Consider the following 56,830-nt stretch of genomic DNA (forward strand, 5'->3'; position numbering starts at 1 on the left):
GCCGGTCTTGAGGTTGACAGCGTGACGCTGGCCGCCGGCGTTTTCAGCGGCGTGGTGGTGGGTGAGGTGCTGAGCACCGAGCAACATCCCGATGCCGACAAGTTGCGTGTGTGTCAGGTCAGCAATGGCAGCGAAACCTTTCAGGTTGTCTGTGGTGCGCCAAACGTGCGTCCGGGCCTGAAAATTCCATTTGCCATGATCGGCGCCGAGCTTCCGGGCGATTTCAAGATCAAGAAAGCCAAGCTGCGCGGCGTCGAGTCCAACGGTATGTTGTGTTCGGCTGCCGAGTTGCAGGCCGGCGAGGGCAATGATGGCCTGATGGAGCTGGCCGCCGATGCGCCAGTCGGTGAAGACATTCGTGTCTACCTGAACCTGGATGACGCCAGCATTGAGGTCGACCTGACCCCTAACCGTGGCGACTGCCTGTCGGTGGCCGGTCTGGCGCGTGAAGTCGGTGCGCTGTACGCCACTGACGTCACCCGTCCGCAGATCGCTGCTGTCAGCGCTGTGCACGATGAAGTGCGCCCGGTCGAAGTATTGGCTCCGGCTGCATGCCCGCGTTACCTGGGCCGCGTCATCCGCAACGTCGATCTGTCGCGTCCGACTCCGCTGTGGATGGTCGAGCGTCTGCGTCGTTCTGACGTGCGCAGCATCGATGCGGCTGTCGACATCACCAACTACGTGATGCTGGAGCTGGGTCAGCCTCTGCACGCGTTCGATCTGGCCGAAATCAACGGCGGGATTCGCGTGCGCATGGCCGAGGAGGGCGAGAAGCTCGTTCTGCTCGACGGTCAGGAAGTCAGCCTGCGTGCCGACACCTTGGTCATTGCCGACCACCAGCGCGCGCTGGCAATCGCCGGTGTCATGGGTGGCGAGCACAGCGGCGTAACTGCCGGTACTCGTGACATCTTCCTGGAAAGTGCTTTCTTCGACACCATCTCGGTGGCTGGCAAGGCGCGTTCCTATGGTCTGCACACCGATGCCTCGCACCGTTACGAGCGTGGTGTTGACTGGCAGCTGGCCCGCGAAGCCATGGAGCGGGCGACTGGCCTGCTGCTGGAAATCACCGGTGGTGAGGCTGGTCCGATAACAGAAGTGGTCAGCAAACAGTATTTGCCATCGATTGCTCCGGTTACGTTGCGCGCCAGCCGAGTCGAGCAGATGCTCGGTCTGGTGATCGAAAACGCCGAAATCGAGCGTCTGCTGACAGGTCTCGGCCTGGCTGTGACTGCCGAAGCCGACGGAAAATGGCGTGTCGAAGTGCCAAGTCATCGTTTCGACATCAGCCTTGAAGTCGACCTGATCGAAGAGCTGGCGCGTCTGTACGGCTACAATCGCCTGCCGGTCCGCTATCCGCAAGCCCGTCTGGCTCCCCAGGCCAAGGCCGAAGCCAAGGGCGATCTGCCTGAGCTGCGCCGCCTGCTGGTTGCCCGCGGTTATCAGGAAGCGATCACCTACAGCTTCATTGACCCGAAATGGTTCGAGCTGTTCACGCCGGGCGCCAAGCCCTTGCTGCTGGCCAACCCGATCTCCAATGACATGGCAGCCATGCGTGCCTCGCTGTGGCCTGGTCTGGTCAAGGCGCTGCAGCACAACCTCAACCGTCAGCAGGATCGTGTGCGGATGTTCGAAAGCGGCCTGCGCTTCGTCGGTCAGCTCGACGGCTTGAAGCAAGAGCCGATGCTGGCCGGCGTTGTCTGCGGCAGCCGCCTGCCTGAAGGCTGGGCGCAAGGTCGCGATGCAGTCGATTTCTTCGACGTCAAGGCTGACGTTGAAGCCGTGCTGGGCTTTGCCGGTGCGTTGGGCGAGTTCACCTTCACGCCGGGGCAGCATCCTGCCTTGCACCCAGGTCAGACGGCTCGCATCGAGCGTGATGGCCGTGAAGTCGGTTTCCTGGGCGCCATTCACCCGGAATTGTCGAAAACCCTGGGGCTTGATCGTCCCGTGTTTGTTTTCGAGCTGGTTCTGGCGGAAGTGTCCACCGGCCGTCTGCCGAAATTCCACGAGCTGTCGCGCTTCCCTGAAGTGCGCCGCGACCTGGCACTGCTGGCTGATCGGGATGTTTCGGCCAGTGCGGTTCTGGACGTTATTCGTGAAAATGCAGGCGAGTGGCTCACAGACCTCAGGTTATTTGATGTTTACCAGGGTAAAGGCATTGATCCGCATAGAAAAAGCCTTGCAGTCGGCTTGACCTGGCAGCATCCATCACGCACTCTTAATGACGATGAGGTAAACGCAACGACACTTGCTATCCTCACCTCGCTTGAGGAGAGGTTAAACGCCACGTTAAGGAAGTAGCGTATGGGGGCTCTGACGAAAGCTGAGATGGCCGAACGTCTGTACGAAGAGCTGGGCCTGAATAAACGGGAAGCCAAGGAACTGGTCGAACTGTTTTTTGAAGAAATCAGGCACGCTCTGGAAGATAACGAGCAGGTGAAGTTGTCAGGTTTCGGCAACTTCGACCTTCGAGACAAGCGCCAGCGGCCTGGGAGAAATCCCAAGACCGGTGAAGAGATTCCGATTACGGCGCGCCGTGTGGTCACCTTTCGTCCAGGGCAGAAGCTGAAGGCCCGAGTTGAGGCATATGCTGGAACCAAGTCATAACGACGAGCTGCCGCCGATCCCCGGCAAACGCTACTTCACCATCGGTGAGGTCAGCGAGCTCTGCGCGGTAAAACCGCACGTTCTGCGTTATTGGGAGCAGGAGTTTCCTCAACTCAACCCCGTCAAGCGGCGCGGAAACCGTCGGTATTATCAGCGCCAGGACGTGCTGATGATCCGCCAGATCCGCGGCCTGCTCTACGATCAGGGCTTCACCATCGGTGGCGCCCGACTTCGTCTCACCAGCGGTGAACCGAAGGATGATACTCAGCAGTACAAGCAGATGATTCGGGAGATGATTGCCGAGCTGGAAGACGTACTCGTCATGCTCAAGGCGTAATTGAGCAGTCAGGATACTTCCAAAATTCAAATGCTTAGGGTATATTCCTCAACGTTTTCGCACGTTGCAAAACAGATACACGCCTAGTCGGGGCGTAGCGCAGTCCGGTAGCGCACTAGCATGGGGTGCTAGGGGTCGAGTGTTCGAATCACTCCGTCCCGACCATATAATTTAATGACTTAGCCACCTTTGGGTGGCTTTTTCATTTCTACCCCAGTGAAATTTCGAGTGCCCTTGGGTTTTTGACCTACACTTGCCTCCTCTTCAGAATCACCAGCGCTGGCGCGCGTGAGTCGGTTACTGATACCTTGTTTGCCGCTGTAATAAGCTGATCCAGCTCCGCTGTCGAGTAGTGGGTGTTGATACTCCGTTCTTGTGCCCGAGCAAAGCTTTCCGGTCTTCATCGGTAACGCCAGCGGCACGCAGCCGTCTTCCAAATGAATGCTTGAGGTCGTGGATGCGGATCCTCAAGAAATCTTCTCGCGCTGCTTGCTTGCACATAAAATTCTGTCGCTTTTTATAAGAGGCGCGGCCCCGTGCCAGCGTCCACATCCAGCCGCTCGGAATAGCCAAGAGCTGTTACCTAAAAACTGTGGCGACCTTCTTCCACGACAACGCTTTGCCCTTAGGCCCGCGACGCGAGCTCTGGCTATGGTTCCCACGGTCTCCAAAAAACAATTTGACATATGTTATTTGTGATCACATATTAGCCCCATAAGAACGCTAATATGAGTTACTCCCCATGACAGACCTTCCGATCCTCCTGCCCGTCATGCGGCAGGTCTCTCGCGATACCCTCCAGGACCAAGTCTACCGGCAGATCCGTGAAGCACTGATGAGCGGGCGCTTTCAGCCGGGTCAGAAGCTGACGATTCGTGGCCTTGCCGAAGCGCTGGGTTCCAGTCCGATGCCGGTGCGCGAGGCGTTGAATCGCCTCAGTGCCGAGAACGCCTTCGAAGTCACCGAAACCGCTCGTCTTCGCGTACCCATGATGACCCCGGAGCGGCTGCGCGAGATTCGCGATGCGCGGGTTGCGCTGGAGGGGCTGTTGGCCGAGAAGGCGGTCATTCTGATCAACGACGCCGATCTTGCTGACATCAGCCAGCTCTGCGGGCAGATGCAGACGGCTGCTGACAGCGTTGATGTCGCGCTCTATCTGTGGACCAACTTTGCCTTTCACCGGCGCATTTACGCGGTGGCCAAGGCCGAACTCATCGTGGCAGCAGTGGAGAATTTCTGGCTGCACATCGGTCCGTGTTTCGCGCTGGTTGCGCCTGACAAGGCGCATCTTCAGCGTTCGATGGAAGCACACAACCGTATCGTCGAGGCGCTGGCGGCGCGTGATGGGGCGGCCGCTCGTGCAGCGGTCACCGACGACATCATGCAGGCGGCTGATTCTCTGACGCGCCTGATCGCAAAGAGCGACCGCTCCAGGTCGCGGGTCTCGGGAGTGAAAAAAGCATGAGTGTTCTCAATCGGCTGGTTCCCTACACAGGGCTGCGCGTCCTGATTTCCGGTGGTGCGGCCGGGATCGGTGAGGTGTTGGCGGCGGCTTATATGGAAGCCGGGGCAAAGGTACATGTGTGTGATGTCAGCGAGGCGGCCATTGCGGCATTCCTTGATCGCCATCCAGGCAGCGTTGCCACGCGCGCAGACGTTGCTGATCCGGTGCAGATCGAAGCGGTGTTCAGGGTGCAGCGTGAACAGTTCGGCGGTCTTGATGTGCTGATCAATAACGCCGGAATCGCTGGCCCTACGGCAGGTATCGATGCTATCAGCGAAGAAGAGTGGCAGCGCACCATTGATATCAATCTCACTGGGCAGTACCGCTTCGCTCATCACGCGGTGCCGTTGCTCAAGGCCTCACCCAACGCACACCTGATCCATATCGCTTCGGTCGCTGGTCGCCTGGGCTATGCCTGGCGCACCCCGTATGCCGCGACCAAGTGGGCGATTGTCGGGCTGATGAAGTCGCTGGCGTCCGAGTTGGGGGAAAGTGATATCCGCGTCAATGCCTTGCTGCCGGGTATCGTCGAAGGTCCGCGCATGGACGGGGTGATTCGGGCCCGTGCACAGCAGATGAACGTGCCGGAGGAGGAGATGCGCGAGGAGTACCTGAAAAAGATTTCGCTCAAGCGCATGGTCACCGCCGAGGATGTTGCTGCGATGGCGCTCTTTCTGTGTTCGCCCGCCGCCCGCAACGTCACGGGTCAGGCCATCAGTGTGGATGGCAACGTCGAGTACCTCTGAGGATTCGGCCCGATAGCAACGATGACCGGACATCTTCCGAGTCATGTTCCACATCAGACTTCTCGCCAACAACAAGAATGGAGAATGCTCATGCCCAAGAAACGTCCGGTCATCATCACCTGCGCAGTGACGGGTGCGATCCACACCCCGTCGATGTCGCCTCATTTGCCGATCACGCCGCAGGAAATAGCCGATGCAGCCATCGGTGCCGCCGAGGCCGGAGCCTCGATCGTTCATTTGCACGCCCGCGATCCACATGACGGAAGGCCCAGTCAGGATGTCGATCTGTTTCGGCAGTTCCTGCCGCAGATCAAGGCCAAGAGCGACGTGGTGATCAATATCACCACCGGCGGCGCGCCGACCATGGGCGTGGAAGAGCGCCTGCAGCCGGTGGCGCAGCTCAAACCGGAACTGGCCTCGTTGAACATGGGGTCAATGAACTTCGGGCTGTACGAAATGCTGGATCGCTACAGCGAATTCAAGCACGACTGGGAGCGTCCTTATCTGGCCGACAGCGACGACCGGATTTTCCGCAACACCTTCCGCGATATCGCGCACATCCTCAATACCTGCGCCGAAAACCGCACACGCTTTGAAATTGAATGCTACGACATCGGTCATCTGTATACCGCAGCGCACTTCCTGCAGCGCGGGTTGCTCAAGGCACCGATTTTCATACAGTCGGTATTCGGTTTGCGTGGCGGTATCGGCGGGCATCCTGAAGACCTGGCGCATATGCGCCGTACGGCTGATCGCCTGTTTGGCGATGCCTATCAGTGGTCGATCCTGGGGGCCGGTCGCAATCAGATTCCGCTGGGCACCATGGGCCTGTCGATGGGCAGCCATGTGCGGGTCGGTCTGGAGGATTCGTTGTGGGATGGACCGGGCAAACTGGCGGCGTCCAATGCCGATCAGGTCAAGCGTATCCGCACGGTGATCGAAGCGCTGGGCGGGCAGGTGGCAACGCCGGACCAAGCCCGTGAAATGCTAGATCTGAAGGGACAGGACAAGGTTAATTTCTAGTCGTCGCAAAATGTGTCATCTCAATAACAACAAGACAGAGGTGAAAAATGCGTATCGAAATCGTTGTCGACGTTAAGACCACGCTGGGCGAAGGCCCGGTCTGGGATGTCGAGCAACAGCGCCTGTACTGGATCGACAGCTTCGACGGCCGCGTTCTGCGCTGCACCAACGACGGGCGCGAACTGCGCGCCTGGGATGTCGGTCAGAAAATCGGCTCCATGGCCTTGCGCAAGCACGGCGATGCGGCGCTCGTGGCGTTGCAGACGGGTATCTACAACCTTGACTTGCCGAGCGGTGATCTCGAGCTGATCGTCGACCCCGAACCGGGGCTGCCGAACAATCGACTCAATGATGGCAAGGTCGATCGGCAGGGCCGGTTCATCGTGGGCTCGATGGACACGCAGGAGGATCAGGCCAGCGCCAAGCTGTATCGCCTCGATCCGGACCTGAGCCTGCACACTCTGGATGAAGACATCATCGTGTCGAACGGTCCTTGCTGGAGTCCGGGCGGGGAAACCTTTTATTTCGCCGACACCTGGTCAGGGGAGATCTGGACCTACGATTACGACAACGCCAGCGGCGCAGTCGCCGACAGACGTACGTTTGCAAAGGTCGACACCTCAGGCGGAGGGGCGGCGGATGGCTGCACCGTGGATGCCGAAGGCTGTCTGTGGCAAGCGCTGGTGTATGCCGGAAAACTGGTGCGCTACACCCCCGACGGGCAGGTGGATCGCATCATCGACATGCCGGTGAAAAAAGTGACCAGTCTGACTTTCGGCGGCCCGAATCTGGACACATTGTTTGTCACCTCCATGGCCAAGCCGCCATTGCCGCGCTTTCCGGAAGATGGCCAGCAACGCGGTGCCCTGTTCGCCATCACCGGACTGGGTGTGAAAGGCATCGCCGAGCGGCGCTTTGCCAGTTAACCCGTCGACAGACTGAACCTGAACGTTAAGGACGACTGGACCCTTTCTCGCAGGGGCGTGTGCGGCACGCCTGGAGATTTCCCATGCCAAATAACAAGAACGCATCGCTGGGCAAGATTCATCGTTTTTCGTGGGTGTCGTTGCTGGTCTGCTGGATGATCTGGATTCTGAATGCCTACGATCGCGAGATCGTCTTGCGTCTGGGCCCAACGATTTCCAAGCATTTCGACCTGTCTGCGGACCAGTGGGGGACGGTAGCTACGGTGGTCATGCTGGCGCTGGCCGTTCTCGATATACCCGGCTCCATCTGGAGTGATCGTTACGGCGGGGGCTGGAAACGGGCGCGCTTTCAGGTGCCGTTGGTACTGGGTTACACCGCGCTGTCGTTTTTGTCGGGCTTCAAGGCATTGAGTGGCAACCTCGCCAGTTTCATTGCCTTGCGGGTCGGGGTGAACCTGGGCGCTGGCTGGGGCGAACCGGTCGGCGTCAGCAACACTGCCGAGTGGTGGCCTGTTGAACGCCGTGGTTTTGCCTTGGGCGCGCACCATACCGGTTACCCCATCGGCGCGATGCTCAGCGGCATTGTCGCCAGTTTCGTGATCAGCACCTACGGTGAGGAAAACTGGCGTTATGTGTTCTTCTTCGCCTTCGTGGTTGCGTTGCCACTGATGATCTTCTGGGCACGCTACTCCACGGCCGAGCGCATTACTCAACTGTACGTGGACATCGCTGCCAAAGGCATGACCCCGCCGGACAGCACGCCGTCGACCAATGTAAAAGGCCAGGTCTGGAAGTCGGTAAAAGCGACGCTGAGTAACCGCAATATCGCCCTGACTGCCGGTAACACCCTGCTCACGCAGGTGGTGTACATGGGCGTCAATATTGTTCTGCCGGCCTATCTGTACAACATCCTCAACCTGTCGCTGGCCGAGTCGGCGGGGATGAGCGTGGTGTTCACGTTGACCGGCATTCTCGGGCAACTGATCTGGCCTTCGCTGTCGGACATCATCGGCCGGCGCATCACCTTGATCATCTGTGGCATATGGATGGCGCTCAGTGTCGGGGCCTTTTACTTCGCCAACACCATCCTGATCGTCATCGCCGTGCAGTTGCTTTTCGGCCTGGTCGCCAATGCCGTCTGGCCCATCTACTACGCAGTCGCTTCCGACTCTGCACAACCTTCGGCAACCTCTACAGCCAACGGGATCATCACCACGGCGATGTTCATCGGCGGCGGTATTGCCCCGGTGCTGATGGGGACGCTGATTTCCATGGGCGGCGGCTGGACCAGCCTCAGCGGTTATACCGTGTGCTTTTTCGTGATGGCCGGTTGCGCGTTGGGCGGGGCGTTTTTGCAACTGTTTTCACACCATCCGGAATTGCTGACAGCGCAGCGGAGCGTGTAAGGGTGAAAAGGAAGGTCACTTGGTTTTGATCTTCCAGAACGGGAAGTCACTCTGTAATGACGCGCTGTATCTGGACAGATGCGTCGGCTTACGGGGACCAGAAAGAGAACGTCAGTTCTCAACATCTGTCCCCGTATCAGCCAAAAAGTGCCACTTTCAAGAGCGTCAGCATGCGTTTGCCGGACCATACGGCCAATGGGAGTGGAAGAATAAAGTATTACTTTTTACTGGCATTACTTGTTGTGCAGCGACATCTCAGCTGTCGCGATCAGAACATGCCTTGACTATCAGAGGCAAAAAATTGACGTCATAAAAACTGGATCGTCAAGTTTTTTGAGTCGTACAGCGAATGAAATGCCAAGTCTAATAAAAATTTTTTAACCTTTAATATCAACAGGTTGGGTGGGATTAGAGCCTTTATTCAGGTTCGATGAAATGACGGTCTCTAAAGTTACTGAGCTGGCGGGCGACATGAGTAATATCTCAATGACATCAATCATAAAAGTTGGTTCAGCCTATTTTTACGAGCGATAACGCCCACCATGCAAGCCACGGAACGGCTATGTTCAGGATCGACATCATGTTCAGCAAACTCAGCATCTCGCAAAAGCTTTACTTCAGCTTTGCCGCGATCATCGTATTTATCGCCGTCCTTGTCGCGAGTGCTTACAGAGGCTTCGAGCAGGTCGAGGAAGCCACCAACAGCAATGTCCATACGTACCAGGTGCTGAGCGAAGCTCAACTTGCCCTTGAACAGCTGATCAATATCGAAACTGGCATGCGCGGCTTTGTCATTGCCTCGAAGGATGCGTTTCTGGAGCCATTGGTGGCGGGGGAAAAGCGCTTCACCGAAGAGCTCGATTCGCTCAAGCGCCTGACAGCCGACAATGCGGAGCAGCAGCGCCGCCTGGCTGCACTGGGTGAAACCCAGAAGCGCTGGCTTGACGAGGATATCAATCCGATCATCGCCCTGCGCCGCGATCTGACAGCACGCAATGCGGCTGATGATGAACTGGATGCACGCATCACCTCGGGGGCTGACAAAGCCAAAATGGACAGCATGCGCGCTCTGCTGGCTGAGATCAGCGGCACCGAGCAGAAGTTGCTGCTTCAACGCAGCCAGGAAATGGCGGATGCCAAGCGGCTCGCGATCATGATCCTGATGTGCGGTGGCCTGGCAGCTGCCGTTCTGGCGATGATACTGGCCGCGGCACTGGGACGCAGCACCACGGCGCGCCTGCAACTGGCCATTGATGCCGCAACAGCAATTGCCAATGGCAAGCTGGATACCGTGATCGACACCAGCAGTCACGATGAACTGCCGAAAGCTTTTGATCGTATGCAGAATCGTCTGCGCGAGATGATTCAACAGATCAGCCAGGCCGCCAATCAACTGGTCGTTGCCGTACAACAGATTTCCGGTGCGTCCGAGCAACTGTCCGGTGCGATCCAGGAGCAGTCGACGTCCGCCTCGGCGATGGCGGCCACGATCGAAGAGCTGACCGTCAGCATCCATCACGTTTCCGAAAACGCCGACGAGGCGCATGAACTCGCCAGCCGTTCGGGGCAGCAGTCGAAAGATGGTGCGCAGGTCATCGAAAACACCTTGTCCAGCATGAATGGCATCGCCCGGACCGTGCAGCTGTCTTCTACTCAGGTCGCAGGCCTGGGTCAGCACTCCGAGCACATTTCATCGATCGTCAGCGTGATTCAGGGCATTGCCGACCAGACCAACCTGTTGGCACTCAACGCGGCCATCGAAGCTGCTCGTGCCGGTGAACAGGGCCGTGGTTTCGCAGTGGTTGCCGATGAAGTGCGCCTGCTGGCGCAGAACACCGGCAAATCCACCAAGGAAATCGCCGGAATGATCGAGAAAATTCAGGCGGGCGTACGGGAGACCGTCGAAAGCATGCGCAGCGGCGTTCAGGAAGTGAACGAAGGCGTCGAAATGGCGGGCACCGCCGGTCAGGCGATCATCGAGATTCGCGACAGTTCGGGCAAGGTTCTGCAGGTGGTCGACCAGATATCCTTCGCACTGCGTGAGCAAACCGCAGCGAGCCAGGATGTCGCACGTAACGTCGAGCGCTCCGCGCAAATGGCTGAACAGAACAACATGTCGGTTCAGGAACTGCTCAAGACCAGCGGCGGCCTGAAGACCCTCGCCACCAGCCTGCAGACGGAAGTGGGCAAGTTTCGGCTTTAATGTCTGAGGACTGCTCGTAAACACGCTTAGGCTGCTGAAAACCCCGGGATTAGTCGATGGCTAATCCCGGTTTTTTTATGATTGCTCATAGTCGGTGTCCGCCGGGCCGTTATGCGGTGCTGCTTGCTCAGTAATACCCAAGCGTGCGCAAGGCATCGACCGCCCGCATGACGGGACCAAGCCGTGCTTGAATGTTCAGGTATTCTTCGGAAAAGCCCCAGGAACCATCCGGCTTTTTAACCAGGTATTGTGCTTCCCAGTCTCGACCCCGATGAAAAACGTCCGGAATGGCGCGTGCCAAGCTGGTCAGGTCTGCTTGATTAAAACCGGTTTCCAGCAGGATCCTAGTGCGACGCAGTGCATCTTCATAATGGGGCGTTTGTGCAAGTCCCATAAGTATTGAGAAGGGGACCAGGTTAGCAAGGCCGCGTTCGAGCTGCCGCAATTGCTGGATGCGTTCTGCTGTCGTGTAGAAATGTTGATTCATTTCTCTGCATGATGCTCGCGCTGGAAAGGCTGAAGAGTAGTGAGCCCTTTATCCGTTAGCCAGGTTTCGTAATGGGCTTGGTAAGCTACCCATCTGACAGCGAATAGGCTAGAGAACTATCTTATGAGTGATACACACCTGAGCCATGTTCCCTTTCTGGTTCTGCGGATGCTGGTCTTGTGAGTGCCGATAATCTGGACGGGTTATGGGAGCTGGTTCGCCCACCGTCATTCTTCCAAACGCTCTGTGCCTGTGAGGCTGACTGGGACCGAGTGCTTGATGCCAGGGATGATGAATTTTTTGATCAGTTATGGACCCTGCATCATGTCGCCTTGCAGGCAACACCTTTAGCTCGTGATATGACTGAGTCGATCAACCTGCTCAGAGAGCATGTATTCAAAGAGGTCTTATCAATCTCGCGAAATGCCGATCTTGCCGGCTATGTCTCCGATGACTTTGGCTTGATCGCTCATCACCTGGCGATCCAGGCCCCCCCATCATGGGTGACCGGATTACTTGACCTATACGTTCGTGGCAATTTCCCCCATCAGCCCTGAGACGCCCTGAGCCCTCAATTATTCATCGCTGATCAATACGTACATCGGATAGCCCTATGAAAAATCAGGCAAATATAGAGACATTCACTGCTGGGGCGGTCATCTTTGATCCGGCTGTGTTGTGCCGGTTTGCCGCAGCGTACTGCCCGGAAGTTGGCGATCTGTTTGCGTTTTTCATCGAAGAGAGTGAAGTGGGGCGGCTGGCCGTACAAGCTGGTGTGGTCTTGCCGATGTATGAAATTCCTGAAGCGCACTATCTGTTTCGCTTGAGTGAAAAGAGCGACGATTTGCCAATCGAGCTTCCCAGAGCGGTTATTCAGCACAACGGTATTCCATTGAGAATCGAATCGGGTGTGTTGGTGGTTGCAGATCTGTATGCGCTGATGGACTGGGATCCTGCATTCTTCCTGAATTTCAAAGATCAGCGTGCTCTTGGGCTCGGCAACGCCGACTACCTTGAAGTCTCATCAGGACTTTATTCAATGGGCGTCACAGGCTTGGTGGAAGCGAATGGCGATTGCACCTGCTTGGTTTATGAACTGTCTCTCGACTCCGTCGAAACTTTGCCTGTCTTGCATGAGTCAGCATGTTTTGGTGAGTGGGATTTCGCCATAAAACATAGTTAGTGGCTGCAACCGGCAACCGCGCGATGATCCGGCCTGACCGTCCCCACGCTGTCCGCTTGAATTTCACAAGGAAGACACGCCGATGAACGAAAGTGAACAGTATGTTACTGACAGCATCAAAATCTGGGTCTGGTCCGGGTTTTACAGTGCGCAAGAGATGGATGAGATGATCGAAGACATCATTGACGACGATTGCGACGTCGCGGTGCTGAAAGCCTTTATTGCGCAGGAGCTGAAGCAAAAGCTCGAAGCCGAACGCCTCTGGCCGAAGATCACCGATTGTGATCGACTGGACGTTGTTTTTTACCATCTGCATGAAGCGGGGATCTGTGCGCTGTCCAACGCGGGTTACACGATGTCGGATGGATACTCGGAGGTTGCCCAGGCTGATCATGACGCGCCAGACGGTCATTATCATGGCTACTGTTTCTATCACGGGCAAGATGTCGAGCGTGTGGTTGAAGGCGGCGAGCTGATGATCGCTTTCGGTTCGCTAGATGATGATCCCTTGAAAGGCGTCGGCGTTGGTCAAAAGGTGTGCGGAGCGTTGAGAACTGCCGGCTTTCAGGTGATCTGGAATGAAACGGACGAGCAGCGCATCGAAATTCATGCAATGAAATGGCAGCGCAGGCTGTCTCAGGGCTGATGCCTTGTCACATCAATGCTGAGCCAGAATACTGTCCAGCAGACCCGGGAACCGGCTCTCAAGCACCTGTTTGCGTAGCGAGTTCATGTGCATGGTGCCCACGTTGCGCGTCTGTACAAGCCCGGCATCGCGCAGCACGCGGAAATGATGGGACATGCTCGATTTAGGGCGTCCGCCGTCCAGTTCGCCGCAGGTGGCTTCTGCGACGCCGGCCAGGCAGCGCACGATTCCCATGCGAACGGGATCACTCAAGGCATAGAGTAAGCGTTCGAGTGTTAGGTCTTCAGGATCGGGGTGTTGGAAGGTTCGCATGGAGGGGATGATATCAAGGCTTCCGTTTATTGCCATAGTTCGATTACCATCGAACAACTGAAATCAAAAGTCATCTGGCCTACGGGAGCTTTCCAATGTCTGCATTGTTCGAACCCTTCAAACTGAAAGACGTTACGCTGCGCAACCGAATTGCCATTCCTCCGATGTGCCAGTACTCGGCAACCGAAGGTGTCATCAACGACTGGCACCACGTGCACCTGGCCAGCATGGCACGTGGAGGTGCTGGTCTGTTGGTGGTCGAAGCTACCGCCGTTGCGCCGGAAGGACGTATCACTCCCGGTTGCACCGGTATCTGGAACGATGAACAGGCACAGGCATTCGTACCTGTCGTCAAAGCCATCAAGGCCGCAGGTTGCGTGCCGGGTATTCAGATTGCCCACGCGGGTCGCAAGGCCAGTGCCAATCGTCCATGGGAAGGTGATGACCATATCGCTGCTTCCGATTCGCGTGGCTGGGACACTATCGCTCCGTCCGCCATTGCGTTCGGTGCCAACCTGCCGAAAGTCCCGCGCGCCATGACCCTGGACGACATCGCGCGTGTTCGCCAGAACTTCGTCGATGCTGCGCGTCGCGCCCGCGATGCCGGCTTTGAATGGATCGAGCTGCATTTTGCCCACGGCTACCTGGGGCAGAGCTTCTTCTCCGAGCACTCCAACCAACGCACCGATGCGTACGGCGGCAGCTTCGATAACCGCAGCCGTTTCCTGCTGGAAACCCTGGCCGCAGTACGTGAAGTCTGGCCTGAGAACCTGCCGCTCACCGCACGTTTTGGCGTGATCGAATACGACGGTCGCGACGAGCAGACGCTTGCCGAGTCAATCGAACTGGCGCGCCGCTTCAAGGCTGGCGGGCTGGATCTGTTGAGCGTCAGCGTCGGTTTCAGCACGCCGGACGCCAACATTCCGTGGGGGCCTGCGTTCATGGGACCGATCGCCGAGCGTGTGCGTCGTGAAGCGGATATTGCAGTGACCAGCGCCTGGGGCTTCGGCGAGCCGAAGCTGGCTGAAGAGGCGGTCAAGTCAGGCCAGCTCGATCTGGTCTCGATTGGCCGTGCGCATCTGGCCGATCCTCATTGGGCCTATTTCGCGGCGAAAGAACTGGGCGTTGAAAAGTCGGCCTGGACCTTGCCGGCGCCTTACGCTCACTGGCTTGAACGTTATCGCTGAGTACGCCTGATCTGAAAGGATGCGTTCGTTGGTGAAACCTACAGCGTAGGCATCTTCTCTTCAGGTGAAGTGGTGGAAGGCATTTGCCAACCACCACCCAGCGCTTTGAAGACGGCGACCGCCGCCTGTGCGGATTCGACCTGTGCCTGCGCCTTGGCGTCAGCGACCTGCAGCATTTTCTCGTCAGCGCGCAGAACCTCGATCAAACTGGCAGCACCTTTGCTGTAGCTTGCGAATGAGGATTGCCGGGCTGAAGCAAGTGCAGTTTCTCCTTTACCCAGCATTGCAGCTTGAGTTTCGCGGCTGGTCAACGAAGAAAAAGCGTTTTCAACGTCCTCAGTGGCGCGCAAAACTGACTGTCGATAAGCCGCCAGAGCTTCTGCCTCTTGTCCTTTGGCTTGTCTGATCCGGGCGTTCACCCGGCCGAAATCAAAAAGCCTCCAGCGAAGCCCCAAAATACCTGCTGACTGACTGGCACCATCGGTAAACAGGTTGCTGCTCGACACGGCTGTGGCGCTGCCCAGCAGTGCGCTGAGTGAGAGTTTGGGGTAATACTCGCTGATCGCCACGCCGATACGTGCGTTCGAAGCGGCGAGGCGCCGCTCGGCCACGATCAGATCAGGTCTGCGACGGAGAAGATCGGCTGGCGTTCCTGTCGACGTGAGCTCGGGTGCGTGTGGGATTCGACCTGTTTCAGCCAGAGAGCTCCGGTGAGTGCCAGGCGGCACGCCCAACATCACATCTAGCGCGTTCATCGCCGCGTCGAGACCTGTTTGCAGAATAGGCACTGTTGCCTGCACCTGTAAAAGCTCCGCTTCGATCTGACGAGCTTCATATTCCGGGGACAGACCACGCTCATGAAGGAGCTGGACTTTTTCCAGCAGGTCCTGCCGGGTTTTAACCTGTCGGTTCGCGATTGCCAGTCTGGCTTGCAGACCACGGACGGTGATGTAGGTATCAGCGGTCCGGGCTGCCACAGCCAGCCTGGCAGCCGCAACACCTGCCTGCGAAGCTTGATATTCAGCCAGTGCAGCCTGTCGGCTGCGTCTCAAACCGCCAAAAACGTCCAGCTCCCAGCTTGCCGTCAGATTGGCTTCATAGGAATTGCCATAGCGATCATAGCCAGGTGTCGAGTTCAGGACCTGACCGAGTGGAGTCTCTACCGATTGCTGCGCGCGAGCCGTCTGTGCATCGATGTTACCCGATGGGAGCAGGGCGGCGGTTGCCGCATCTGCTCCGGCGCGTGCCTGAGCAAGCCGCGCACGGGCTTGAGCGAGATCGAGGTTCTGCGCCAGTGCGCGTGACACGAAGCTGCTCAGTAACGGATCATCAAAACCGTCCCACCACGCGGCACTGACAGGCGGATGCGCGGTAATATTCGCAGCGCCACGTGGTTGAGTCAGATAACGGTCAGGCAGGGGCGCATCCGGGCGCTGGTAATCCGGGCCCACGGCGCAGCCCGACAGCAGGCCGGTGCTCATGACCAGTACATAAGTACAAATCGGGCGCATGGAAATTCCTTGAGATGATCAGGTTGTGACTATATTACGATTTGGTCACTTGTTGTCAACGAGTGTTCACATAGCTAAGCTGGAAACATGACTAATCAAATCAAAACATCGCCAATGCGCGGTCCCTCCGACCACAGCGTTCGCGATCAGGTTGTCGAAGCGGCAACACAGCATTTCGGCCACTACGGCTATGAGAAAACCACGGTCTCCGATCTGGCCAAAGCCATTGGTTTTTCCAAGGCCTACATCTACAAGTTCTTCGACTCCAAGCAAGCCATTGGCGAAGTGATTTGCTCGAACCGGCTGGCCATGATCATGGCGCTGGTGAACTCGGCAATCAGCGAGGCGCCAACGGCCTCCGAAAGGCTGCGCCGCCTGTTCCGCTCGCTTGTGGAAGCCGGTAGCGATCTGTTTTTTCACGACCGGAAGCTGTATGACATAGCCGCTGTCGCAGGCCGCGATCAGTGGCCTTCTGCTGCCGCGCACGACGAGCGTATTCGCCAGCTCATCCAGCAAATCGTTCTTGAAGGCAGGGAGTCGGGAGAGTTCGAGCGCAAGACACCTCTGGACGAGGCCGTTCAAGCCATTCACCTGGTCATGCGCCCGTACATCAACCCGGTGCAATTGCAATACAACCTCGACATTGTGTCGACGGCTCCGGTCCAGCTATCGGCGTTGATACTGCGAAGTCTGGCACCATGAAGTTGTGACCATTGACTAATTTGGTCACTTTACGGAGAATCGTTTCCCTGCTCACTTGATTTCAAGTAAGGGATCCCATGCTCCTGTCCAGACCCAAAACCACTGCCTTGCTGTTATTGCCTCTCTTTCTGACTGCGTGCAGCGAGTCGTCCGGGGTGCGCGATCCACGTACCCAGCCGCCGCTGGTAAGGGCGGCCACTGTTGCAAATGCTGATCAAGCCTTCCGTTCTTTCACAGGTGTCGTGGTCGCTCGGGTTCAGAGCGACCTGGGGTTTCGGGTTTCCGGGAAGGTGCTCGAGCGCCTGGTTGATACCGGCCAGACCGTCAAGCGCGGTGAGCCACTGATGCGCCTGGACCCCGTTGACCTTGGGCTTCAGGCTCAGGCCCAACAGCAGGCGGTTGCCGCCGCTGTGGCGCGAGCCAGGCAGACTGCAGATGACGAAGCGCGCAACCGTGACCTGGTCGTCGCTGGTGCGATATCCGCTTCCGCCTACGACCGGATCAAATCCCTGGCCGACACCGCCAAGGCAGAACTGAATGCGGCTCAAGCGCAGGCCAGCGTGGCACGTAACGCAACCGGGTACGCCGTTTTACTGGCGGACGCCGACGGCGTGGTGGTCGACACCCTGGTCGAGCCTGGGCAGGTCGTCAGCGCAGGCCAGCCCGTGGTCAGGCTGGCAAAGGCCGGGCCACGCGAAGCCATTGTCCATCTGCCTGAAACCTTGCGGCCGGCGATGGGTGATCGGGCTGAGGCCAGACTGTATGGAAACAGTGCGAGCGTCATACCGGCAAGGCTGCGGCTGCTCTCTGACGCAGCAGATCCGCTGACGCGTACCTTTGAAGCCAGGTATGTGCTTGAGGGTTCAACCGTCAGTGCGCCTCTGGGTTCAACGGTGTCCCTCGATATCGCTGTTGGCAAGCCTGCCCGGCAGTCGCTGGCGATACCCATTGCCGCTCTGCATGATCCGGGTCGAGGCCCTGGTGTCTGGGTCATCGCAGGTACGCCTGCAAAAGTCACCTGGCGCGCTGTGCAACTGCTGGGTGTGAGTGACGATTCGGCAAACGTGAGTGGTGGTCTAGAGGCCGGTGAGCAGGTCGTGGCATTGGGCACGCATTTACTTCATGACGGTGAAGAAGTGCGTGTGCAGCAGGGTAGTATCACCGCTGAGGCGCGACCATGAATCCGGGACGTTTCAACCTTTCTGCACTGGCGGTTCGCGAACGCTCCATTACGCTGTTTCTGATTGTTTTGATCGGCGTGGCCGGTACGCTTTCATTTTTCAAACTGGGGCGTGCGGAAGATCCGCCTTTCACCGTCAAGCAAATGACCGTTATTTCTGCGTGGCCTGGCGCAACCGCTCAGGAGATGCAGGATCAGATCGCCGAGCCGCTTGAAAAACGCATGCAGGAATTGAAGTGGTACGACCGTAGCGAGACCTACACCCGGCCGGGTCTGGCATTCACTATGGTTTCATTCCAGGACAAGACCCCACCTTCTCAGGTGCAGGAAGAGTTTTATCAAGCGCGCAAGAAACTCAGTGATGCCGCGAAGTCGTTACCTGCGGGGGTTATTGGTCCGCTGGTTAATGATGAATTTTCGGATGTGACCTTTGCGCTGTTTGCGTTGAAAGCAAAAGGTGAGCCGCAGCGGCTGCTGGTACGCGATGCCGAGTCACTGCGCCAGCGTCTGCTGCATGTGCCGGGCGTGAAGAAGATCAATATCATCGGCGAGCAAGCCGAACGAATTTTCGTGTCGTTCTCCCACGAGCGGCTGGCAACATTGGGTATCGCTCCCCAGGACATTTTTTCGGCGCTCAACGACCAGAACGTCCTGACCCCCGCCGGTTCGATTGAAACCAGCGGGCCGCAGGTGTTTATACGTCTGGACGGTGCCTTCGACACCCTTGAGAAAATCCGCAACACGCCGATTGTGGCGCGGGGTAAAACGCTGAAGCTGCAGGACGTGGCGACAGTGGAACGCGGCTACGAAGACCCCGCGACCTTTCTGGTCCGCAATCAGGGCGAGCCGACCCTGTTGCTGGGCATCGTGATGCGCGACGGCTGGAATGGTCTGGACCTGGGTAAGGCGCTGGACGCGGAAACAGCCAGAATCAATCAAGGCATGCCATTGGGAATGACGCTTTCGAAGGTCACTGACCAGTCGGTGAACATCAGTTCGGCGGTTGACGAGTTCATGATCAAGTTCTTCGTCGCCCTGCTTGTGGTGATGCTGGTGTGCTTTCTCAGCATGGGCTGGCGAGTCGGTGTGGTGGTCGCTGCAGCCGTACCGCTCACGCTGGCCATTGTCTTCGTGGTGATGGAAGCGACGGGCAAGAACTTTGACCGGATTACCCTGGGATCATTGATCCTGGCACTGGGCCTGTTGGTGGACGACGCAATCATTGCCATCGAAATGATGGTGGTGAAGATGGAGGAGGGCTACGACCGGATCAAGGCGTCAGCCTATGCCTGGAGCCACACCGCAGCGCCCATGCTTGCCGGTACCCTGGTGACCGCTATCGGCTTCATGCCGAACGGCTTTGCGCAGTCGACTGCCGGTGAGTACACCAGCAACATGTTCTGGATTGTCGGCATCGCCTTGATTGCCTCCTGGATAGTTGCAGTGGTCTTCACACCTTATCTGGGGGTGAAGATGCTGCCGGAAATCAAGCCGGTTGAAGGCGGACACGCCGCCATCTACGACACTGCGCATTACAATCGTTTCAGACGGGTTCTGGCCCATGTCATTGCCAGGAAGTGGTGGGTGGCGGGTGCGGTGATCGCTGCATTTGTCGTGGCAGTTCTCGGGATGGGGGCGGTCAAGAAACAATTCTTCCCGACCTCCGATCGTCCGGAAGTACTGATCGAAGTGCAGATGCCCTATGGCACATCCATCGAGCAGACCAGCGCAACCACCGCCAAGGTAGAGGCGTGGCTGCAACAGCAGGATGCCGCGAAGATCGTCACGTCCTACATCGGACAGGGCTCGCCACGGTTTTATCTGGCAATGGCGCCGGAGCTGCCGGATCCGTCGTTTGCAAAAATCGTTGTACTGACTGAAAGCCAGGACGCACGAGAAGCGCTCAAGCTGCAGATTCGTGAGGCCGTTGCTAACGGGCTTGCACCTGAGGCCCGGGTCCGGGTCACACAGCTCGTGTTCGGTCCTTATTCGCCGTTTCCTGTGGCGTATCGCGTGCGCGGGCCAGACCCTGACACATTGCGCGAGATCGCCAGTCGGGTCGAAACCATCATGGCGGCGAGTCCGATGATGCGCACTGTCAACAGCGATTGGGGAACGCGAGTGCCTACGCTGCACTTCTCTCTGAATCAGGATCGCTTGCAGGCCGTCGGGCTGACCTCAAGCGCAGCAGCCCGGCAATTACAGTTCCTGCTCTCGGGCATCCCTGTCACGTCTGTACGCGAAGATATCCGCTCGGTGGAAGTGATGGGCAGGGCGGCGGGTGACATCCGCCTGGACCCCGCGAAGATCGAGGGCTTCACGCTGGTGGGGGCTGCCGGTCAGCGCATTCCTCTTTCGCAGGCCGGAGTGGTTGAAGTGCGTATGGAAGACCCGATTCTGCGCCGTAGAGATCGTGTGCCGACCATCACCGTGCGCGGTGATATCGCGGAAGATCTGCAACCGCCGGATGTCTCCGCCGTGATCATGAAAGCACTGCAGCCGATCATCGACAGCCTCCCGGAGGGCTATCGGATCGAGCAGGCCGGATCAGTAGAGGAATCGGCAAAGGCTACTGCGGCATTGGCCCCGCTGTTTCCGATCATGATTGCCGTCACCTTGCTGATCATCATCCTTCAAGTGCGTTCGATGTCGGCGATGATGATGGTGTTTTTCACCGCTCCACTTGGGTTGATCGGTGTTGTGCCGACACTGCTTTTGTTCAATCAGCCGTTCGGTATCAACGCTCTCGTCGGGCTGATCGCGCTGTCCGGCATTCTGATGCGCAATACCTTGATCCTGATCGGGCAAATCGACCACAACGAAAAGCAAGGGCTAGACCCGTTTCAGGCGGTGGTCGAAGCAACCGTACAGCGGGCACGCCCGGTGCTGCTCACGGCACTGGCGGCGATCCTGGCGTTCATCCCTCTGACCCATTCGGTGTTCTGGGGGACGCTTGCCTACACGCTGATCGGAGGCACCCTCGGCGGGACTGTGATGACGCTGGTGTTCCTGCCAGCCATGTATTCGATCTGGTTCAAAATCCGTCCGGATAGAGGATCGCTACCCCCAAACTCCAGCAGTCACGCCTCAACGGGCACAGAGATGAAGAGGATCTGATCATGAATCAATATGTCCAAAAGCGGATCGTCGTAACCGGTTGCGGCATAGTCAGTCCCTTGGGGTGCGGAGTCGAGAAGGTATGGCACAGATTGTTGGGTGGCCGCTCGGGCATTGGCTTGCTGCCGGGCAGTGTCAGTGATGGCACCGGTGTTTCAGTCGCAGGCCAGGTGCCGACCCTCGGAGAAGACCCGGTTGCCGGGTATGCCCCGGATAGCGTGATCCCGATGAAAGAGCGCAAGAAGATGGACCGCTTCATCGAGTTCGCGCTCGTCGCTGCTCATGAAGCGCTCGCGCAGGCTGGTTGGCATCCTGACTCCGAGGTGGAACAGCAGCGAACAGCGACCGTCATTGCGTCGGGGGTAGGCGGTTTTGGCGCTATTGCCGACGCTGTGCGTGTCACGGATACACGTGGACCTCGCAGACTGTCGCCATTCACTGCGCCATCTTTTCTGGCGAACATGGCGGCTGGCCAGATTTCCATCCGTTATGGCTTTAAAGGTCCGTTGGGCGCCCCCGTGACTGCCTGCGCAGCCGGCGTGCAAGCCATTGGCGACGCAGCGCGGTTGATCAGAAGCGGTGAGGCCGACATTGCAATCTGCGGTGGTGCCGAGGCCGCCATCGATCGCGTCACGCTGGGGTGCTTTGCTGCGGCTCGTGCGCTTTCCACGAGCTTTACGGGTCGGCCGCAAGAGGCCTCACGCCCGTTTGACCGGGACCGTGACGGTTTCGTCATGGCTGAAGGGGCGGGCCTGCTGGTCATCGAATCACTGGAGCATGCCCTGGCGCGGGGCGCGACGCCGCTTGCGGAACTGACAGGCTACGGCACCAGTGCGGACGCCTATCACCTGACGGCCGGGCCGGACGACGGTCGCGGTGCCCGCAGGGCGATGGAGCAAGCACTGCATCAAGGTGGCGCAGGGGTTGATGAGGTGCAGCATATCAATGCCCACGCCACCTCGACGCCTGTCGGTGACAAGGGTGAGCTGGCTGCCATTCGTTCATTGTTCGGCGCTCGATCAGGCGTCGCCATCAGCTCTACAAAATCGGCCACCGGACATTTGTTGGGTGCGGCCGGCGGAATCGAGGCAGTTTTCACAGTGCTGGCACTGAGAGACCAAATCGTGCCACCCACATTGAACCTCACTCACCCGGACGAGGCTGCCGAAGGGCTTGACCTCGTGGCCATGGTCGCCCGAGAGACCCCAATCGCCCACGCCCTTTCAAACGGGTTCGGATTCGGCGGGGTCAATGCCAGCGTTCTTTTTCGGCGCTGGGAAGGCATGCCGTAAGTCGTTTCAGCCTGGAAAGTGCTCTGCAGTGGCCTGACTGCTCACTTGCGCCGCACCCGTGGCGCAAGTCCTGTCAATTGCTGACGAACGCATGCCCAGGCCAGGTGCAGCGCATTACGCAACGCCACTGCATCGGCGCTCATCATGCGTACGGACACGCCGCAATCGTTCGGCAATGCGCTGACGCCTTGGTAGCTATCGGCAACGTCGTGTAACGCTTCGCGCAACGTCCGTTTCAAATCCTCTATCGGCAAACCCTGGCCCACCAGCATGAACGTCGCCAAGGCTTGCCGTTGACCGCTCACACCAGGCAGTCGGCGTTGCAGGTCTGCACCGGTCATTGCCAGTCGGTCACCGGCCAGCAGTTTTCCGGCCGGGCTGTAGACCTGCAGATCGGCGCGGTAAAAGTCGGGCAACCCTTCGCTGCCTGGAGGTGTGTGCAGGCAGAATGCGTCGCACAGCAACACTCTTGCGCCGGGGTGCAGCGTTACGTTTACCTGGCTATGCAGCCGCGTCTGTGGAAACAGAATGGTGGCCATCGGCAGGTACTCCAGCAGTGCATCGGCTTCGGCGACCAGCGTCACGGTCTGCTGCGCCGACTGCTCAAGCATGCTGTGCGCGACCGTCGCAGCGCCGGTACTGACGTGCACTTGTGTGCCTGGCCCTGCGTGCAGATGCAGGTGCAGTTGTTCCCCGGCGAACAGGCCTCCCGAGCAAGACTGCAGGTAGACCGCCGCCATGCCGGGCGGGTCTTGTGGCAGAGTCAGGTTACGGCCCAGATGGAAGGGGTAGCCGACTTCCTGACGAGACACATAACTGGCCCCGGAAGGCGCCTTGCTGAAAGCAATATGCGCCGTGCTTTTTGCCTGTGCGGGCAGTGACGATTGATGGGCGTTCATGTGCGGTCGAACAACACGGCACGGCTTATCGCTTCAACCACCGCGTCGACGCCTTCGCCGGTATTGCAGTTGGTAAACAGCACCGGCTGGCCGTTGCGCGCCTGCGCCGACTCGCGCCGCATACGCGGCAGGTCGACCCCCACATAGGGTGCCAGGTCGTATTTATTGACCACCAGCAGGTCGCAGCTCAGCACGCCGGGTCCGCGTTTGCGCGGGATATCGTCACCGCCTGCGACATCGATGACGAAAATCCAGTAGTCCACCAGATCCAGCGAAAAGGTCGAGGCCAGGTTGTCGCCGCCGGATTCGATCAGCACCAGATCGAGATTGCCGAAGCGCGCCTCCAGCTCATCGGCCATTTGCAGGTTGAGGGTCGGGTCTTCACGAATGGCCGTGTGCGGGCAGGCACCGGTTTCCACCGCACGAACCCGCTGAGGATCGATCAGGCCGCTGCGCTGCACACGCTCGGCATCCTCGCGGGTCGCAAGGTCATTGGTGATGATCGCCAGCTCGGTGCCGCGCGCAATGAAGCGCGGGATCAGTTGTTCCAGAAGACGTGTCTTGCCCGAGCCGACCGGCCCGCCGATACCGACGCGCGCTGCGCCGGGATGAGGTTGGGCGTCGGTGTGCGGGGCGGATGCATTCAGAGGCAGGCTCATGTCGGGGTTCCTGTGCGGGAGGGTTTCAACGCAGCATGTAGCGTTGCGCAAGTGGCACTTCGCTGACCGGCTCGCAGTGCAGGCGCTCGCCGTCGGCATACACATCGAAGGTCTGCGGGTCGACGCGGATGTCCGGGCAGGCATCGTTGTGCAGCATGTCGGACTTGCGCAGGGTGCGAGTGCCGAACGCGGGCAGCAGTTGCTTCTTGAGCCCCAGGCGTGTGGCGGTGTCAGCCTCGACGGCAAGACGGTTGACGAAGTTGACTGACAGCGCCTGTTTGGCCTCGCCAAATGCGCCCCATTGCGGACGCATCACCAAGGGCTCGCAGGTATACAGCGAGGCGGCGGAATCACCCATCACGGCGTGCACGATGAAGCCGCCCTTGACCACCAGCTCCGGCTTGATACCGAAGAAGGCCGGCCGCCAGAGCACCAGGTCGGCCAGCTTGCCGGGCTCCAGAGAGCCGATGTAGCTGTCGATGCCGAATACCCGCGCGGCGTTGATGGTGTATTTGGCGATGTAACGCTTGATCCGTTCGTTGTCGCCCAGTGCCGTGGTTTCTTCCGGCAGGCGACCGCGCTGGTCTTTCATTTTCGACGCCAGTTGCCAGGTCCGGCAGATCACCTCGTTGATACGGCCCATGCCCTGGCTGTCGGAGCCCAGGATCGAAATGGCGCCGGTGTCGTGCAGGATGTCCTCGGCAGCGATGGTCTGCGGGCGCACCCGCGATTCGGCGAACGCCACGTCTTCCGGCACGTCCGGATTAAGGTGGTGGCAGACCATGATCATGTCCAGATGCTCGTCGAACGTGTTCACGGTGTAGGGGTTGGTCGGGTTGGTCGAGGAGGGGATGCAGTTGCTTTTGCCAGCGACGCTGATGATGTCCGGCGCATGCCCGCCGCCTGCGCCTTCGGTGTGGTACATGTGAATGGTGCGGTCGCCAATGGCCGCCAGCGTGTCTTCAAGAAACCCGGATTCGTTGAGCGTGTCGGTGTGCAACTGAACCTGAAAATCGTATTCGTCGGCGACTTTCAGGCAGGTGTCGATCACCGCCGGCATGGCGCCCCAGTCCTCGTGGATCTTCAGCCCCAGGCAACCGCCACGCAGTTGCCCGAGCAGCGATTCAGGCTTGCTGGAATTGCCGCGCCCCAGAAAACCGAAGTTGATCGGCCAGGCTTCGGCGGCCTGCAACATTTTGCCGACGTTCCATTCCCCGCCACAGTCGATGCCTACTGTGATCGGCCCCAGCGAGCCGCCGATCAGTGTGGTCAGGCCTGCCGCCAGCGCGTGATCGCAGAGTTGCGCCGAGTCGAAATGTACATGCACGTCAATACCGCCGGGGGTGACGATCAAGCCCTCGGCATCGCGTACGGTGGTGGCGACGCCGCAAATCAGTTGCGGGTGTACGCCGTCCATGATCTGCGGGTTGCCGGCCTTGCCAATGGCGACGATCTTGCCGTCCTTGATGCCGATGTCGCCTTTGACGATGCCGATCACCGGGTCAATGATCAGCGCGTTGCAGATCAGCATGTCCAGGGCCCCGTCAGCGCTGTCGTGCCCGGGCATCAGGCCCATGCCGTCACGCAGCGTCTTGCCACCACCGTGCAGACACTCATCGCCAGGCACCGAGTGGTCGAACTCGACTTCGGCCAGCAGCGAGGTGTCACCCAGGCGCACGGCATCGCCGGTCGTGGGGCCGTACATGGCGGCGTATTCCTTGCGGGTCATCGTTGCCATGCCTCAGGCTCCTTTGAAGAGTTGGGCGCGGGCACGCTCCAGCGCTGCGAGCTTGCAGGCCGGATCGTGCAGGTTGCCATTGGTCAGGCCACTGAAGCCGTGGATGTCGCCAGTTCCGCCAAACTGCACCAGTTGCACTTCGCGCAGCTCGCCGGGTTCGAAGCGCACCGCCGTGCCTGCGGGAATATCCAGGTGCATGCCGAAGGCACGTTCACGCGGGAAATCCAGCGCCTTGTTGACTTCGAAAAAGTGATAGTGACTGCCGATCTGCACCGGTCGGTCGCCGGTATTGATCGCGCGCAGGGTGGCGGTCGGCCGCTCGCCATTCAGGTGGATATCGCCGTCAGGTGAAAGAATCTCCCCCGGTGTCGGCATGACCGCCAGCGGCAGTCGGCCCGGCCGGATCGGTTGATGCACGGTGACCAGTTTGGTGCCATCCGGAAACGTGCCCTCGACCTGCAGCACCGGCAGCAGGTCGGCGACCCCTGGCATCACGTCATCGGTGTTGAGGATCGTCGAGCCGAACCCGATCAGCTCGGCAACACTTCGGCCTTCGCGTGCGCCTTCAAGAATCTCGTCGGCAATCAGGGCCGAGGCTTCCGGGAAATTCAGGCGCAGGCCCTTGCTGCGGCGTTTGCGTGACAGCTCGGCGGCGGTGTACAGCGTGAGTCGTTCAAGTTCGGTAGGGGTCAGCAACATGAGGGGGCTCCAGAGCTGTCAGTAGAGGGCCGGTTCAATTGGCAAACAGGCGCAGGTCCTGGGTTTCGTGGCGCATCACGGCGATTTCGGCCATGGGTGTGAAGCCGCACGCGTCGTCTGGCTCAGGCGGTTCCTGCGCCAGCAGTTCGGTGATCAGCGGTTGAATATCGGTCAGCACCCGTTGCGCATCGATGTGGCCCATGACCCCGAGGCGTACGGCGGCGCTGACCAGCCCGGTGCACAAGGCGTGTGCGGCAGCCAGTTGGCAGTGATCGCGGTGCATGCCCAGGTGATTCCAGAGCAGGCCCTGCACCACGGGCAGATGGCCCGGTGTGTGGCCTGCCAGAATCTGCTGTTGATAGGACGCCGCGCCCGATGTGCCCAGCGCGACATGCACGCCCAGCAATGCCTGGCCGACACGTCGTGAGCCCTGGCGCAGTTCCTCGGCCAGGGTCAGTGCTTCGATCTGAGTGTCCAGAGCCATCAACGCCGGCTGGTCATCGGCCGCGTGCCAGGCGGCGAGCAGAAACACTCGATCAAAACTGTTCCAGCGATGGCGCAATTGGCCCTCGACGAAGCCATGTACCTCGGCACTGCGGCTATGGCGAACCGTTCGTTGCCGGCGTCGTGGCGCGACGATTTCGCCGTGACCGAGGTGTCCGTCAGCGACCAGCGTTTCCAGACCCCATGACCACGCCACCGCACCGCCGGGAAAGAAACTGTCGGCCTGCTGCAGGGCCAGCAACAGGCTGCTCGAGGCGTTCATGCTCGCTGCACCCGGCCGTCCGCGAGCATGGGCGCCAGACGCTCGAGGTAGTCAGCTTCCGGGCCGTTGAGCGGAATTTGCAAGGTGTCTCCGGCAAAGCGCACTGCCCAGTGCATGTTGCCGGCGAAATAACCCAGTTCCAGCGCGGCCGCCGCATCGCGTGGTTGCAGGTCGAGGTATTGCTGGTCCTGCATTTGCACGACGATGGCGCGTTGACTGTCGAGCATCAGCACCGAGCCGTTGCGCAGGTGTTGGTGACGTTCCAGACGAATCGCGCAGTCGGTGCCCCGATCACTGGCCAGGCGTAGGCGATGGCGCTGAATGTCACTGCCGGACAGGCTCAGGGTTTCGACCTGACCGGCATGGCTCAGGTCATGCAGGCGGTCGGCGAGGGCCGGGTCGCTGGCCTGGCCCAGAATGCGGTCGAGTATCAACATGGCGATGGCTCCCGTACGTTGTTCAGATTGTCAGGTAGCGCAGGATGCGCTCGCGGTCGACGGTTTCGCGGACTTCGCTGTGCACGAATTCGCCTTTTTCGATGATCAGGTAGCGGTCTGCCACCGCCATGGCGAACGACAGCACCTGCTCGGAAACAATCAGCGAAAACCCGCGTTCCTTTTTCAGCAGGTTGAGGGCTTTGGCGATGTCCTTGATGATCGACGGCTGGATGCCTTCGGTGGGCTCATCGAGGATCAACACCTTGGGGTTGGAAACCAGCGCCCGGGCGATGGCCAGCTGTTGCTGCTGACCTCCGGACAGGTTGCCGCCCTTGCGTCGGCGCATCTCGAACAGCACCGGGAAGTATTCGAAGATGTAGTCGGGAATTGGCGCTGCGGGCGCACCCTGCATGCCGGTCAGGATGTTTTCCTCGACACTCAGGTAGGGGAAGATCATCCGCCCCTGAGGCACGAAACCGACCCCGGCGGCGACACGCTCGTAACTCTTGCTGCCGGTCAGTTCCTGCCCGGCCAGGGTGATGCTGCCGCTGCGCGTCGGCAACATGCCGACCAGGCTTCTGAGCAGTGTGGTCTTGCCCATGCCGTTGCGGCCCATGACCGCGAGTGACTCGCCTGCCGCCAGCTCCAGGCTGAGGTCACGTAACACGTGACTGTCGCCGTAATACACGTTGAGGTGAGAGACATTCAGCATGTTCAGTGCCCCAGGTAGACGTCGATGACGCGAGGATCGTTCTGCACCTGATCCATCGAGCCGTAGGCCAGGGTCTTGCCCTGATGCAGGACGGTGACCTTGTCAGCCACCGATTTCACGAACTCCATGTCGTGCTCGATGATCACCATCGCGCGACCCTTGGCGATGAGCTTGAGCAGGCCAGCGGTTTTCTCCCGCTCGCCTGCGCTCATGCCGGCGACGGGCTCGTCGAGCAGCAGCAGTTCCGGGCGCTGCATCAACAGCATGCCGATCTCCAGCCACTGTTTCTGGCCGTGGGACAACAGCCCGGCCTTGCGTCCCAGCTGGTCCTTGAGAAAGATCATTTCGGCGGTCTGATCGATTTCGGCATTCAGCGCTGCGTTCTTCCCGGCGAACAGGCAGTTGAAGATGCCGCGCTTGTCCGGCGAGGAAATGTCGAGGTTTTCACGCACGGTGAGGTCTTCGTAGACCGACGGGTTCTGAAACTTGCGGCCCACGCCAGCGCGGGTGATCTGGTACTCGATCATGTTGGCCAGTTGCAGGTCCTTGAAGCGGATGCTGCCGGCACTCGGGCGGGTCTTGCCGCAGATCATGTCGAGCAGGGTGGTCTTGCCCGCGCCATTGGGCCCGATCACCACATGCACCTGGTTTTCCTCGACATAGAAATTGAGGTTGTCGACCGCCTTGAAACCGTCGAATGACACGGTCAGGTCTTCGACACTCAGTAACATCGCGCTCATGACTGCGCCCCCTTGTTGCTCAGGCGCTGCAGCAGTCCGGCCAGCCCGGTGGGCAGGAACAGCACGACGGCCATGAACAGGAAACCGATGAAGTACTGCCAGAAACTGACGAAGTTTTCCGACAGCCAGGTTTTGGCCGTGCCGATCAACAGCGTGCCGTACACCGCACCCACCAGCGAGAGGCGTCCACCCAGCGCGGCGTAGATGACGATCTCGGTGGACGGAATGATGCCCACCAGCGAGGGCGACGCCAGGCCGACCTGCAAGGTGAACATCACCCCGCCCAGCGCGGAAATCAGTGCGGCCACGGCAAAAATGAAGGCCTTGAACAGCGCAGTGTTGTAACCGGAGAAACGCACCCGGTCTTCGCGATCACGGATTGCCACGATCACCTTGCCCAGGCGGCTGCGCAGAATGAACCCGCACATCGCGACGCTGGCCAGCAGCAACAGTGTGGTGATCAGGTAGAGAATCCAGGGCGTCTGGGGCGTCTGCAGGCTCAGGCCGAAGGCGGTCTTGAAATCGGTCAGGCCGTTGACGCCGCCGGTGTAGCCCTGTTGGCCGATGATCATGATCGACATGATCGAGGCCAGTGACAGGGTAATGATCGAGAAGTACACGCCGCCCACGCGTTTTTTGAAGTAGGCATAACTGAACAGAAACGCCAGCAGTGCAGGCAGGATCAGGATCGCAGCCAGGGTAAAGGTCGCCGACTCGAACGGTTTCCACCACCAGGGCAGGGCTTCGACGCTGTTCCAGATCATGAAGTCCGGCAGTGCCGAACCGTAGAACGCGGCGAGGGCGCTGGCCGCTTCATCCGTGGCGGTGGCTTCGAGTTTGAGGTACATCGCCATCATGTAGCTGCCCAGGCCGAAGAAAATCCCCTGACCGAGGCTGAGGATGCCGCCGTAGCCCCAGATCATCACCATGCCCACTGCGCAGAACGCCAGGCTCAGGTATTTGCCGACCAGCCCGAGGCGAAAATCCCCCAGTATCAGTGGCAACGCCACCAGCAACAGCAGCGACAGCCAGATCAGGCTGTAGCGCTCGATCAGCGTCAACCAGCCACCCGCTGGCTTGCCTGCGCCCGGCACTGTGGCCTGCGGCCGCAGCGTCGGCTTTTCAGTCATGTCATTCATCTCAACGTCTCACTTTCGTGGCGAACAGGCCGTTGGGGCGGAAGAACAGCAGCACGATGACCACCAGCAGGGTGATCGCCTTGGCCATGGAGCCGGTGGTGAGGTATTCCAGCGAAACCTGGGTCTGGCCGATGGCGAACGCCGAAAGGAAGGTGCCCAGCAGGCTTTCCACGCCGCCGAACACGACGACGATAAAGGTGTCCACCAGGTATTGCTGACCGCTGACCGGGCCTGTGGAGGCGAGCATGGTGAATGAACTGCCGGCAATGCCTGCCAGTCCGCAGCCCAGCGCGAAGGTCACCGAGTCGACCCGCGCGGTGTTGATCCCGGCTGCACCGGCCATGGCGCGGTTCTGGGTCACGGCGCGAATGCGCAGGCCCCAGCGACTGCGGTAGAGGAACAGGAACACCGCAGCGGCAATCACGAAGGTCAGACCAATGATGAAAATCCGGTTGAGGGGCAGCTCCAGCCCGTCGCTGATTTTCCATGCGCCCTGCAACCACTGCACGGTGGGCACGCTGACTTCCTTGGGGCCGAAGACCTGGCGAAACAGCTGCTGAAGGACCAGAGACAGCCCCCAGGTCGCCAGCAGGGTGTCGAGCGGTCGGTTGTACATGAAGCGAATGAAGCAGCGTTCCAGCAGTAGACCGAAGGCAAAGGTCACCACAAAGGCCATCCCGATGCCGATGATGAAATACCAGCCCATGAGCTCCGGAAAGTAGCGCTGAAACACCACGGAGGTGACGTAGGTCATGTATGAGCCCATCGCCATCAGTTCGCCGTGCGCCATGTTGATCACGCCCATCAGGCCGAACACGATGGTCAGCCCGAGTGCCATCAGCACCAGCACGGAAAACAGCGAGAACCCGCTGAAGACTTGCATTACCAGCGTATCGAGAGTCATGCCGTCGCTACCTGTTGCTGCACATTGACGAAAGCGGGCGCGAAGCGGATCGCGCCCGTGCCGGGATCAGAGTTTCGGAAAGGGGTTGGGCTCGATCGGTGCCGACTCGTAGATCACGTCGACCTGGCCCTGCGCATTGAGGGTGCCGATGCGCGCACGCTTCCACAGGTGGTGGTTGTCCTTGTGCACCTTGATCTCGCCTTCGGGCGCATCGAGGGTCAGTTCCGAGGACGCGGCGATTACTTTCGGCACGTCGAAACTGCCTGCTTTCTCGACGGCCTTTTTCCACAGGTACACTGCGGTATACGCCGCAGCCATCGGGTCACCGACGACGCGCTGCTGCCCATAGCGTGTTTTGAAGGCCTGGACGAACTTCTCGTTGACCGGGTTTTTCAGGCTCTGGAAATAGCTCATGCAGGTCAGGAAGCCAACGAGGTTCTCCGCACCGATGCCGGTGACTTCCTCTTCGGTGATCGCCAGCCCCATCAGCGTCTGGTTACTGCTGTCGATACCCGCGGCCTTGAGCTGTTTGTAAAACGCCACGTTGGAGCCGCCGACGATGGTCGACAGCACGATGTCCGGCTTGGCCGCCTTGATCTTGTTGATCACCGAGGAAAACTCGATGGCCCCCAGCGGCAGATAGTCTTCGCCGACGATGGAACCGCCCTGTTTGGTCACCGATGCCCGTGCCAGTTTGTTGGTGGTGCGTGGCCAGATGTAGTCGGAACCGACCAGGTAGACGCTTTTGCCCTTGTTGGCCATCAGCCAGGTGACGGCGGCAAGGGTCTGCTGCGAGGCTTCGGCACCGGTGTAGATAATGGCCGGGGATTTCTCCAGCCCTTCATAGAAGGTCGGGTAGTAGAGCAGGCCCTTGTTGCGCTCGAAGACTGGCAGCACCGCTTTGCGCGAGGCCGAGGTGAACGCGCCAAAGGTGACTGCGACGTGGTCGTTTTCCAGCAGCTTGCGTGCCTTCTCGGCGAAGGTCGGCCAGTCGCTGGCACCGTCCTCGACGATTGGCTCGATGGTTTTGCCCATCACGCCGCCACTGGCGTTGATCTCTTCGATGGCGAGTTTTTCTGCGTCGACCACCGAGGCTTCACTGATGGCCATGGTGCCGGTCAGCGAGTGGATGATGCCGACTTTCACAGTCTCGTCCGCCTGCGCCTGACCGATCAGGGAAAACGGCAGCAGGCTGATCGCACCCAGCAACAGAGCATGCTTGATCAAACGGCGTTTGTCGTTGTGCATTCACTTATCTCCCAGGAATGAAAAAAGCCCGACGTCCCGGCCAAATCAATGGGCGGGAGGTCAGGCTTTTGTGCCGAATCTGGCGGGACAACTGCGTCCGATCCAGTCGTACGCGAGGTGTCTCCCTACTTGCCGAGAGGGGCGTAGGGCAAACAGCTGGCGCGATGTCTCAGGATGAACTTAGCAAGGGCAATGCCAACTGGCGAAACGGCTGTTGGCGCGCGTTTCGAACCCCTGAGGCAGAGCATCCCTGCATTTATTGCACGCACACACCGACATGCGCCGCTTTGGCGCGAACAGGGCTCTAGCGCACCAAAAGCGTGATGCGGAAGACGCTTTTTTTTTCGCGATATGTGCTCATGCATAGGCTGAGATATTTTGCTTTGCAGGAGCGAACTAGTTCGCGAAAGCAATGTTCGAGGCAACATAAACCCCATGAATGCATGGCCGTCTTCGCCATCGAACTCGCTTCTCCCCGACGCGCCGCGTCACGTATGGCCCGCTCCCTGCATGAGCCTGCCCGACACCCTCGCAGGGTCTCTTGCCACACGCCCATTCTCGGCAGGTGTGGAAGGCCCCTCGCATGACTGGTCCTGACACTGCCGTCACGCCAGCCCCAGGCACAACCGCCTGAGAGCCACCGTTGAATCCACGGTTATTCGCTCAGTCTTCTTTTCAGGCTCCCGGCCACCTGCGGGCGTCTCATCTCACGTGAAAGGTTTATAGGCATGACTGACCCGTCGATCCGCATAGGAGGTCTGTTTTCCAATACCGGCGTCACCGCTGCCGGTGAGTGTTCAACAATGCGCGGCGCACAGTTTGCAATTCATCAGATCAATGCCGCCGGGGGCGTGAATGGCCGTCCTCTGGAACTGATCACCCGCAACCCGGATTCCACGCCTGCGCTGTTTGCCATGCATGTTGAATCGCTGATTCGCGAAGAGAACCTGCGGTTTTTCTTCGGTTGCTACACCTCGGCAGCGCGCAAGGCCGTATTGCCTGTCGTCGAACGCTACAACGCATTGCTGCTCTATCCGGTGTACTACGAGGGCTTCGAGTATTCGCGCAACATCATCTACACCGGCGCTACGCCGAATCACAATGCGGTGCCACTGGGCAGCTACATGTTCGATCACTTCGGCAGTCGCGTGCTGATGATCGGCTCCGAGTACGTCTACCCCTACGAAACCAACCGGTTGATGAGCGACCTGCTTTACGAGCGGGGCGGCAGCAAGCTGGGTGAGTACTACTTGCCACTGAAAAACGCCAGGGCAGAGGACTTCGCCAGGCTCATGGTCAAAGCGAGAGAGCTGAAACCCTCGTTCATTTTTTCGACAGTGGTCGGCGACACCATGGCCCACTTGTATCAGGCCTATGCTGATGCCGGTTTCGACCCAGCGGTCATGCCGATTGCCAGTGTCACTACCAGCGAAACCGACATTCAGCAGATGGGCGTCCATCTGGGCACCGGGCACATTTCGGCAGCGACCTATTTCCAGTCGATCGACACGCCGCTCAATCGCCAGTGCATTGCCCAGTATCGGGAAATGTTTGGCCAGCATCAGGTGACCGACCGCTGTTGGGAGGCCGCTTACTTTCAGGTCCATCTGCTGGCCAAGGCGATCGCCCGTGCAGGCAGTACCGAAGTGGAGAGTGTGTTGCAGACCATGCGCGGTCTGGAATACGACGCGCCTCAGGGACGGGTGCGTATCGATGAACACAATCACCATACCTACCTGTACTCGCGGATCGGCCGTGCCAATGCCGACGGGCAGTTCGACATCCTTTACGAAAGTCAGAAAGCGCTGAAGCCCGATCCTTATGCGGTGGCGCCTGACTTCAATGGCTGGTCCAGCCTGACCGGGAGGCGTCCATGACCCTGCGTGCCGCCAAGAAACGTTTGCGCAACGACAGCGCAGGCGGCATCAAGGACCTGCGCGATATCAGCGTGCTGGTGATGCATCCCGATGACGAAGACGGTCGCAACCTGATCGCTCAGTTGCAGCGCATTGGTTGTCAGGTGCGGGTGCAATGGCCGATTCCCGAGCGTCTGCACAGCGAGGCTGACGTAATCGTACTGGCGGTATCGCCGGAAAGCCTGTCGACCAACACACCCTGGCTGCTGCACAGTTCGACACCACCGATCATTCCGGTGATCGCCTATGAAAACCCGATCATTGTCGAGGCGCTGGTGCAGCTCAACGCCTGCTCGGTGATTCCGTCGCCGGTCCGCTCGTTCGGCCTGCTGACCGCTCTGGCCATCACCCTCAGCCAGGCCCGCAAGACGCGGGAAAGGGAAAAGCATGTCAAGCGCCTGGAAGGGCGCATGGCGGTTATGCGTACCGTGCAGCAGGCCAAGATCATCCTGATGGAAACCAAGGGCCTGTCTGAAACGGACGCCTATAACGCGTTGCGTGATCAGGCGATGGCCAAGCGCGAGCCGGTGGAAAAAATCGCCGAGGCGCTGGTCAAGGCCCATGAACTGTTTCAACAAGCCTGTTCCTGACAGGTTGCAGACAAGCTTCGAGTATCGGGCGCCACGCCTGATCCTCTTCTGCGTGGACGGTTGCCATACGCCCTGAACCGGCAGGTATGGAACACCGCGTGGCGACCGGCGTGGACAACGACGTCCTCCGGATCGAGCCCAGGCCTGTGCGCCCCTGCGCAGGCGGCTCCAGTCAATGACGGCCTGAACCCGGGCTGTCCTTACCGTTATCTGGAGAACACCATGTCCGTAAAACGCCCCAGCAAAGCCGACTTTCTGATTGCCGCCCAGGACCATGGCTACGACCTGTCAGACAGCCAGATGGAGTCGTTCCTCAGTCTTGCAGACGAAACCCTGGGTTCCTACGAAGCCATTGATGCCCTGTACGCTGCCCATGTCGCCCAGCCTGCGCCGTTGCGCGAACACAGCAAACCGGCTGCCACCGAGAACCCGTACGGTGCCTGGTACGTCAAGACCCACATCACCGGTGCTGCCAGTGGCCCGTTGGCGGGCAGAACGGTGGTCATCAAGGACAACGTCTCAGTGGCCGGCGTACCGATGGCCAACGGCTCACTGAGCCTTGACGGTTACGTGCCGTCCGAAGACGCCACGGTGGTCGAGCGTCTGCTGGCCGCCGGAGCGACGGTCATTGGCAAGTCGGTGTGCGAAGACCTGTGTTTCTCCGGCGCCAGTTTTACCTCGGCCACCGGCGCGGTGAAAAACCCCTGGGACCTGACCCGCAACGCCGGCGGTTCATCCAGCGGCAGTGCCGTGCTGGTCGCTCTGCAGGAAGTGGACATGGCCATCGGTGGCGATCAGGGTGGATCGATCCGCATGCCGTCGGCGTGGAGCGGCATCGTCGGACACAAGCCCACCTATAGCCTGGTGCCTTACACCGGCGCCTTCCCGATTGAACGTACCATCGACCATGTCGGCCCGATGGCCAATAACGTGCGCGACTGCGCAATCATGCTCGATGTGATCGCCGGCGCCGACGGGCTCGACTCAAGGCAGAAAAACCCGCCAGCCGTCAGTTGCGTCGCGACCCTCGATCAAGGCGTTGCGGGCCTGAAAATAGGCCTGCTGAGTGAAGGCTTCGCGATTCCCGGCATGTCCGAGCCGCAGGTTGACGCACTGGTTCGCGCCGCCGTGGCTCAGCTGGAAAGTCTCGGTGCGACGGTCGGTGACGCCAGTGCGCCGTGGCACCGCGGGGTGGCGCTGGACATGTGGAATGTCATCGCCACCGATGGCGCGGCGTACCAGATGCTGCAAGGCAACGGTTATGGCATGAATGTCGACGGCTATTACGACCCCGAGATCATGAGTTACTTCGGCGCCAAGCGTCGCGAACACGCCAATGCGTTATCCAGCAGCGTGCGTGCCGTGGCGCTGACCGGGCATTACAGCCTGAAAAACCTGCACGGTGCGTACTACGCCAAGGCGCGGATGCTGGTGCCAGAGCTGACCCGTCAATACGATGAAGCCTTCAAGCAGTTCGACGTGCTGGTGATGCCGACCATGCCGTTCGTGGCCACCACGCTGACCGCCGCCGACGCGCCAATCGAAGAGTACGTGCACAGCGCGTTGAACATGCTGGCCAACACCGCACCGTTCGACCTGACCGGCCACCCGGCCACGTCGATACCGGCCGGTCTGGCCGACGGACTGCCGGTCGCCATGATGATCGTCGCGCCGCGCTTCAAGGATGCCCTGGCGTTGCGTGTCGCGCAGGCTTATGAAACCGCTCGCGGAGCGTTTCCCAGGCCGCCGCGTGCTTGAATTCGCACGCTGACCGAGGGGGCATGCTCACTCCATGCGAGCGGGTGTGCTTCCTGAGGAGTCAGTGACGCCGCTCTCAGGTTAAACCAACATTCAGGTGTTGGCCGCACCTTCTACCGGTAGTATCGCCAATTCGCTTTCCAGCTCTTCATCTTCCCCGATGGCAGACGCTGGTAGACGCTTTGACACCGTAACACCCAGGTTCACGAACTTGTCGACGGTCTTTGTCAGACTGCCGTGATCACCTTTAAGCGTCGTGATGCTTTCGTTATAACTTTTCTGAACCGTGGCAATCTGATTTCCGAGCTTATCCATTTTCTCTACAAAGACGCGCAACTTGTCATAGACCTTGGTCGCCATGCTAGCGAGCTGTAGAGTGCTGCTGTTCTGGCGCTGGATACTCCACAGGTTTGAAACAACGCGAAGCACCGGCAGCAACGTTGTGGCCGTGATGATTGCGATACGTTTTTCATAGGCAGCCTGAAAAACGCCTGGGCTGTGCTCGGCGGCGACCAAATAGGCAGGTTCGACCGGCATGAACAAAAATACGAAGTCCGGCGAATTGACACCGTTCAGATCGGTGTACCTCTTGTCAGATAGCCCGTTGATATGATTTTTCAAAGCCAGAACGTGGGCAGATAAAGCCTTGGTACGGTCTTCGTCGTTTTCGGCAGAGACATAATCAGTGTAGGCAACCAACGACATTTTGCTGTCGATGATGATGTGCTTGCCCTCGGGAAGATTGACGACGAAGTCAGGCCGATTGTTTCCTGCCTCGTCATCCTTGAAGTTGGCTTCTCGGTGATATTCAAAGCCCTTACGCAAACCCGCCTGCTCAAGCAGCATCTCTACCTTTTGCTCGCCCCAGGTGCCCTGCAGCTTTTTGTCGCCTTTGAGTGCCTTGGTAAGGTTTGATGCTTCGGTGGTGATCTGCGCGTTCAATTCCATCAGTTTGACCAGCTCGCTTTTCATCGAGCTTTGTCCTTGAACGGTATCGGAGTGAACCTGATCTACTCGTTGGCGAAATGAGTCGAGTTGGTCCTTGAACGGTTTAAGCAGGGTGTCCAGTCCTTGACGGCTCTGCTCGGAAAAGCTTTGTTGCTTGCTGTCAAAAATCTGATTAGCAAGATTTTGAAACTCTTGCTTCAATTGAACCTTGTTGTCTTCCAGTAACTGCAGTTTCTCGGCAGCGGAGTGCTGATCCCGTTGGTGGCGCATGTTAACTTCGGCAAGACTCTGTTTGACAAGGCTTAGCTCATCTCGCGTGATGTTCAGTTCTTTTTCACGCTGTACCAACGCGGTGCGTAATCCGTCCAGTTGTTCTTTCTGCTCCGCAGCGTGGCCCAGTTGTTCACGCTGTTTTCTGAATTCTTCCTCGGCTTTTTCTATGCGCGCCTGTGAGATGGTATAAGCGTTCTTCAACTCCTGTAGTTGATTTGCCTGCTCCTGACCTTGGCCGACCTCCATTTTGAGTTCGCCTAGCTGCATCCTCAATTTGTTCGATTCAACACTGCGATTTTCAGCAAGCGTAGTCGCCTCGGAAAGTTGCTGAATCTTATCGGACATCCTTTGTTTTTCTGCTTCCAGTGAAGTCTTGAGCTCACCCAACTGAACACTCAGTTGTTTCTCGGTATCCCGATGGCGGGCAATTTCCTCCTGAGCCTGCGTCAACGCGTGCTGGTGCTCATCCTGCTCACGGAGCATCTGATCCTCTCGCTGCCGTGCCAAAGACGCATCGTTAAGTAGTTGCTGATGTTCTGCCTGGTGAGCCGCTTGCAGTTCTGAAACTTGTCGCGCCAGCTTGCTGGATGCAACAAGGCTGCTGATCCAGAAACCTATTGCCAAGAACAGCAAGCTGAAAAGCCCGATCAGAGCTGGGGTCAAATATTGCTGGGCCATCGATAAATCCGTTTTCGTTGGGTTAGGATCCAAAATGATGGCACGTTGTTCGTTTACTGAATACTGTCCAAAATAGTTTTCAATCACTGCCTCCCTGTTTTTAGGATGACCACGTTAGCCGAATCTGCTTTAACGCTTCCATACCTCCACATCCTGCGCATCCACCGCCTTGGGCAGCAGGCCCGCTGCGAAGAAGGCATCGGCGATATGCTGCTGCTCGTCCAGTTGCTCATGCGTGACCGGCTGTATCTGATAGGTGCGGTGGCTGTTGGCGATTTCGACCGTTTCGATATCCAGATTGCCCCATAAAGGGCTCAGCACCTGGGCGGCTTCGCGCGGGTTGGCTTTGAGCCAGATGCCAGCGCTGTGCAACTGCTCGTAAACCACGCTGAGCACTTGCGGATGGTCCTTGGCGTAGTTGGTGCCGGTCAGGTAATAGCGCTTGTAGCTGGACAGCTCCTTGCCGTCAGCCAGGGTGCGAGTCGGCAATTGCCGTTGGGCGCTGGTCAGGAAGGGTTCCCAGGTGACCCAGGCGTCCACCTTGTTGTTTTCGAAGGCCGCGCGGCCGTCGGCGGGCGACAGATAGGCGGGCTGAATATCCGAAAATGCCAGACCGGCCTTTTTCAACGCAGCAATCAGCAGGTAGTGAGAGCCCGCTGCCTTGGTGACAGCGACTTTTTTGCCTTTCAGATCCGATAACTGCTGCACGGGCGAGTTTTTGTGGACGATGATTGCCTGCGCGGAAGGCGAGGCCGCTTCCTGGGCAAAGTAGGTCAGCTTGGCCTGTGCTGCCTGAGCGAAGATCGGTACGGTGTCCGCCACATCCGCGCTGATATCGACGTTGCCGACGTTCAACGCCTCCAGCAGCGGCAGGCCACTCGGAAACTCATGCCAGGTGACGGTGACGTCCTGTGGCGCAAGGGCTTTTTCCAGCGTGCCGCGTGTTTTCAGCAGGGTGATCAGCGTGGAGGACTTCTGGTAACCGATCCGCAACGTTTGCTGTGCTTCGACGGGGAGGGCGATACATAGCGCCAACGCCGCGAGCAGGCCTGCCAGCAGCGGACGGCGGTAGCCAGGTTGTGTGTGTTTTATCGGGTTGGGCATGGCACGCTCGGTATTTAAAGGTGACGCTGAGTGTCAGTAGCCGCGCTGGCGATCAGCCTGATTCTGCAAGGCCTGCCCGTTGAGAAAACGCTCAAGGTTGGCCAGAAAGCTGTCGGCTATTTCGTTACGGCTGTTGCTGGAGATCGCCGAGGTGTGCGGTGACAGGCGCACGCGAGGGTGTGAGTACAGTGGATGCCCGTCCGGCAGGGGCTCGGGTTCGGTGACGTCCAGCGAGGCCAGGCCGATGTTTCCATTATCCAGCGCATTGAGCAGCGCTTCATGGTCAAGCAGGCCGCCACGGGCGATGTTGATCAAGTGCAGGCCGGGTTTGGCACTGTTCAGCACCTCGGCGTTAACGATGTGCCGCGTCGCCGGTGTCAACGGCGCGGCCAGTACCAGATGGTCTGCGCGCACGAACAGGTCATGAATGTCGCGTGCAGCCTCGACACCGTCAACCTCGAACGGAGCCGAACTTTGCCGCAATGCGATCACGTTGATACCCAGCGCCTGGGCCTTGCTGGCCAGGCTGCGACCGATGGCACCAAAGCCGAGAATCCCGAGCGTGGTGCCCTTGAGCAGCGTCAGGGCGGTGAAGTTCCATTGCGAGTCATGCGCCCAGATATCCGGCAGATGCTTGGCTGCGGCGAAAATGGCGGCCAGCGAGAACTCGGCGATGTTTTCTGCCGCGCTGCCCCGCGAGGTGCTCACCGGCGGCCCGTTGAACAGCCAGCCTGGGTAGAAGTCGATACCCGAAGACACCACCTGAATCCATTTCAGGCCATAGGGCCAGCCCGGAGGCGGCAAGGCCGGGGCTTCATAACCACGCACGTTGATAGGGCGCGCCAGCAGAATGCTGACCTCGCCGGGCAAATCGCTCGGCACTCCGGCAGGTACGCCGATGACCCTGGCTTCAGGGTGGGTCACTGCAAGCCGCTCGCGAATCACCTGATTGAAATCATCATCCAGCTGGCTGGCAATCACGAGTCGAGTCATGCCACCGCCTCGTCAGATTGATGGGCGACAGCCTTCGCATGACGATTGACCGGCACCTCAAGGCCGAGGTTTTCACGTAGCGTATTGCCGCTGTATTCGGTGCGAAACAGTCCGCGTCGTTGCAGCACCGGCACCACCCATTCGGTGAAGTACTGCAGGCCGTCCGGCAGGACGCTATTGATGATGAAACCGTCGGCTGCGCCTGCTTCGAACCACGTTTGTATCGCGTCGGCGACCTGTTCCGGTGTGCCGACAAAGTCACGGCGGGGCAGGGAGAAGCGCAGGGCGACTTCACGCAGGCTCAGGCCTTCGTCTTTGGCCAGTTGCTTGATCCGGTCCGAACCGCCTTTCTGGCTGTTGGAGCCCAGATCGCCCAGTTCCGGGAAGGGTTCGTCCAGTGGGTACTGGCTGAAATCGTGATCATTGAACGGTCGGCCAAGGGCGACAATGGCGTCTTCGATCGTCACCAACTCCACGGCCTGGCGATAGCGGCTCTCTACCTCAGCCTCATCGCGCCCGACAATCGGGCGAATGCCCGGAAGAATCGACAGCGCGTGAGGGTCGCGACCAAAGCCGCCAGCCCTTTGTTTCAGGTCCTGATAATAGGCGCGCGCTTCATCGAAACTCTCGGCGTGGACAAAAATTGCATCGGAGTTCTGAGCGGCAAAGTTACGCCCGGCCTCGGAGGTGCCTGCCTGAAAAATCACCGGCTGACCCTGCTTCGACCGGGCGATGTTGAGCGGGCCTTTCACCGAGAAGAATTCGCCCTTGTGGTTCAGCGCGTGCAGTTTGCCAGGCGTGAAAAATTCGCCTTTCTGCTTATCGTAGGCGAAGGCGTCGTCTTCCCAGGAATCCCATAGACCTTTGACCACCTCGATATGCTCTTTGGCGATACGGTAGCGTACGGCGTGCGGTGGGTGTTCGCCCTTGCTGAAGTTGTCAGCGGTGCCACTGAGCCAGGAAGTCACCACATTCCAGCCAGCCCGACCGCCACTGATGTGGTCCAGCGAAGCAAACTGGCGAGCTACCTGAAAGGGTTCGGTGTAGCTGACCGTCACCGTTGCCACCAGACCGATATGCCGGGTGGTGGCTGCGAGTGCGGAGAGAATGGTCAACGGTTCGAAACGATTCAGGTAATGCGGACTGGATTTTTCGTGAATGTGCAGGCTGTCGGCGATGAACACAAAATCGAAGCGCGCCGCTTCGGCCAACTGGGTCTGCTGCTGATAAAAGCCGAAATTCACACTGGCGTTGGCCAGTGCGTGCGGATGGCGCCATTCGCCCCAGCCATGGCCGACTCCGTGGACCATTGCGCCAAGTTTAAGGTGTCGTTGTCTGCTCATGTTTTTGCTCCGGACGGTTCAGAAAGGTGGATGCACCTCCGCCTGGAGAAAGGGGTCGGTATATGATGACGATATGCCTATAAAAACCCACAGTGAAGTTCTATTTTGTTATATGTTAATTATTAAATTAAATAATCATCAAATATTTAAATATGCATAAATTGAATTTTAATCGCTGGTTCAGGAGTCATTCCCGTGGCTTGGCAGCCGGTCGCCGAGCAGCGGCAGTTTCGTCAGCATGTTCTGCAGCGCCAGAGCATCCCACGGCAGGTGCTCGGCGATGCCAAGGCCGACCACGTCCACGGCGCTGGCAATGTCTGTCAGCAAGCGAACGACCTGCTCGATAGTCATCTTGCCCTGAGCAACGCCTTCAAATTTACTGGCAGGGACACCGGGTTGGGCAAACAGCACAGAACGAAACAGTGCCGGGTCCAGCACGTCCAGGTCCAGATGGATCGCCAGGTGTCTTGCACCGGTTTCCTCAAGCCACTGCAGCACCGGTTCGCTGGAGTGCGCCAGCGCCTGTGCATCGGCGCTGCGCAGCCCGAGACGCTTGATGAATGCGCTTTCGACCTCAAGCATTTCCTGCAGGCCCGCGTACATCACATTGGCCGGCTTGATCGGGCGTTTCACGGCATCGACGAAATCCTTGTCACCTTCGCCCAGCAGATTGCCCATGACCATCGCGTGCGCATGCTGGAAGTCTCTGGGTGTCATGACGTCCGGGTGAGCGTCGACCCACAGCACGGCAAGGTCACCGTCATAACGTTCGTTCAGGTAGGCGAATGGCGCGAGGTCGACCAGGCAGTCGCCACCCAGAACCACCAGCCGATCCGGCTGATGCCGGTCGATCAGCTGCCGTGCAATGCCAAGCTGGGCCAGCAGCGCATGGCGGGCAATGATGCCGTTTTCAAGTTCAAGTGGTTGGTCATCCGGTTCGGTTACGGCCACGTGCTCGACGGGCCCTGACGCGTCCGGTGCCAGCCACGCCAGCAGCTGTGCGCCAAAATGATAAGGCGCGTTGTTGCCACCTTGCCACTGGGGAAAGATCAGGCGCAGGGTTTTATCGGGTTGGGTAGTCATCGAGGTTTTCCTTCGTCACCGTTCATTGGCATGGCGGTGATACTGCTCGACCCGGATGTGGCGTGCTTTGCCTGAACGGTCAATCGCTGTGCCGAAGGTGCCAATCGTCTTATCGTGGCCCCAGCAACTGCTGAGGAGAGATGCCATAAGCGTTTTTGAAGGCTCGACTGAAATGCGAGAGGTTGCTGAAGCCGAAATTCAGCGCAGCGTCACTGACGCGGCGAACGTGGCCTTTGCGCAATGCGTCATGGCACGCCGAGAGCCTTTGCTGCCAGAGCCAGCGAATGGCCGTGGTGCCTTCCTGTGCGAACAGGCGATTGAGCGTGCGTGGCGAAACATGAGTCGCCAAAGCAATGCTTTCGGCCGTCAGCCCTGTGTCGGGTAGATTATTCAACAGGAACTGCTTGATGCGCTGCAGTTGTTGCATTTGACGAGACTGCTGCCGGATATCGGTGTCGCCGAACACCGAGTCGAAGGCTGTAGACAGTACGTCCAGCAGTGATGCATTGAGTCGCTCGCTCAGCGGGTCCGATAAGCCTTCTGTGTTCCAGGCTTCATTCAACAAGGTTGCGGCAACACGGCCCAGCGTCGAACGGCCATCGAGCGTGCGGCACACCAGTCGTTCGGCAGCGGGCATGTGTTGCAGCAACAATTTGCGGGGCACCGCCAGCACAATCTGATCGTCACCTTCGGGGTAACTGCATGCGTAAGGCTGTGCGCTATCGTAAAGGACGATATCGCCAGCGCCTTGCCGGGACTCTCTGTCGTTCTGCACGACGATAGCGACGGAACACAAAGAGAGCGTGAGGAGGAAGTGATCGCTCTCCCTGTCTTGCTGCAACCGCCGGTAATGGAGGGGGGAAGACTGGATACGGGTGAAGGTAACGCTACTCTGATCCCTGACATTCAGCCCGCCGTCAAACGGCGCTTCGGTCAGCGGCTGGCTGGTGACCAAGCCATACGTCGAGCTCACAACCTCCTGCCAGGCGTCGAAACGATCCTCGGGCCGTAGTGGTTCGGCTGGGAAAATCATGGCCATGGCTGCCTCTGCGACGAGCGTCTTTTTACGAAGTGATCGGCGGCAAGGTTATCAGACGTTGATCCAGAGCAAGACCCCTGTGCCGGCAGTGTTTCAAGGTGGTGAAAATAGTTTATAGACCTGTGATCCAGCCGATATATCCCTACGTATGCAGCGCTCTGCTTACCCAAGCCTTCTAGAACAGGAGTTCCATGGACCCGCGCCTTGCTGGGCTTTCTTTCTTGCTCACCCTGGGATGGACGGGGGCCGTGATTCTCGTCATCTGGTTTTACGCCTGATGACGCAACGGTTTTCAGCAGGAGACGGAAGTGGTTTACGAAGCGGTCCTTGCCGGTGATCGGTAGGGCCAGGAAGTGTGTGCGTTGATAGTGGCTAAATAGTGGTCTGGCAGCGCTAAAGCTAATCTGACTGAAGCCGATGTTTATGTAACGGCCCCTTGCCGAATGACTTCGATAGTTCTACCTGGCTTTGACGGCCTTGAAGTTTGCGCTATGGAAGGCATTGAAAAAGACGATTAACCGGCTTGACCGGCAGCCTCCATAGTCCGCACATCGGTGTGTCTGACAGGGCTCGCAGAGACCGGGGCTTTATAACAATACTTCCACAGATGCTTACTCGCAGAGTACTTCCACATGTCGACCACAATTGAAAGCACCTACAGGGAACGGGCCGGGCTGGAACTTGATCTTCACTCGCTGTTGACGGCCATTGACCGTTCCCAGGCGATGATCGAGTTCGATCTTGAAGGCAATATCCTGCGGGCCAATACCAATTTTCTGGATTGCGTCGGTTATCGGCTGGATGAGGTCCAGGGTCGGCATCACCGTATGTTCTGCACGCCGGAATATGCGTCCAGCGTCGAATACGCGACGTTTTGGGAAAAACTGGGCAAGGGCGCTTTCGACGAAGGGCAGTACAAGCGCCTGGGCAAGAACGGGCGCGAGATCTGGTTGCAGGCCACTTATAACCCGGTGTTTGACGAGCAAGGCAATCCGTTCAAGGTGGTGAAGTTCGCCACGGACGTGACTGCGCAGCGCAAGTCCAATTCCGAGTACGAAGGCAAGGTTGCGGCCATCGATCGCTCGCAGGGTGTCATCGAATTCGACCTTAACGGTCGCGTGCTCACCGCCAACGAAAACTTTCTCAAGGTCCTGGGTTATCGTTTGGACGAGATTCAGGGTCAGCACCATCGCATGTTCTGCGAAGACGACTACCTGAACAGTCCGGCCTATCGTGCCTTCTGGGCCAAGCTCGAACGTGGCGAGTATGACTCCGGCGAATACAAGCGCATCGGCAAGAACGGTCGCGAGTTGTGGATCAGCGCCACTTACAACCCGATATTCGACCCGGATGGTCGTCCTTACAAGGTCGTGAAGTTCGCCAACGATGTGACCGAGAGCCGCATTCGTCAGGCTGAGTCCGCGGGCAAGGTGACAGCCATCGAACGTTCTCAGGCGGTGATCGAATTCGATCTGACGGGCAAGGTGCTGCATGCCAACCGCAATTTTCTGGCGGTATTTGGCTACGAGCTCGATGAAATCGTCGGCGAGCACCACCGCATGTTCTGCTCCGAGGAATTTGTCAGCAGCCTGCAGTATCGTGAGCTCTGGGAGAAGCTGGGGCGCGGCGAGTACGACGCCAACGAATACAAGCGCAAGCGCAAGGACGGTAAGGAGATCTGGATTCAGGCCACCTACAACCCGATTTTCGATGCGCAGGGCAAACCCTACAAGATCGTCAAATTCGCGCTCGACGTGACTGTGGCCAAGGAAACCAGCGTCGAGGACCAGGGCAAGGTGAATGCCATCGACCGCGCCCAGGCCGTCATCGAATTCGACATGGCCGGCAACATCATCACCGCCAATGCCAACTTCCTCAAAGCGCTGGGTTATGGCCTTCAGGAAATCAAAGGCAAGCACCACCGTATCTTCTGTGAGGAAGAATACGTGCGCGGCACCGAGTACCGTGAATTCTGGCACGGACTGGGGCAGGGCGAGTTCTACTCCGGGCGCTTCATGCGCGTCAGCAAATATGGGCAGAAAATCTGGATTCAGGCGACGTACAGCCCGATTTTCGACCACGACGGCTTGCCGTTCAAAGTGGTGAAATTCGCCACTGACATTACCCTTCAGGTCGAGATGGAACAGGCGATAGAGGCCAAGACCCGCGCCATGGGCGAGTCGGTGAAAGCACTGATGAATGCCATTTCCTATGTGGCACAGAGTACCGAGACGGCCACCGATCTGGCCAGAATGACGCGTGAGCAGGCCAGCACCGGTTCGCAGACGCTGGTCAAGGCCTCCGACGCGATGGACATGATTGCCAAGTCCGCCGAGGGTATTCAGGACATTATTCAGGTGATCAGCGAGATCGCCAGTCAGACCAACATGCTGGCCTTCAACGCGGCTATCGAAGCGGCCAGGGCCGGTGAACATGGCCTGGGCTTTTCGGTAGTCGCCGACGAGGTGCGCAAGCTGGCCGAGAAGTCTTCGCGTGCGACCAAGGAAATCAACAAGCTGATTCTGGAAACGGTCAGCCGGATCGAGTCGGGCAACGAGATTTCGCGCAGTGCCGGCGAAGCTTTCGAACACATCGTGGAAGGCGTGATGCAGACCACTCAGGCGATTGACGGGATCAACACGGCGACAGAGAAGCAACGTCTGTCGGCGCAGGAAGTCGAGGCACTGATCGTCGAGCTGCACAAAGCCAACCTGACCGGCTACACCCAGACTCTGGACAAGGTATCCATCGGACAACCTGCATGAGCAGCCTGAATGCCTATGGCGTCGTGCAGATCAACGGTGTGTATCTGGCGGTGGTTGCCGATGCGTTGATGGAGGCCGTGCACTGGCCCGCTGATCTGCATCCCCATCCATTGACACGGGGAGCGCTGCGTGGGGTGTTTACCTTGCGTGGCAAACCGGTGCCATTGGTCGACCTGCGGGCTCAATTGGCGGAGGGCGGCGATATGTCTTCGCCGACGCCACTGGTGGCGATTCTCAAGTACGGCGGTGGCTACCTCGGGCTGGCGATTGACGCTGTGTGCGACATTCTCAAGGCCCGTGATTCTCAGTTCAGTCCACTGGGGCCAGCGGGCAGCGGTGTCGGCTTGCTGCCCTCTCTGCTGCTCGGCGCCGAAGAGTCGCGGATGATCTACAAGCTTGACCTCGACTTCATGAGTGGTTTGCCAGGCGTGATGTTCGCTGCCGATCCGAGCGCGCAAGTGCTCAAGGACGAGGCACTGGCCGCCAAGGGCCGCTTGCTGCATTACCTGGTGTTTGAGTGCGACGGCCGCAACTTCTGTATCGATGCGAGCGTTGTGACCGAGTTGGTGGACGATCCCGAGATCACGGCGTCGGATTTTGCCAGTGACTGCTGCTTCGGCGTCACCTCGGTGCGTGGCACCAAGGTCCCGGCGCTCAACCTGTCCGAAGTGCTTGGCCTGGACCACCAGCGTCAGACGTCCAAGCCGCAGTTGCTGCTGTTGACTGCGCCGGACGGGCGGGTGTGCGGGTTTGGCTACGACCGCATGGTCGCCATTCAGCGTCAGGATCCGGACAGCCTGTTGGCGGCACCGCATTATGGCCTGCCGCACCCAGAGCTGCTGGCCGGGGTCATGAACCTGGAAGAGGGGCAGCAGGCCTTGTTGCTCGATCATCCGATGCTGTTGCAGCGCCCGGAAGTCAAAAGCTACACCCAGGTTTACCAGCACGACGTCAAACCTGCCCAGGCCTCGCACGATGTGACCAAGGCCATGCTGCGCCACGCCTGCCTGCTGTTCGATGCGCCGACCCGCTTCGTGGCACCGTTGAGCCAGATCGTGGAGATCATGAGCATGCCGCAGCAATTGATCGGCCTGTCGCAGCCGGAAACGCATTTGCTGGGACAGTTCAATCTGCGCGGCGAACAGGTGCCGCTGATCTGCCTGAGCAGTCTGCTGGGCGAAGGCGCACAGGTCCAGGGCGAAGCGTCGCGTGTATTGATCGTGCGTGGCGAGCGGCTGTGCTTCGGTTTTGCAGTGAACCGCGTCGATGCGATCGACGCGTTCAATCAGTTCGATCCGGCCATGCTGGAACAAGGCTGGCAAGCCAGTACTGGCAAGGGCATTTCGGTCAATGACCGGGTCCGCTCGCTGGTCAGCGTCGGCAGTCAGGAGCGCAGTTGGCGTGCGACCCTGCTTGATCTGCAGGGCCTGGCCCGACAGCTGGAATGCAACGTTGATCAGCGCCGCACTGTGCAATCAGTCTGAACCGAATGCTCCGCGCGTGGCCTTATTTGAGTGTTCACCAGCGGAGTCAACGACCATGACTGACAAGAAAGACGAGAAAAAACCGGAACCGCAAAGCGACGTGCCCGCGCACTCGACGCCCGAAGAAAAGGAACGCCTGAAAGACTTCAACAAGGACGGTATCCCGCCTGGGGTTTGCTGACCGCTGTTGAATGCTTTTCTTAAACGCCCGGCCCACACAGGCCGGGCGTTTTCGTGTCAGGCCTTTGTGCTTCAATCGCCGCCTTTGGCGAAGTCCAGCAGCCCGGCACCCTCCATTCGGTAGCGAACCCATTCACTTTGCGGCGCAGCGCCGATCGCTTCGTAGAACTTGATGGCTGGCTCGTTCCAGTCCAGCACGCTCCACTCCAGGCGACCACAATCGTTGGCTACCGCTTCGCGAGCGATATGTCGAAGCAGTGCGCGTCCGGCGCCGATGCTGCGCTTCTCAGGAGTGATGTACAGGTCTTCCAGATACACGCCGTTGCGTCCCAGCCAGGTCGAGTAACTGTAGAAATAAACGGCATAGCCAATGGGCTGGCCGTCATGCAGGCACATCAGCGCCCTGGCCGGTGCGTTGTCGGCGAACAGGCTGCGTTGAATGTCGTTGGTACTGGCCTTGACCTCATGCCCTGCGCGTTCATAGATGGCAAGTTCGGTAATGAACGTCAGAATCTGACTGGCATCAGAGGCAGTGGCTGGACGGATTTCGAGGGACACGGAGGGCAATCCTTGGCTAATGGGCGCAGCATGATAGCCGCACTCGCCAGGCGCTCGATAGTCAGGCGTCACGCAGCAGGTCGTTGGCGTTGAGCAACTGATAGGCGATCTGTGGACGTGCTTCCAGGGCGCGGCGGATGGCGGCAGGTATCGATTGACGCGTCTTGCGACACAGCCCGACCTTTTCCTCGACGACAATGCTGATGCCGCGCATGGTGCGCACTTCATTGAAGCCCGGAGCGACGTCGACACGCACGCCCAGTTGCTGGAAAATCTTGCGCTGCATGTGCTCCAGATCTTCCAGACTTTCGATACGCTCCAGGCGATCCAGCAGGGTTTTTTCTGCGTCGCGGGACAGCAGCAGAATCCGCAGGTCTGCACCTTCCGCATCCAGCAGCTCGCGCTTGCAGTCGCAAGCGCCGGGCGGACAGGGGTTACGGATTTTCAGAGGGGCGTTCATGGGCTCAGCATAACGACTGACAAGGGCGTCTGACCATACCTCCGTGCGTGTCCGCAGCGCACGTAAAAGTCCGTCCACTGCGATATTCGCGCCGCCTCGCCGAGGCCTTACAGGTGCCGGATCAATTCGGCCATTTCATCTCGCCCTTGATGACTTTTGCACTCATCTCCAGCGAAGCCGGTTCGGCCAGTTGCGGCCAGGCTTTGTGCATGGCGTCGATCAGGGGGGTGGAATCCTTGGCTTTGGCGGCCTGTTCTTCGAAGGACTTCAGGTAGTCGGCGGTGAATGTCACAGCCTGGGTGCCTGACGGAATCTTGCCCAGGTAATGACCCGGAATTACGGTGGCCGGTTTCAGCGCCTCGATGCCTTTGAGTGTCGCGAGCCAGTCCTGACGCGATTTCGGGCTTTGCGTGTCAGCGACCCAGACATGGATGCCGCTGGAGACCACGACACCGCCAACCACTGCCTTGAGGGAGGGAATCCATACGTAACTGCGCTCGGGTGCCGGGCCGTTAAGGCCTTTGATCTGCAATGGTTGGCCTTCAAGCGTCAGGTGGTCGTCCTTGAGCTCTTCCGGCACAACCAGGCTGGTTGGCGCATTGTCCTTGAGAATCGGGCCCCAATAGGCGAGTTTGCCCTGCATCGAAGCCTTGATCGCCTTCACGGTAGGCGCGCTGGCGACGATCTTCGCTTCGGGGAACGCGGCTTTGATGACGTCCAGACCGAAGTAGTAGTCCGGGTCGCTGTGGCTGATGTAGACGGTGGTGAGTTGCTTGCCGCTGTCCTTGATCTTTTGCACCAGTGCCTCGGCGTCGTTGCGCTGGAACTGCGCATCGATGAGCACCGCGTCATGCTTGCCGGTGATCAGTTCGGATGAAACCGGGAAGACGGCTTTTTCAGCCGGGTTGTATACCTCGATCGCCAAGGGAGCGGCGGCCTGGGCTGCGAGAGGGAACAGAGCGGCGAAGGACAGGGCAAGCAGGGATTTGCGCGGCATGGGATACGACCTTTGTTTGGACAGGGCAGAGGTCGTTATCTTAGGTTGCCTCAAGTGAAACAAAAGCCTCAGTATTGGCAACTATTGATTGCTTATATCGGACGAATTGTGGATCGGATCATAGCTGCACGGGTATTCATCGCCATCAACGAGAGGGGCAGCCTCATCGCCGCCGCCGAGGCGCTGGATATGTCTAGGGCCATGGTCACGCGTTATCTGGCGCAGATGGAGCGCTGGGCCGGAGCGCGACTGCTGCACCGGACCACGCGCAAGCTCGGCTTGACCGCCCCAGGGCAAGTGACCTTGTTGCGGTGTCAGCAACTGGTCGAGCTGGCCGACGCGGTGCCACTGGCAGCCGATACGCAAGTCGACGAGCCACGCGGCATGCTGCGTATCGCCTGTTCGCAGTCACTGGCCCAGGCCGTTCTGGCACCCGCGGTGACGGCTTACCTGCAACGCTATCCCGACACCTCGGCAGACCTGCTTATCGGTAACGAGGCCGTGGATCTGGTCAGCGAGCGAATCGATCTGGCGATCCGCATCACCAATCAGTTGGACCCCAATGTCATTGCCCGTCCGCTGGGGCAGTGCGCTTCGGTGGTGTGTGCTTCTCCGGCCTATCTCGCCGTGCACGGCACACCGTCCAGGCCGCAGGAACTGTCTGCTCACAACTGCCTGACCTATTCGTACTTCGGTAAAAGCCTGTGGGAGTTTACCCGCCAGCAGATGCCGCTCAGTGTGCCGGTCGGCGGCAACCTCAGTGCCAACGATTCAGTGGTGCTGCTGGAGGCCGCAGTGGCTGGCGCCGGTGTCAGCCTGCAACCGGTGCATTCGGCGGCGCCGCTGATGGCGAGCGGCAAGCTGATCGCCCTGATGCCGGAGTACCAGCCACGGGCTTTGGGGATACACGCGATCTACACCTCAAGGCACCATCAGTCGGCAACGCTGCGCACTTTTCTGGATTTTCTGACTGAATGGTTTGAGAGGGGTGGAGATTAGATCTCCTGCTGTGGACAGGACTCAGAGCGTCCAGAACACGCGGAGCATGGGCACGATAGGGAGACACAGACGCCCATCGTTCCTCACGCTCCGCATATGCAGGATCAGGTCTTGAACTTGCGCACCAGGCCGTCCAGCTCGCTTGACAGGATCTCCAGGCTTCTGGAATCCGCGCGGGCCGAGTCCGAGAGTTCGGCGATCAACTGGGCGTCGCCATGGATCTGGCTGATGTGCCGGTTGATGTCTTCGGCCACCTGATGCTGCTCCTCGGCAGCGGTTGCGATCTGGGTGTTCATGTCGCGAATCACATCCACTGACTCACGAATCTGCCCGAAGCTGCTGCGTGCCTGCCCGATCTTGGTCACCGATTGCTGCGATACGTCGAGGCTGGCATGCATCTGTTGCGCCACCGAGGCAGTGCGTTTGGCCAGGTTGCCCAGCAGGCTGTCGATTTCTGCGGTCGAGTCCGAGGTGCGTTTGGCCAGTGCGCGGACTTCGTCGGCTACGACGGCGAAGCCGCGCCCCTGTTCGCCTGCACGTGCTGCTTCGATGGCCGCGTTGAGGGCCAGCAGGTTGGTCTGCTCGGCAATCGAACGGATGGTATTGAGGATCGACTGAATGCCTGCGCTGTCCTTTTCCAGTTGCGTCATGTCCTTGGCCGAGCGGGTGAGTTCTTCGCTGAGCTGGTCGACGCTGCGCACCGCATCATCGATCTGCCGCTGACCTTCACGCGCCTGTTGCTGGCCGCTGTCGGCCGAGTCTGCGGCCTGGCTGCAGGAACGGGCGACTTCATTGGAGGTGGCGACCATTTCATGAAACGCCGTGGAGACCATATCCACCGCTTCGCGCTGCCGGCCAGCAGCTTCGGCCATGTCGTTGGAGACACGCGTCGAGCTGTGTGAGGCTTCGAGAATCTTCCCGGCCGCCTGACCGATGTGCTGAATCAGGCTGCGGATCGCGGTCAGGAACTTGTTGAACCAGCCCGCCAACTGCGCAGTTTCATCCTTGCCGCGCACGGCGAGGTTCTGGGTCAGGTCGCCTTCACCGCCTGCAATACCTTCCAGGCCGCTGGACACGCTGTGAATCGGGCGCACGATGACCCGGGCAAAACTGGCCCCGACAATCGCAAAGACCACCGCCAGCACCACCGCGATGATGCCGATCAACCAGGTCAGGCGGGTGGCCGAGGCCATCACTTCGTCCTGTTTGATCAGGCCGATGAAGTTCCAGCCCAGTTGCTCGGACGAGTACACATTGGCCATGTAACGCTCGCCGTTGAGTGTCACCTCGACCAGACCACTGGCGGTTTTCGCCAAATCGCTGAAGCCGTCGCCCAGTTCTCCCAGTTTCTTGAAGTTATGCTCGGGCTGTTTGGGATCGACCAGCACGGTGCCGTTCTTTTCCATCAGCATCAGATAGCCGCTTTCGCCGAGCTTGATCTGCTTGACGATGTTCGTCAGTTGCTTGAGCGATACGTCGATATTGACCACGCCACCAGGGTTGCCCAGTTTATTGGGAATCGCCCGGATGGTACTGACCAGTACCGCGTCGTCGTTGGCCCAGTAATAGGCGTCGCTGCGCACGGTTTTGCCGGCATTGGCCATCGCCGTCTTGTACCACGGCCGCACACGCGGGTCGTAGTTGCTCATTTTCGGGTCTTCCGGCGTCATGATGTAGCTGCCGTTGATCAGACCATAAGAAACGTAGGAGTAGGCCGGGTGAGCCTTGGCGATATTGGCGAACAGCTCGGTCGCCTGCCTGTCATTCTCGGACTGCGGGGGAGGCGTGGCGCCCATGTAGTTGCGGAAATCATCGCTCGCCCCGGCGATCAGCGGGTGCGCCGCGATGTAATTGACGTTCTGCGTAATGCCGTCGAAAAACAGCTGCATGGCATTGTCGACCTGGCGAATCTCACGTGCGCTACCGTCCACGAAATCACTGGTCGCCTTGTCGCGCAGGTTCACGACCACGATGGCGGCGACGACTAATATGGGCAAGCACGCAATGACTGCGAACGCCCACGTCAATTTCTGTTTGATATTCATTTGAGCTCCGGGGGGCGTGTTACTGCCGCAAGTGTCGGGTGCTGCATGGATGCAGTCTGCGACCCGAGGCATTGAGCTGAGGGTCGCTCTTATGGTCTACCAAGAGGTCAACGACTTTTTGCCAGCATTCTTTAGGCGGCTTGGCGGTAACAGACACTTGTTGTCGTTCATGAGTACGAAACGGCCTTTATTCACCGAAGCAGTAACCCGTTGTTCATGAGAGGCGCCCCCCAAACTCGGTCATGGCATCCAGCATCGCGTCCTTGAAGTAAGCCAGTGAAGCCCGATCGAAGAGGATCTGAAAACAGGGTTCAGCCTGCGCGCCGAGGTTGATGACGATCACATTGATGCGCGCTGCCGAGGTCTGCGCCACCGAACCTGTCGCAAAAGCTTCGGGGCGCAGATCCACCCCACACAGTTTGGCCATCACCTCGGCGATGCACGCGCCACTCAGTTGCAGCCAGGCATGGCTGTCTTCGCGAGGCAGCAGGTAATTGGCGCTGTGGTCGAGCTCCCAGCGAGCTTCTTCATCGGCGATGCGCTGCCCGTCATCGTGCGGGCTGCCCAGCAGCAGGTATTCGGTCTGTGAAAGGCGCGCGACGTGGCTGCCGTCCGCCTGTGTGACAGCGCGGTTCGGTGCCTCGGGCAGGTTGAAGCCGCTTGCCGTCAGGTAGTCAGCGCTTTGCGTACCGCGAAATCCCACGCGTGGCCGATCGGTCAGGTCTTGCAGCGTGCACAAGGCGCGCGCGTTGGCGCCGAGAGGACTGTTCTGGAGAAGGCTGGTCATGGGTCAGAGCTCCTGGCGCTGGTTTTCAGGGTCGAAGAAGGGCAGTTTCACGACGGTTGCCTGAACCACCACGCCATCTTCGACGCGGATCGGAATCTGCTGGCCGGGTGTGCTCTGGTCGAACGCGGCATAGGCCATGCCGATGATCATGCCCAGGGTCGAGGAGTACTCGCAGGACGTCACGTTGCCACTGATGTCCGGGCCCTTGAGCACCAGATGCCCCTCGAGCGGCAGCGGGCTGGCCTTGGGCAGGGTGAAGCCAACCAGTTTGCGCTTTTGCGGCTGGGCTTCGAGGATGTCCACCGAGCGGCGGCCGACGAAGAAAGGTTTGCTCCGGCTGACGGCCCAACCCATGTCGATTTCGGCCGGATGGGTCATGCCGTCGGTGTCCTGGCTGATGATGACGTGGCCTTTTTCCAGACGTAACAGACGTTGCGTCTCGACGCCGAACGGACGCATGTCGAAGACCTTGCCAGCCTCGACAAGTGCATCCCAGAGCCTGAGCGCGTGACGAGCGGGGACGTGGATCTCGTAGCCCAGTTCGCCGACGAAACCGACCCGTAGCAGCCGCGCCTTGATACCGGCAACAGTGCCCAGGCGCACGCCAAGATAAGGGAAACCTTCGGCAGACAGATCAAGGTCGGTACAGACCTGCTCCAGCACCTTGCGTGAATCCGGACCCGCCACGTTGACCGCGGCAATGGCCGCCGTGACGTTGGTGATGTCCACGTTCAGACGCCACTGGGCATTCCACTTGAGCATCTGCTGATAAATGCGATCCACGCCGCTGGTGGTGGCGGTAACGTAGAAATGCTGTTCGGCAAAGCGCGCGCAAACGCCGTCGTCGATGACCACACCTTGTTCGTTGGTCATCAGCGCATAACGCGAACGCCCGACCGGCTGTTTCAGAAAGGCGAAGGTATACATGCGGTTGAGCAGCTCGGCGGCATCGGGGCCGCGCACGTCCAGGCCGCCGAGTGTCGACACGTCGATGATGCCGACCTTGTTACGCACGTGCAGCGCTTCCTGCTGCATGCAGGCATCGCGTTGCGAGGCTTTGCCATAGAACGCCGGACGCTGCCAGATCCCGGCCGGCATCATCTTCGCACCGGCCTGCACATGACGCTGGTGCATGGGTGTCTGCCGATACGGATCGAAGGCACGGCCCGCAACGTGTGCCAGTTTTTCTGCCTCGAAGGGCGGTCGGGCTGTGGTCACGCCGGTTTCACTGATACTGCGCTGTGTCGAAGCGGCCACCAGTCGCGCGGTCGGCAGTGCCGAATGACGACCCTGTGACGGGCCCATGCCTACCGTGGAATAGCGTTTTACCAACTGGATGTCGCGATAGCCGATGCGCGTGGCATTGACGATATCGCGTACCTGAAGGTCTTCGTCGAAATCGACAAAATCCTTGCCGTCAGGGTGCGGGAAGATCGGCCAGGCGAAGTTGACCTGCGCTTCGCTGCGCAGCGGAGCAGGGCTTTCAGCCGATGTCAGGCCCAGTGCCGTGACCACGCCGGCGGCAGCATGCGCCGCATCGGCCAGCACGTTGTCCAGCGCGTGGTAACCGTTGACCGAGCCTGCAATGCCAAGATTCTTCGGCAGGCTGCTGATGGCGAATTCGGCCTGCTGATCGTCATAGGCCAGCTTGCCGCCGGCCTGACACAACAACTGGTAGACCGGCATGTAGCCGCCGGACATGCACAGCAGGTCGCAGTCGACACGCGAGCCGCTGTTCGCCACCTGACCCTGGCCAGTGATTTTGCGCAGCTCGGCACCGCTCACATGGCGCATGCCTTTCTCATGCAGCGCTTCATAGACCGTTGTGTTCATGTGGCAGACGATGCCGCGCTTCTCCAGCGCAAGCCGCAGCGTCCGGTCCGACGGGCTGCTGCGCATGTCGGCCACTGCGACCACATCGACGCCCTGATCGTGCAAGTCCAGTGCGGCGAGGTAACCGTCATCGTTGCCGGTCAGCACTACCGCGCGTTTGCCGGGCTTGACGGCGTACAACTTGATCAGGCGCTGTACGGCGCTGGTCAGCATGACGCCGGGGAGGTCGTTGTTACGGAAAATCACCGGCTGATCGAACGAGCCGCTGCATACCAGACAGTGTGTGGCGCGCACCTTGTACAAACGCTTGCCCTGAATCACCGGCAGGTAATTGTCGGTGAACCATGCGTTGCAGGTCGCTTGCTTGAGCACCTGGATATTGTCATGTGCTTCTACCGCAGCGACCAGTTCACGCCGCAGCTGTTCGGCACGCAGGCCGTCGACATCGAAGCGGGCATAGGCCAGCGAACCGCCGAGAATGGGCTGCTGTTCGATCAGCAACACCTTGGCGCCTGCATTGGCGGCGCTCAGTGCTGCCTGCAAGCCGGCAGGTCCCGCGCCGATCACCGCCAGATCCGTGAACAGGTAGGCCTTGTCGTAGTACTCGGGCTGGAACGCCAGGTCCAGCACGCCAAGGCCGGCCTTCTTGCGAATGATTGGCTCCCAGACTTTCCACATGCCCTTGGGCTT

General features: G+C 59.2%; 50 protein-coding genes, 1 tRNA gene and 2 pseudogenes (2 of these 53 only partly in view). 25 read left to right on the forward strand and 28 right to left on the reverse strand.

The window, feature by feature from the left end; genetic code table 11:
* From pheT to PI739_RS05920, 4 genes are all read left to right on the forward strand, one after another.
* A protein-coding gene (gene pheT / locus PI739_RS05905; RefSeq protein ID WP_003367021.1) for a phenylalanine--tRNA ligase subunit beta crosses the window boundary here: on the forward strand, positions 1–2,298 show its 3' portion. It extends 81 nt beyond the left edge of the window; the window shows 2,298 of its 2,379 coding nt (coding positions 82–2,379); its start codon lies off the left edge, out of view; the stop codon is at positions 2,296–2,298.
* 3 nt (positions 2,299–2,301) lie between these two features.
* Positions 2,302–2,604 (forward strand): integration host factor subunit alpha, encoded by a 303-nt coding sequence (gene ihfA / locus PI739_RS05910; RefSeq protein ID WP_002553164.1) that lies wholly within the window; start codon positions 2,302–2,304, stop codon positions 2,602–2,604.
* Positions 2,585–2,941: a MerR family transcriptional regulator gene (locus PI739_RS05915; RefSeq protein WP_003315559.1), complete on the forward strand. Its 357-nt coding sequence runs from the start codon at positions 2,585–2,587 to the stop codon at positions 2,939–2,941. The genes ihfA and PI739_RS05915 overlap by 20 nt, the downstream gene beginning before the upstream one ends.
* Positions 2,942–3,029: 88 nt before the next feature.
* Positions 3,030–3,106: transfer RNA gene (locus PI739_RS05920), tRNA-Pro, on the forward strand.
* 82 nt (positions 3,107–3,188) lie between these two features.
* On the opposite strand, the pseudogene PI739_RS05925 reads toward PI739_RS05920, so the two are convergent.
* Positions 3,189–3,490: pseudogene (locus tag PI739_RS05925) on the reverse strand (tyrosine-type recombinase/integrase); the annotation flags it as partial.
* 193 nt (positions 3,491–3,683) lie between these two features.
* Between PI739_RS05925 and PI739_RS05930 the strand changes: the two are divergent.
* The 6 genes from PI739_RS05930 to PI739_RS05955 all read left to right on the forward strand — a co-directional run bounded on the left by PI739_RS05930 (position 3,684) and on the right by PI739_RS05955 (position 10,749).
* Complete coding sequence (locus tag PI739_RS05930) at positions 3,684–4,406, forward strand: GntR family transcriptional regulator (RefSeq protein ID WP_271351558.1); 723 nt, start codon at positions 3,684–3,686, stop codon at positions 4,404–4,406.
* A complete protein-coding gene (locus PI739_RS05935) occupies positions 4,403–5,191 on the forward strand; it encodes an SDR family oxidoreductase (protein ID WP_003432996.1) in 789 nt (262 codons plus the stop codon). Before PI739_RS05930 ends, PI739_RS05935 begins: the two co-directional genes overlap by 4 nt.
* 90 nt (positions 5,192–5,281) lie before the next feature.
* On the forward strand, positions 5,282–6,214 hold the full coding sequence (locus PI739_RS05940; RefSeq protein ID WP_003432995.1) for a 3,5-dioxohexanoate:acetyl-CoA acetone transferase: 933 nt from the start codon (positions 5,282–5,284) through the stop codon (positions 6,212–6,214).
* Between the two features lie 47 nt (positions 6,215–6,261).
* Positions 6,262–7,140: an SMP-30/gluconolactonase/LRE family protein gene (locus PI739_RS05945; RefSeq protein ID WP_271351559.1), complete on the forward strand. Its 879-nt coding sequence runs from the start codon at positions 6,262–6,264 to the stop codon at positions 7,138–7,140.
* Between the two features lie 83 nt (positions 7,141–7,223).
* Entirely contained in the window at positions 7,224–8,546 is a 1,323-nt protein-coding gene (locus PI739_RS05950; protein ID WP_080479624.1) for an MFS transporter, read from the forward strand.
* 580 nt (positions 8,547–9,126) lie between these two features.
* Positions 9,127–10,749, forward strand: a complete 1,623-nt coding sequence (locus PI739_RS05955; protein WP_032609426.1) for a methyl-accepting chemotaxis protein — start codon at positions 9,127–9,129, stop codon at positions 10,747–10,749.
* 127 nt (positions 10,750–10,876) lie between these two features.
* On the opposite strand, the gene PI739_RS05960 is transcribed toward PI739_RS05955, so the two are convergent.
* On the reverse strand, positions 10,877–11,236 hold the full coding sequence (locus PI739_RS05960) for a hypothetical protein (protein ID WP_054081855.1): 360 nt from the start codon (positions 11,234–11,236) through the stop codon (positions 10,877–10,879).
* 179 nt (positions 11,237–11,415) lie between these two features.
* Here PI739_RS05960 and PI739_RS05965 point away from each other — a divergent pair, with 179 nt between their 5' ends.
* The 3 genes from PI739_RS05965 (at position 11,416) to PI739_RS05975 (ending at position 13,065) form a co-directional block, all read left to right on the forward strand.
* Positions 11,416–11,793, forward strand: coding sequence for an immunity protein PIM1 family protein (locus PI739_RS05965; protein WP_054081854.1), 378 nt, complete (start codon positions 11,416–11,418; stop codon positions 11,791–11,793).
* A 56-nt stretch (positions 11,794–11,849) separates the two neighbouring features.
* On the forward strand, positions 11,850–12,419 hold the full coding sequence (locus PI739_RS05970; RefSeq protein WP_054081853.1) for a hypothetical protein: 570 nt from the start codon (positions 11,850–11,852) through the stop codon (positions 12,417–12,419).
* An 82-nt stretch (positions 12,420–12,501) separates the two neighbouring features.
* Positions 12,502–13,065: a DUF6891 domain-containing protein gene (locus PI739_RS05975; protein WP_054081852.1), complete on the forward strand. Its 564-nt coding sequence runs from the start codon at positions 12,502–12,504 to the stop codon at positions 13,063–13,065.
* Positions 13,066–13,077: 12 nt separating this feature from the next.
* On the opposite strand, the gene PI739_RS05980 is transcribed toward PI739_RS05975, so the two are convergent.
* Entirely contained in the window at positions 13,078–13,413 is a 336-nt protein-coding gene (locus PI739_RS05980; protein ID WP_044308308.1) for an ArsR/SmtB family transcription factor, read from the reverse strand.
* A 59-nt stretch (positions 13,414–13,472) separates the two neighbouring features.
* Between PI739_RS05980 and PI739_RS05985 the strand changes: the two genes are divergently transcribed.
* The gene (locus PI739_RS05985; RefSeq protein ID WP_003367039.1) at positions 13,473–14,564 is read left to right on the forward strand and encodes an NADH:flavin oxidoreductase/NADH oxidase; all 1,092 of its coding nucleotides are present in this window, start codon (positions 13,473–13,475) and stop codon (positions 14,562–14,564) included.
* Between the two features lie 38 nt (positions 14,565–14,602).
* On the opposite strand, the gene PI739_RS05990 is transcribed toward PI739_RS05985, so the two are convergent.
* Entirely contained in the window at positions 14,603–16,075 is a 1,473-nt protein-coding gene (locus tag PI739_RS05990) for an efflux transporter outer membrane subunit (RefSeq protein WP_226439511.1), read from the reverse strand.
* Positions 16,076–16,162: 87 nt separating this feature from the next.
* On the opposite strand from PI739_RS05990, the gene PI739_RS05995 reads away from it, so the two are divergent.
* From PI739_RS05995 to fabF, 4 genes are all read left to right on the forward strand, one after another.
* Positions 16,163–16,777, forward strand: coding sequence for a TetR/AcrR family transcriptional regulator (locus PI739_RS05995; RefSeq protein ID WP_032609397.1), 615 nt, complete (start codon positions 16,163–16,165; stop codon positions 16,775–16,777).
* 77 nt (positions 16,778–16,854) lie between these two features.
* Positions 16,855–17,958: an efflux RND transporter periplasmic adaptor subunit gene (locus PI739_RS06000; protein ID WP_003432989.1), complete on the forward strand. Its 1,104-nt coding sequence runs from the start codon at positions 16,855–16,857 to the stop codon at positions 17,956–17,958.
* Positions 17,955–21,074, forward strand: a complete 3,120-nt coding sequence (locus PI739_RS06005) for an efflux RND transporter permease subunit (protein WP_099266438.1) — start codon at positions 17,955–17,957, stop codon at positions 21,072–21,074. The genes PI739_RS06000 and PI739_RS06005 overlap by 4 nt, the downstream gene beginning before the upstream one ends.
* A gap of 2 nt (positions 21,075–21,076) precedes the next feature.
* Positions 21,077–22,366, forward strand: coding sequence for a beta-ketoacyl-ACP synthase II (fabF, locus tag PI739_RS06010; protein WP_122266681.1), 1,290 nt, complete (start codon positions 21,077–21,079; stop codon positions 22,364–22,366).
* A gap of 41 nt (positions 22,367–22,407) precedes the next feature.
* Here fabF and PI739_RS06015 read toward each other — a convergent pair whose 3' ends face one another.
* The 11 genes from PI739_RS06015 to urtA form a co-directional block, all read right to left on the reverse strand.
* Positions 22,408–23,265 carry an urease accessory protein UreD gene (locus PI739_RS06015; RefSeq protein WP_003432985.1) on the reverse strand — a complete coding sequence of 286 codons (858 nt, stop codon included), beginning with the start codon at positions 23,263–23,265 and terminating at the stop codon, positions 22,408–22,410.
* Positions 23,262–23,924 (reverse strand): urease accessory protein UreG, encoded by a 663-nt coding sequence (gene ureG, locus PI739_RS06020; RefSeq protein ID WP_003367054.1) that lies wholly within the window; start codon positions 23,922–23,924, stop codon positions 23,262–23,264. Before ureG ends, PI739_RS06015 begins: the two co-directional genes overlap by 4 nt.
* A gap of 25 nt (positions 23,925–23,949) precedes the next feature.
* Positions 23,950–25,662: an urease subunit alpha gene (gene ureC / locus PI739_RS06025; RefSeq protein ID WP_003367057.1), complete on the reverse strand. Its 1,713-nt coding sequence runs from the start codon at positions 25,660–25,662 to the stop codon at positions 23,950–23,952.
* Positions 25,663–25,665: 3 nt separating this feature from the next.
* A complete protein-coding gene (locus tag PI739_RS06030; protein WP_003367059.1) occupies positions 25,666–26,361 on the reverse strand; it encodes an urease subunit beta in 696 nt (231 codons plus the stop codon).
* Between the two features lie 34 nt (positions 26,362–26,395).
* Positions 26,396–27,127, reverse strand: coding sequence for an urease accessory protein UreF (locus tag PI739_RS06035; RefSeq protein ID WP_003367062.1), 732 nt, complete (start codon positions 27,125–27,127; stop codon positions 26,396–26,398).
* Positions 27,124–27,564: an urease accessory protein UreE gene (gene ureE / locus PI739_RS06040; protein WP_003432977.1), complete on the reverse strand. Its 441-nt coding sequence runs from the start codon at positions 27,562–27,564 to the stop codon at positions 27,124–27,126. Before ureE ends, PI739_RS06035 begins: the two co-directional genes overlap by 4 nt.
* 22 nt (positions 27,565–27,586) lie before the next feature.
* On the reverse strand, positions 27,587–28,276 hold the full coding sequence (gene urtE / locus PI739_RS06045; RefSeq protein WP_003432976.1) for an urea ABC transporter ATP-binding subunit UrtE: 690 nt from the start codon (positions 28,274–28,276) through the stop codon (positions 27,587–27,589).
* A 2-nt stretch (positions 28,277–28,278) separates the two neighbouring features.
* Positions 28,279–29,016, reverse strand: a complete 738-nt coding sequence (gene urtD, locus PI739_RS06050; protein WP_003367067.1) for an urea ABC transporter ATP-binding protein UrtD — start codon at positions 29,014–29,016, stop codon at positions 28,279–28,281.
* On the reverse strand, positions 29,013–30,155 hold the full coding sequence (gene urtC, locus PI739_RS06055) for an urea ABC transporter permease subunit UrtC (RefSeq protein WP_271351560.1): 1,143 nt from the start codon (positions 30,153–30,155) through the stop codon (positions 29,013–29,015). The genes urtD and urtC overlap by 4 nt, the downstream gene beginning before the upstream one ends.
* A 1-nt stretch (position 30,156) precedes the next feature.
* A complete protein-coding gene (urtB, locus tag PI739_RS06060; RefSeq protein ID WP_003432973.1) occupies positions 30,157–31,059 on the reverse strand; it encodes an urea ABC transporter permease subunit UrtB in 903 nt (300 codons plus the stop codon).
* Positions 31,060–31,125: 66 nt separating this feature from the next.
* Positions 31,126–32,307, reverse strand: a complete 1,182-nt coding sequence (urtA, locus tag PI739_RS06065) for an urea ABC transporter substrate-binding protein (RefSeq protein ID WP_016567925.1) — start codon at positions 32,305–32,307, stop codon at positions 31,126–31,128.
* A 728-nt stretch (positions 32,308–33,035) separates the two neighbouring features.
* On the opposite strand from urtA, the gene PI739_RS06070 reads away from it, so the two are divergent.
* The 3 genes from PI739_RS06070 to PI739_RS06080 all read left to right on the forward strand — a co-directional run bounded on the left by PI739_RS06070 (position 33,036) and on the right by PI739_RS06080 (position 36,571).
* Complete coding sequence (locus PI739_RS06070; protein WP_004412535.1) at positions 33,036–34,184, forward strand: transporter substrate-binding domain-containing protein; 1,149 nt, start codon at positions 33,036–33,038, stop codon at positions 34,182–34,184.
* Entirely contained in the window at positions 34,181–34,813 is a 633-nt protein-coding gene (locus PI739_RS06075) for an ANTAR domain-containing response regulator (RefSeq protein ID WP_003367076.1), read from the forward strand. Before PI739_RS06070 ends, PI739_RS06075 begins: the two co-directional genes overlap by 4 nt.
* 222 nt (positions 34,814–35,035) lie before the next feature.
* Positions 35,036–36,571, forward strand: a complete 1,536-nt coding sequence (locus tag PI739_RS06080; RefSeq protein WP_271351561.1) for an amidase — start codon at positions 35,036–35,038, stop codon at positions 36,569–36,571.
* Positions 36,572–36,664: 93 nt separating this feature from the next.
* Here the strand turns inward: PI739_RS06080 and rmuC are convergent, their stop codons facing one another.
* From rmuC to PI739_RS06110, 6 genes are all read right to left on the reverse strand, one after another.
* Positions 36,665–38,557 carry a DNA recombination protein RmuC gene (rmuC, locus tag PI739_RS06085; protein ID WP_223886447.1) on the reverse strand — a complete coding sequence of 631 codons (1,893 nt, stop codon included), beginning with the start codon at positions 38,555–38,557 and terminating at the stop codon, positions 36,665–36,667.
* Between the two features lie 42 nt (positions 38,558–38,599).
* Positions 38,600–39,574 carry an aliphatic sulfonate ABC transporter substrate-binding protein gene (locus tag PI739_RS06090; RefSeq protein WP_003367084.1) on the reverse strand — a complete coding sequence of 325 codons (975 nt, stop codon included), beginning with the start codon at positions 39,572–39,574 and terminating at the stop codon, positions 38,600–38,602.
* Between the two features lie 33 nt (positions 39,575–39,607).
* Positions 39,608–40,567: a D-isomer specific 2-hydroxyacid dehydrogenase family protein gene (locus PI739_RS06095; RefSeq protein ID WP_003432966.1), complete on the reverse strand. Its 960-nt coding sequence runs from the start codon at positions 40,565–40,567 to the stop codon at positions 39,608–39,610.
* Positions 40,564–41,910 (reverse strand): LLM class flavin-dependent oxidoreductase, encoded by a 1,347-nt coding sequence (locus PI739_RS06100; RefSeq protein WP_042930459.1) that lies wholly within the window; start codon positions 41,908–41,910, stop codon positions 40,564–40,566. Before PI739_RS06100 ends, PI739_RS06095 begins: the two co-directional genes overlap by 4 nt.
* 180 nt (positions 41,911–42,090) lie before the next feature.
* Positions 42,091–42,993 carry an arginase family protein gene (locus tag PI739_RS06105; RefSeq protein ID WP_003367089.1) on the reverse strand — a complete coding sequence of 301 codons (903 nt, stop codon included), beginning with the start codon at positions 42,991–42,993 and terminating at the stop codon, positions 42,091–42,093.
* A 109-nt stretch (positions 42,994–43,102) separates the two neighbouring features.
* The gene (locus PI739_RS06110) at positions 43,103–44,032 is read right to left on the reverse strand and encodes an AraC-like ligand-binding domain-containing protein (RefSeq protein WP_003432964.1); all 930 of its coding nucleotides are present in this window, start codon (positions 44,030–44,032) and stop codon (positions 43,103–43,105) included.
* Between the two features lie 632 nt (positions 44,033–44,664).
* Between PI739_RS06110 and PI739_RS06115 the strand changes: the two genes are divergently transcribed.
* From PI739_RS06115 to PI739_RS06125, 3 genes are read left to right on the forward strand one after another with little or no spacing between them, the layout of a single operon-like run.
* On the forward strand, positions 44,665–46,797 hold the full coding sequence (locus PI739_RS06115; protein WP_099266432.1) for a methyl-accepting chemotaxis protein: 2,133 nt from the start codon (positions 44,665–44,667) through the stop codon (positions 46,795–46,797).
* Positions 46,794–48,281 carry a chemotaxis protein CheW gene (locus PI739_RS06120; RefSeq protein WP_054081842.1) on the forward strand — a complete coding sequence of 496 codons (1,488 nt, stop codon included), beginning with the start codon at positions 46,794–46,796 and terminating at the stop codon, positions 48,279–48,281. The genes PI739_RS06115 and PI739_RS06120 overlap by 4 nt, the downstream gene beginning before the upstream one ends.
* Positions 48,282–48,336: 55 nt before the next feature.
* Positions 48,337–48,462: a hypothetical protein gene (locus PI739_RS06125; protein WP_003315538.1), complete on the forward strand. Its 126-nt coding sequence runs from the start codon at positions 48,337–48,339 to the stop codon at positions 48,460–48,462.
* Positions 48,463–48,533: 71 nt separating this feature from the next.
* On the opposite strand, the gene PI739_RS06130 is transcribed toward PI739_RS06125, so the two are convergent.
* From PI739_RS06130 to PI739_RS06140, 3 genes are all read right to left on the reverse strand, one after another.
* Positions 48,534–49,019, reverse strand: coding sequence for a GNAT family N-acetyltransferase (locus tag PI739_RS06130; protein WP_003367094.1), 486 nt, complete (start codon positions 49,017–49,019; stop codon positions 48,534–48,536).
* 61 nt (positions 49,020–49,080) lie between these two features.
* Entirely contained in the window at positions 49,081–49,479 is a 399-nt protein-coding gene (locus PI739_RS06135) for a hypothetical protein (protein WP_003367095.1), read from the reverse strand.
* A 121-nt stretch (positions 49,480–49,600) separates the two neighbouring features.
* Positions 49,601–50,476: an MBL fold metallo-hydrolase gene (locus tag PI739_RS06140; RefSeq protein WP_074808233.1), complete on the reverse strand. Its 876-nt coding sequence runs from the start codon at positions 50,474–50,476 to the stop codon at positions 49,601–49,603.
* A 108-nt stretch (positions 50,477–50,584) separates the two neighbouring features.
* Between PI739_RS06140 and PI739_RS06145 the strand changes: the two genes are divergently transcribed.
* Positions 50,585–51,475: a LysR family transcriptional regulator gene (locus tag PI739_RS06145; protein WP_241689259.1), complete on the forward strand. Its 891-nt coding sequence runs from the start codon at positions 50,585–50,587 to the stop codon at positions 51,473–51,475.
* A gap of 104 nt (positions 51,476–51,579) precedes the next feature.
* Here PI739_RS06145 and PI739_RS24815 read toward each other — a convergent pair whose 3' ends face one another.
* The 4 genes and pseudogenes from PI739_RS24815 to PI739_RS06160 all read right to left on the reverse strand — a co-directional run.
* Entirely contained in the window at positions 51,580–52,347 is a 768-nt protein-coding gene (locus PI739_RS24815) for a methyl-accepting chemotaxis protein (RefSeq protein ID WP_371857159.1), read from the reverse strand.
* 90 nt (positions 52,348–52,437) lie between these two features.
* A pseudogene (locus PI739_RS24820) lies at positions 52,438–53,592 on the reverse strand (HAMP domain-containing protein); the annotation flags it as partial.
* Between the two features lie 142 nt (positions 53,593–53,734).
* Positions 53,735–54,307, reverse strand: a complete 573-nt coding sequence (locus PI739_RS06155) for a sarcosine oxidase subunit gamma (RefSeq protein WP_058416754.1) — start codon at positions 54,305–54,307, stop codon at positions 53,735–53,737.
* Positions 54,308–54,310: 3 nt separating this feature from the next.
* Positions 54,311–56,830, reverse strand: the 3' portion of a protein-coding gene (locus PI739_RS06160; protein ID WP_058396789.1) for a 2Fe-2S iron-sulfur cluster-binding protein. The gene runs 387 nt beyond the window's last position; only the last 2,520 of its 2,907 coding nucleotides appear in the window; its start codon lies beyond the right edge, outside the window; the stop codon is at positions 54,311–54,313.

This window comes from Pseudomonas cerasi, from assembly GCF_027983475.1.
Classification (GTDB): Bacteria; Pseudomonadota; Gammaproteobacteria; order Pseudomonadales; family Pseudomonadaceae; genus Aquipseudomonas; species Aquipseudomonas cerasi.

Coding starts and splice junctions, on each gene's coding strand:
- PI739_RS05995 (WP_032609397.1), top strand. CDS start 16,163: ATGACTAATCAAATCAAAACATCGCCAATGCGCGGTCCCTCCGACCAC.
- PI739_RS24815 (WP_371857159.1), bottom strand. CDS start 52,347: ATGGCCGAAGCTGCTGGCCGGCAGCGCGAAGCGGTGGATATGGTCTCC.
- urtB (WP_003432973.1), bottom strand. CDS start 31,059: ATGACTCTCGATACGCTGGTAATGCAAGTCTTCAGCGGGTTCTCGCTG.
- PI739_RS06115 (WP_099266432.1), top strand. CDS start 44,665: ATGTCGACCACAATTGAAAGCACCTACAGGGAACGGGCCGGGCTGGAA.
- PI739_RS05930 (WP_271351558.1), top strand. CDS start 3,684: ATGACAGACCTTCCGATCCTCCTGCCCGTCATGCGGCAGGTCTCTCGC.
- urtD (WP_003367067.1), bottom strand. CDS start 29,016: ATGAGCGCGATGTTACTGAGTGTCGAAGACCTGACCGTGTCATTCGAC.
- ihfA (WP_002553164.1), top strand. CDS start 2,302: ATGGGGGCTCTGACGAAAGCTGAGATGGCCGAACGTCTGTACGAAGAG.
- PI739_RS05940 (WP_003432995.1), top strand. CDS start 5,282: ATGCCCAAGAAACGTCCGGTCATCATCACCTGCGCAGTGACGGGTGCG.
- fabF (WP_122266681.1), top strand. CDS start 21,077: ATGAATCAATATGTCCAAAAGCGGATCGTCGTAACCGGTTGCGGCATA.
- PI739_RS05980 (WP_044308308.1), bottom strand. CDS start 13,413: ATGGCAATAAACGGAAGCCTTGATATCATCCCCTCCATGCGAACCTTC.
- PI739_RS05960 (WP_054081855.1), bottom strand. CDS start 11,236: ATGAATCAACATTTCTACACGACAGCAGAACGCATCCAGCAATTGCGG.
- ureE (WP_003432977.1), bottom strand. CDS start 27,564: ATGTTGATACTCGACCGCATTCTGGGCCAGGCCAGCGACCCGGCCCTC.
- ureG (WP_003367054.1), bottom strand. CDS start 23,924: ATGAGCCTGCCTCTGAATGCATCCGCCCCGCACACCGACGCCCAACCT.
- urtE (WP_003432976.1), bottom strand. CDS start 28,276: ATGCTGAATGTCTCTCACCTCAACGTGTATTACGGCGACAGTCACGTG.
- PI739_RS06075 (WP_003367076.1), top strand. CDS start 34,181: ATGACCCTGCGTGCCGCCAAGAAACGTTTGCGCAACGACAGCGCAGGC.
- PI739_RS06080 (WP_271351561.1), top strand. CDS start 35,036: ATGTCCGTAAAACGCCCCAGCAAAGCCGACTTTCTGATTGCCGCCCAG.
- PI739_RS06030 (WP_003367059.1), bottom strand. CDS start 26,361: ATGTTGCTGACCCCTACCGAACTTGAACGACTCACGCTGTACACCGCC.
- PI739_RS05935 (WP_003432996.1), top strand. CDS start 4,403: ATGAGTGTTCTCAATCGGCTGGTTCCCTACACAGGGCTGCGCGTCCTG.
- urtC (WP_271351560.1), bottom strand. CDS start 30,155: ATGAATGACATGACTGAAAAGCCGACGCTGCGGCCGCAGGCCACAGTG.
- PI739_RS06140 (WP_074808233.1), bottom strand. CDS start 50,476: ATGCCGCGCAAATCCCTGCTTGCCCTGTCCTTCGCCGCTCTGTTCCCT.
- PI739_RS06135 (WP_003367095.1), bottom strand. CDS start 49,479: ATGAACGCCCCTCTGAAAATCCGTAACCCCTGTCCGCCCGGCGCTTGC.
- PI739_RS05955 (WP_032609426.1), top strand. CDS start 9,127: ATGTTCAGCAAACTCAGCATCTCGCAAAAGCTTTACTTCAGCTTTGCC.
- PI739_RS05915 (WP_003315559.1), top strand. CDS start 2,585: ATGCTGGAACCAAGTCATAACGACGAGCTGCCGCCGATCCCCGGCAAA.
- PI739_RS05985 (WP_003367039.1), top strand. CDS start 13,473: ATGTCTGCATTGTTCGAACCCTTCAAACTGAAAGACGTTACGCTGCGC.
- PI739_RS06125 (WP_003315538.1), top strand. CDS start 48,337: ATGACTGACAAGAAAGACGAGAAAAAACCGGAACCGCAAAGCGACGTG.
- PI739_RS06015 (WP_003432985.1), bottom strand. CDS start 23,265: ATGAACGCCCATCAATCGTCACTGCCCGCACAGGCAAAAAGCACGGCG.
- urtA (WP_016567925.1), bottom strand. CDS start 32,307: ATGCACAACGACAAACGCCGTTTGATCAAGCATGCTCTGTTGCTGGGT.
- PI739_RS06070 (WP_004412535.1), top strand. CDS start 33,036: ATGACTGACCCGTCGATCCGCATAGGAGGTCTGTTTTCCAATACCGGC.
- PI739_RS06000 (WP_003432989.1), top strand. CDS start 16,855: ATGCTCCTGTCCAGACCCAAAACCACTGCCTTGCTGTTATTGCCTCTC.
- PI739_RS05990 (WP_226439511.1), bottom strand. CDS start 16,075: ATGCGCCCGATTTGTACTTATGTACTGGTCATGAGCACCGGCCTGCTG.
- PI739_RS06120 (WP_054081842.1), top strand. CDS start 46,794: ATGAGCAGCCTGAATGCCTATGGCGTCGTGCAGATCAACGGTGTGTAT.
- PI739_RS06035 (WP_003367062.1), bottom strand. CDS start 27,127: ATGAACGCCTCGAGCAGCCTGTTGCTGGCCCTGCAGCAGGCCGACAGT.
- PI739_RS06155 (WP_058416754.1), bottom strand. CDS start 54,307: ATGACCAGCCTTCTCCAGAACAGTCCTCTCGGCGCCAACGCGCGCGCC.
- PI739_RS06005 (WP_099266438.1), top strand. CDS start 17,955: ATGAATCCGGGACGTTTCAACCTTTCTGCACTGGCGGTTCGCGAACGC.
- PI739_RS05975 (WP_054081852.1), top strand. CDS start 12,502: ATGAACGAAAGTGAACAGTATGTTACTGACAGCATCAAAATCTGGGTC.
- PI739_RS06090 (WP_003367084.1), bottom strand. CDS start 39,574: ATGCCCAACCCGATAAAACACACACAACCTGGCTACCGCCGTCCGCTG.
- PI739_RS06100 (WP_042930459.1), bottom strand. CDS start 41,910: ATGAGCAGACAACGACACCTTAAACTTGGCGCAATGGTCCACGGAGTC.
- ureC (WP_003367057.1), bottom strand. CDS start 25,662: ATGGCAACGATGACCCGCAAGGAATACGCCGCCATGTACGGCCCCACG.
- PI739_RS05945 (WP_271351559.1), top strand. CDS start 6,262: ATGCGTATCGAAATCGTTGTCGACGTTAAGACCACGCTGGGCGAAGGC.
- PI739_RS06110 (WP_003432964.1), bottom strand. CDS start 44,032: ATGGCCATGATTTTCCCAGCCGAACCACTACGGCCCGAGGATCGTTTC.
- PI739_RS05970 (WP_054081853.1), top strand. CDS start 11,850: ATGAAAAATCAGGCAAATATAGAGACATTCACTGCTGGGGCGGTCATC.
- PI739_RS06095 (WP_003432966.1), bottom strand. CDS start 40,567: ATGACTCGACTCGTGATTGCCAGCCAGCTGGATGATGATTTCAATCAG.
- PI739_RS06105 (WP_003367089.1), bottom strand. CDS start 42,993: ATGACTACCCAACCCGATAAAACCCTGCGCCTGATCTTTCCCCAGTGG.
- PI739_RS05950 (WP_080479624.1), top strand. CDS start 7,224: ATGCCAAATAACAAGAACGCATCGCTGGGCAAGATTCATCGTTTTTCG.